Source organism: Pseudoalteromonas atlantica (genome assembly GCF_043641955.1).
Classification (GTDB): Bacteria; Pseudomonadota; Gammaproteobacteria; order Enterobacterales; family Alteromonadaceae; genus Pseudoalteromonas; species Pseudoalteromonas atlantica_A.
This window is the reverse complement of record NZ_JBHZRV010000002.1, coordinates 1-57,671: the sequence shown is the minus strand read 5'-3', so window position 1 is coordinate 57,671 and position 57,671 is coordinate 1. Positions and strand designations below refer to the sequence as shown.

The following is a 57,671-nucleotide window of genomic DNA, read 5'->3' as shown; positions in this document are numbered from 1 at the left end:
AATGTTGGTTGATAGTATTGATACGATTATCAGCACCTCAAATCAGTTTGAGCAAGGCGATACCCTTGATTTACTAAGCCAAGAACCTTATAGCGAAAACGCAGTAAACGAAGCCAAAGATCACCTCATTCAACTGGCCTCTGATAAAGCTGGCTTAACCCTGACCGACTTATTTGATATACGTTTTGAAGTGGTTAACCGCGCAGGTGAGACTGAACACTTTGATAAAATTGATTCAGCCGGTTCAAACGGTACCCGTATAACCATTAAACTGTTATGCGGCATGTTGTTTATTCGCTATTTATTAAGTGACCAAGAACAAAACCTATACCGTATTCCAATTTACATTGATGAAGCGGCCGATATCGATCCGCAAAACCAAAAGGCAATAATTGAAACTGCCTTAAGCTTTGGTTTTGTGCCAATTTTTGCCTCGGTAAAACCACAAGTTAGTTGTGATTACATTGTGCCAATTCGTTCAGTTAAAGATGGTGCACAAAACTGGGTAGATGAAAAAGACTGGATAGAAGTAGAACATGAGTAAAGACTAAATTACAGTCAGTTAATTGGTTATTCAGCTAGTAATAACTAATCTTGCTCTATAGTTGTATATATTTTAACTAAATTGACTAAAAAGATAACATTCCGTTGAATTATTTTTATGTTATGTTATCAAACCAGTAGAGCTATAAAATTTGCCAAGGAGCAAACCCATGAGAAACCTATTTATTGCAGCTGCTGTATTAATGTTGGCAGCATGCGCTAAAACCCCTGATATTGATTATGATAAGTCAGTTGATTTTAGTAACTATAAAACATTTGCTTGGATGCCTCAGGCTACCTTAGCTAATGCAGACAATTATCAAATGAGTCCTTTAATGGAACAGCGCGTTCGCGAAGCTGTGAATACACAATTACAAGCGCAAGGTATGTCACTGGTTGATGAAAACAGTGCTGACGTATTACTCAACTATCATGCTTCAGTGGATACTAAAATTGATTCTGATACATTTAATGTAGGCTATGGCGCTCGTTGGAATTACTGGGGCTTAGGCTACAACACGCAAACCACAACACATGAATACGAAGTGGGTACACTTATTCTAGATGTGATTGACCGTGAATCAAACCAATTAGTTTGGCGTGGTGCCCGAGAAGGTCGGTTACAGAAAAAACAGTCTCCTGAACAGCGCACTAAAGCAGTAAACAAAGCCGTAGCAACAATTCTATCTGGCTTCCCACCAGGAAAATTGAACCAGTAAAATTTAATTTAAAGTATTAAAAAGCTCACGATTTAGTGAGCTTTTTTGTGTCTGAATAAAACTTATTTTGTTTTATACTTATGTAACAACGACAACGGAATATGACAGTAATCATCAGGAAAATGTGTGAGCCTGTCTTGGTGTTCATCATCACTTTTTACATAATTTGTTAGCGGCTTTACTTCAACGACAATTTTGTTTGCATCGTCACGCTGGTTGATGTAATTGGTAGCAGCGGTTAAATGCTCAGGCTGTTGGCTATAAATAGCCGTTCGGTATTTCTCGCCTTCATCTTCCCCCTGCTTGTTAATGCTGTAAGGGTCAATAATTTCAAAAAAGTAGTTGAACAACTGTTCTAGCGCAACGGCTTCAGGGTTAAAAATAACTTTTACGCACTCCGCGTATCCATCATAGTCACCGCCGGTATTATTACTGGTTCCATTGGCACGACCAGCTTGAGTGCTAACAACCCCTGGTAAGTGCTTCATAAACTCCTGTACACCCCACAAGCAGCCGCCTGCGAAGTAGATGGTATGCTGCTGTTTTGCCATAATTTTACCTACTTGGTATCTGTTGCTCACAAAAAACCTAGAGCGTATTAATTGGATTCTCGATTATAAAATGCAGTTTTTAATTATTGCTGTACAATACGGCGCAAAATCACTTTGCAAAACGCTTATATTATCACGCACATAATGTGATACGCATTTAATTTTTAGCGCTTAAACTTAAAGAAGATTAGTAAAAAATGAAACGTGCCCCGCACCTTATACTACCGATTATAATGATCCCCCTATCAAGCTACGCTTATTCAAATGAAGCAAATGAATTAGCTCAAATAGAAAAAATTACCATTAGTGCATCCCCTACTGCAAATCAATTACCTGTAGGCACCTTTGATGCACCTGTGTCTAACTTAGAGTATGACCCGCGTGTTGATTTGCAATCACGTAATATGGCAGAGGCGCAAGCAGATGTAACAATACGTGGCGGTATTTTCGAAAACACGGGTTTTCGCGTTGGTAGTGCGACTTTATTCGACCCGCAATCTGGGCATTATTTTGCTGAAATCCCTATCGCTCCACAAATGCTGAGTAGCCCAGCCATATTTACAGGTGTTGATAATGCTCTTTATGGTATGAATAGCTCAGTGGGAACAATTGATTTTGGTTGGACACCAATCAACACCGGTGGCAGTGTTTCCTTGGGTGTTGGTTCAAATGACTTTAATCTACAAAGCGTGAATGCGGGAATTACCATGCCTCTTGAAGGGTTGAAAGAATGGCAGTTAGGCTTTCAAGGTGAATATTCACACTCACAAAGTGACGGCACCATAGAGTATGGCGATCATGACTTTAGTCGTGCATCAGGGCGAGTACAATTGAGTGGGCCGCAATCACAAACTGATATTTTTTATGGCTCACAGCAGAAGTTTTTTGGTTGGCCAAATATGTATACTCCTTTTGGTGTAAATGAAACCGAAGACTTAGACACTGAACTGTTTTTAGTTAATCATCAGCAAAACTATGCAGCTGATAGCTCATTTGAAGTATCGGCTTATTATCGCAAAAATAACGATCATTATATTTATTCTCGTGAAAACCCAAGTGCCTTTGAAGCTTTTCATGAGACCGAAGTTAAATCGTTAGGTTTTTCAGGCCGACATGCCCAAAGTCAATCATTTGCTTTAAATTACTCAGCTCAGTTTATTGAAGATTCAATTGAATCAACCACGCTTGAGAATAACTTTACCTCGCGTAATTATTATAAATTAAGTGTGTTGCCTGAGTATCAAGCAGCTATTGCCAATAATCAATTACTGACAGTTCGTTTAGGTGCAGCCTATGATGATACCAATAGAGATGATTCAGAGTTTTCATTACTAGGCGATATAAACTGGAACACAGTGAATACTGATGGCACTGAACGTACGGTTTATTTATCATTTGCGCAAGCAAGCCAAGTTGCTGGTTACACAGCCATTGGCGGTAGTGATTCTGGTGGATTATTTAGAAGTAATTACAACCTAGAGCGCGAAACTACACAAAATATAGAGCTTGGTTTGTTACTTGAACAACAAACTTGGCAACTAAACTCAGCACTGTTTTATCGTCAAGATGAAAACTTAACTGATTGGACTTACAGCTTTGACTCTGTCTTTGCCCGCGCCGCAAACCCAGTAGATATAGACACTTCAGGCGTGGAGCTTTTAGCAACTAAACAGTTTGATACTGTTGAACTTGTTAGTAGTTATGCCTATCTGCACAAGTCAGAAACCTACGGCGCAAAGGATATTGATGCCAGTTTTTATGCATTAAACTTTCCTGATCACCGTATTACCCTCGGCGCAGTGTGGACCCCTACAGATATGTTAGAGTTTCGCATTGATAATGAGTGGCGTAAGCAGCATGAAAATGCATTACGCAGTGGCGATGACGAAGCTTTATTTACTCACTTAACCTTAAAGGTAACGCCAACGGTCGTTGACAACTTATTTATTACCCTTGCGGCAGATAACTTATGGGGTGAATCGTTTGAAGAAATACCCGGTACACAGGGTCGCGGCGAACAATACACCCTCAGCGCAACATACAGTTGGTAAAGGGCTAAAAAAAGATATGTCAAAAAACCGCATTTTTTTACGCGGTTTTTTTATTTTTTCAGCTCAAAAATCACGTCATTTGCTCTAATTCAGTAATTAAAGTTAACGCTTGTTCATTCGTTTGCCCACATACATCAACAGTAGCAGTAAAATCGCTACACACTTTCGGCCTGCTTTCATCACCAAATAATTTACATAAGTTATTGTTATCTAACTGAATGCATCGCTCTCCAGCTTTTTTACCATTTGGCATACCAGGAATTGGAGAGCTAATGCTCGGTGCAATACAACATGCTCCGCACCCCAATCGACAGCTCATAGCTTGTGTTTTCATATTTACCCCTTTTTACCCAATACCACCACTTTGTTAATTATGTAATGACTTGTTACATCTTCACACGACATATAAATACTTTATTCATTATCATTAGGCTGTCACCTAATTATGAGGAAAGCCCCGTGGCTACTAAAAAACAAATAATTCTACCTATTGCCGTACTCGTCGGCGGCATAGCACTGGCAGCTGGTTTCTCATCAATGAAACAGCCACCAGAAGAAAAACCAGAACAAGATACTCGTCCACTCGTGTCTACTGATGCAGTAAACCTTGATGCCATTTCCTTAGATGTAAAGTCGTATGGTGTCGTTAAAGCTAAAGATCATACACAATTAGTCGCTCAGGTAAGTGGTCAAGTTGTCTATGTATCAGAACAATTTGTACAAGGTGGATTTGTTAGCCAAGGCGACATTTTAGCACGAATTGACCCAAATGATTATGAAGCTGCACTTATTGAAGCACAAGCAGGTTTAGCGCAAGCGAGCGCTGATTTAGAAATTGAACGTGCCCAAGCGCATGTTGCAAAAGCTGAATGGGATCGTATAAAAGATGACTCTAACCAAGTAATCCCTTCTAATCTTTATTTACGTAAACCTCAATTAGCTGAAAAGCTTGCACGCTATCGTGCTGCTCAAGCTGCCGAAAAGCGTGCTGTTAGAAACTTAGAACGCACCTATATTAAAGCACCTTACGATGCCATTATTGCTGCGCGTGATATCAGCCTTGGGAGTGTTGTTAATCCTGGTAGTCAATTTGGTGCATTAAGCTCTACATCAATTGCTGAAATCCGTTTACCCGTTGCCGATAAAGAACTCCAGTACTTAGAAAATGGAGGCATTGGTGCAACTGCAACGCTAACGGCTGAATATGCTGGCAAACCAACAACATGGCAAGCCAAAATAGTACGCAGTGAAGGTGTTATCGATCAAAAAAGCCGTATGAGCTATTTGGTCGCTCAAGTAAATACACCTTATCAAAGTAAACAGCCACTGCGTTTTGGCTCATACATTAACGCCACCATCACAGGACAAACACTGAGTAATGCGATTGTTGTTCCTCATCACCTTGTGAAAGACAACAAAATTGCCGTTTTAAATGATGATTTAACGTTGTCATTCAAAACACTTAACATTGTCCGTGAACAAAATGGCATGGTGATCGCCAGTGAAGGGCTCAATCAAGGTCAGCAATTAATCACCTCAGCACTGGAGTTTCCTACCGAAGGGATGCAAGTAAAACTGAATGATTTAGCATCTCCTAAAAGCGCAACACAGCTTGCGTTAAAAGAGGAATAAGCCATGACCATTCACAGTGAAAAAGGCTTAATAGCCTGGTTTGCGCGCAACCCTGTTGCCGCCAACCTGCTCATGATTTTTATCTTAGTGGGCGGTATTTTAACGGCCTTTTCAATACGCAAACAGATGTTTCCACAGTTTGAAAATAACTGGATCAGCGTACAAGCAGTGTACCCTGGTGCAGCGCCTCAAGAGGTCGAAGAAGGCATAACAATCAAAATTGAGGAGGGCCTTGAAGGGTTAGAAGGCTTAAAACGTAAAATCACTTATTCAAATCGTGGCTTTTCGCAAGCATGGGTTGAAGTTGATGAAAAGTACGATACTAAGGAAGTGCTCGACGAAATAAAAATGCAAGTTGATGCTATCAATACCTTTCCTGCTGGCATGGAGCGCCCTATTGTTCGTCACAATAAGTTCCAGCAAGAAGTAATGATACTCGCACTATACGGTGACATGAGTAACTACCAATTAAAAGAACTTGGTAATAACATAAAAGATGAGCTACAAGCACTGCCGCAAATTAATCTTGTTAATTTTAACGGTGGTTTAGACTACGAAATAGGAATTGAAGTAAGCCCGGATAAACTGCGTGAATATGGTTTAACCTTTAGAGATATATCAAGCGCTGTACGTGCGTTTTCAGCAAATATGTCAGCGGGGCAAATACGCTCTGAAAATGGCTATATTTCAATGCGTGTTGAAAAACAAGCCTACCGTGGTAATGAGTTTGAAAAACTCCCTTTAATATTATTGCCTGACGGCGCACAAGTATTCTTGGGGGATGTGGCTACTATAAACGACGGTTTTGAAGAAGGCCTTCAATACTCTAAATATAACGGTAAAAACTCTCTTTCTTTCGAAGTAAATGCATCAAAAGATCAAGACATCACTAAAGTCGCTAAAGTTTTAAAGCAATATTTAGCGAATAAAGCCGACACTCTGCCAGCGGGCGTAAAATTAACACCGATTGTTGACTTAACGTACTACCTTGAAGGCCGTTTGGATATGATGGTCGACAACATGGTATGGGGCGGCATATTAGTTATGGTCGTACTGGCACTCTTTTTACCATTGCGTTTGGCGTTTTGGGTAATGATGGGTTTACCCGTGTCGTTCTTAGGTGCCTTTTTAATGATGCCGATGGGCTTTTTAGATGTCACAATCAACTTAGCCTCTTTGTTTGCATTTATACTGGTACTGGGAATAGTCGTTGATGACGCTATTGTTGTTGGTGAGTCCGCCAGTGCTGAGATTGAAAAACACGGCCACTCTCTTGATAACGTTGTGCGCGGTGTTAAACGTGTCGCAATGCCTGCCACTTTTGGGGTGTTAACCACCATTGCTGCATTTTTACCACAAACGTTAGCCACAGGCCCAGGGGCTGCGTTTTCTAAAGCCATTGGTGGGGTGATTATTTTATGCTTAATTTTCTCATTAATTGAGTCAAAATTAATACTTCCTGCACATTTGGCTGCAATGAAAGTACGTAAACCTAATCCTAAAAACCCGCTACATCGCTTACGCACAGTCATGGATGGCGGATTGAAACGTTTTGTACAAAACTACTACACGCCATTTATTGCACGTTGTATTCATTACCGTTACGCCGTCATCATGGGCTTTGTTTGTATACTTATAGTCAGTGGCGGTATGTTCGCTGGTGGTTTAGTTAAGTTTGTTGCAAACCCAAAAATCCCTCATGATTTTCCACGTATTTCGGTTGAAATGAACTTAGCGTCGTCAGAACAAGCTACGCTGGCAACGATACAGCAAATTGAACAAGTTATTTTAGACGTTGATGAACAACTTAAAGAACAATACGGCACTGCGATGGTGCGTGATTTATCAGTAAGCCTGCGTGGTCGTACAAATGCTCGCATTATGGCTATATTGATTGAACCAGACTTACGCCCTATCGATACGTTTGCGCTCAGCGCCTTATGGCGTGAACAAATGCCACCTCTGCCTGGTGTTAAAACACTAACAATTGAAGACAGTATAATGAATGGTGGACGAGATGATGGCGATATTAGCTTTCGTTTAGAAGGTAAGGATAATAAGCAGCTTAAAGAGGTTGCAGCCAAACTGAAAGAAAAACTAAACAGTATGGAAGGTGTGGGTGATGTAAATGACTCAATGCAAAGTGCCACAGATGAAGTACAACTAGACCTTAAACCTCTTGCTTACAGCATGGGGCTGACACTGTCAGATGTTGCATCACAAGTAAGCTTTAGCTATTACGGCCTTGAAGCACAGCGTATTTTACGTAATGGTGAAGAAATTAAGGTGATGATTCGTTACCCTGAAGAGGCACGTAACTCAATTAGCGATATTGAAAGTGTACGTATCATTACACCAAGCGGTGCTGAAGTACCACTTGCAGAAATTGCGCAAGTAAACTTGGTCGATGGTGTTAACCGTATTCGCCGTGAAAACTCAAAACGTACGATTAATGTATGGGCTGCTGTTAATACTGACCAAGTAGAACCATTTGCAATAGCACAAGAGATACGTGATGAATACTTACCTGCCCTACTTAAAAATTACCCGGGCGTGCAAAGTAGTGTTGCCGGACGTATTCAAGAAGAAATGGACAGTGTAGCTGAGCAAGTGCGGGATTTTGCATTATCAATGATGATTATATTCGCATTATTAGCGATACCACTTCGCTCTTATTCACAGCCACTAATCATTATGTCAGTGATCCCATTCGGTGTAATTGGCGCTATGTTTGGTCATATGATTTTAGGTATGACCATGAGCGGCTTATCAATCTTTGGCATTATCGCGGTAGCGGGTGTTGTTGTGAACGATTCATTAGTTATGGTTGATTTTGTTAACAAAGCCCGTGCTGATGGCGTTGCAATCAAGGATGCGGTTATGCAAGCTGGGGCACGTCGTTTTAGAGCCATTTTGTTGACTTCAATCACTACATTTATTGGCGTACTTCCAATCATTATGGAAACCAGCTTACAAGCAAAAATAGTTATTCCAATGGCTGTATCGCTGGCGTTTGGTGTGCTATTTGCCACCGTAATTACTCTGATTTTGATTCCATGCCAATATGTAGCACTGGAGGATCTTAAACGTGTGATTCGTAAAGTTCGCGGTAAAGACCCTGTTATTGATGTTTATACAAAGAATGGTGTTATTGATAACAAAGCTAACCCTACTCAGTTATAAAATTTGATATCCCAACCAACAAGCCCGCATTGTTTACAGCGCGGGCTTTTTTATATTCTAAAAAGCAACAATCGGTGATTTAATCACAATAAATCAACACGATATAGATTTACTTTGTCTGCTATCCGCGATATGAATAGTTCATTAAATAATCGAACTTATTACAGGATAACGATGAAAACCACCGTTTGTAGACTCTATTTTGCCTTGCTGACAATTGTATTACTAAGCACTACACAGGTAGTAAAGGCTAACTCAGTTGCCAAAAAAATGGATAATTTTGTCAGTTCATTTCATCAGCTAAAACAATTCAACGGCAATGTGTTAGTGGCAAAGCAAGGCGATATACTCTTTGAGAAAAGTTATGGCCATGCTAATTTCGAATGGGATATTAAAAATACCGCACAGACAAAGTTTCGAATAGGCTCAATAACTAAACAGTTTACCGCATTGCTTATTTTACAATTAGTACAACAAGGTAAAATACAACTCGATGCGCCTTTAAGCACATACCTGCCCAACTACCGTAAAGATATTGGTAATAAAATTACGATAAGGCAGATACTAAATCACACATCAGGGCTCGATAATTACACACGAGCAAAAGACTTTAGAACACGAATTAGCCGTAATCCATACACTGTTGATGAATTTATTGAATTATTGTGTAGTGAAGACCTACTATTTGAACCTGGCACGCAATTTCGTTATAGCAATTCAGGCTACTTTATTTTAGGTGCGGTTATTGAAGTGATAACTCAAAAGCGCTATCAAGATGTACTTCAGCAGCGTATTTTAACGCCGCTAAATATGCATGATACAGGTTATGACTCACACACAAAAATAATCCCACAGCGTGCATCAGGGTATAGCAATAATTTAGATGGTTATAAAAATGCTGATTATTTAGATATGTCAATCCCCTACGCTGCGGGCTCTATGTACTCAACTGCACGCGATCTTGTTAAATGGGATCAGGCTCTTTACACAAACACGTTATTAAATGAAAAACTGAAAAGCCAAATGTATACGGTCTCCGAACAACGTAATTATGCTCTAGGCTGGGAAGTAAATCAGTTAGAGTCTAATAAATATGGTAAACCTCTGACACAAATTCAGCACGGCGGAGGAATTGATGGATTCAATGCATTTATCAGCCGAATAATTGAAGATCAATTATTGGTCGTTATTCTTAATAATACTGGCGGTGCACCACTTACACCTATGAGCAGAGGTTTGACCGATATTTTTTATAACAAGCCATATAAAGCTGCAACTGAAAATGTCGATAGCCAACTTTATAATGCTTTGCAAACTGGCGGCATTACAAAACTAAAGAGCAAATATAACCAGTTGGATGTGCAAAAAATCGCCCTTAGAGAAAGAAGCATTAATTATTTCGGTTATGAATTGATGGCTATGAAAGAGCTGGAGGCTGCAATTACTATATTTGAGCTAAATGCTGCTAAATACCCAGATTCAGCTAATACCCATGATAGTTTAGGTGAAGCATATATGGCAGCAAAAAAATATTCACTTGCTCTACAAAGTTACCAACAAGCACTTGACTTAGAGCCTAACAGTGAAAGCGCTCAACAGGCTATTAATCAGCTGCGGACAATTAAAAAACATAGTCAATAACAACGAATTTAAATATAAAAATGCGCTTGTGTTTATTCAAGCGCGTTTAAATTTAGTCCTTCAAAACACTCTTATCGAGAATACCTTTATCTATTAATGCCGTAAGTTTTGCCTTTGCTTTTTCGCGGCATACATCGCGCAGCAACCTTACCGCAGGTGTGATTGATTGTCTGGTTGGGCAAATAAGCCACAGCTCACCACATGTGTGTTGATAATCAGGCATTAATGTTATTACCCTATCATTGATGAGGTCATCTGCAATATCTAATGCAGATTTAACAGCAAGCCCTTTGCTAGCAACACACCAACGCCTCACTAAATCGCCATCGTTAGATGCACGCTTACCTTGCATTTTCACTTTGTATTTATTTTGGCCGTCAGTGAATTCCCACACATTATTGATTATGTCTTGTAATTGATAAAAAAGACCTTCGTGACTCTGTAAATCGTCCGGGTGTTGCGGATTTCCGTGCTCAAGGACATAACCTTTGGTTGCACATAATAAACGCGGAACATTGCAAATTTTAAAGCCATACACGTTTGCATCACTAGGCGAACCATAGCGCAGTGCGATGTCTACAGAATCACGATAAAAGTCTATATTACTATCGCTTATGTGTGTACGTAAGCTGACCTTAGGGTATTTGTCCATAATTTCATCAATCCAAGGGATCACTATATTTCGCCCTAAGTCAGATGAAAGCGCAACGCGTAACTCCCCTTCTATTTCATCGTGTTCACCTTTGAGGTTTTGCTTTGCAATTTCAAGCATCGCAACCGCCTGCTCACATTGAGGGATATATCGCTCCCCCGCTGCAGATAACCTTAGGTGACGAGTGGTACGTACAAAAAGCTCAATACCCAACGATGCCTCAACTCGTTTTATTGCAGCACTGGCTGTCGCTGCGCGCATATCAAGTTTTGCTGCAGCGAGGGTAATACTTTTAAGCTCAGCAACTTTTAATATCAGTTTTAAATCGTCAACCTGCATATTATCTAATTTTATTTGATAATGATTCAATTATTATGCTGTTTATCAACCCTAATGCAAGCGTTAATATTCATCCAACGGCAAGCACTTGTAAAAAATTTAACAGGAATCAATCATGACACACCCAATAATTACTGATTTGAAAACACGCTATACAGCTAAAAAGTATGATAAAACTAAACGTGTACCAGCTGAAGATTTAGCTGTTCTTATTGAAGCTATACGTCTTTCTCCTTCATCGATAAACTCTCAACCATGGAAGTTTATTGTTATTGAATCTGATCAGGCAAAAGAACGGATGCACCGTACTTTTGAAAATAAATTTCAATTTAATCAGCCTCATATAAAAGCAGCTTCGCACACTATTTTATTTGCTTACAACCCAACCTATACTCGCGATGATTATGCACAAGTCATCGATACAGATATCAAAAATGGTCGCACACCAAAAGAAAATCGAGAACAAGCATTCGGCGCATTTGCTTTTGTTGATTTAAACACAGATGACAATGGCAATAATGCGGCGTGGACTAAAGCGCAAACATATATAGCATTGGGCAATGCCATGCATGCTGCTGCGCGATTGGGTATAGATTCAACTCCGATGGAAGGAGTAGATTCACAACTAATTGGTGAGGAGTTTAAACACGAACTAAATGGCTACATTTGTGATGTTGCAATGGTGATTGGCTATCATGATAGCAGTGAAGATTATAACGCCACATTACCTAAGTCTCGTTTGGAAAAAGAGCAAATAGTCGACGTACTTTAAAATAATTGTAGGCTCATGCCAGTGCATGAGCCTAAAGCTACTTTAAAGAAGTGATCAAGCTCACATTATTAGCGACACCCTTATTAATACTGGCTTTAAATGTACAAAAAGCACCATTGATTAAACTCATATTTGGCGCTATATGGCCAATATCGGCATCAATAATAACAGGGAAAATACATTTCCCAAGCGCCAGCTCTATAGCCTCATAATAATCAACCTCTTTATGAGGCGAGTAAATTAAAGCACTGCGACCTAGAATAATGCCATTAATATCCGTAAATAAACCATTGAGCTTTAACGCCATTAAACTACGCGCCACAGCCGTTGGTGGCAGCTCTGCGTTTTCGAGATACAGCACCAGGCCCTCTTGGGCATAACGTTGTTTAAACGAATGTAAATCAAGATAGGGCGTCGCTAGTAAAACATTGAGACTGTCTAAACAGCCACCAAACAACCGCCCTGTTAGCTCAATGTCTCTGGCATCTTTGTAATTTAAACAACGCCATTGGCTAGGCTGTGTAAAGTTAAATAATGAATTAGGCTCTGTTGCATAATCGATTGTTTTTTCTTGATAATACTCAGCGGGTATTTGCTTGAACTGCTCACCCTTGTTAAGCGCCAACACATCAAATACTTGCAAACAATACTGATCTGTTTCATCAGGATGCTGTTGCATCAAATTTGCTGTGTGTAATGTAGCCCACCCACAGCGTGCTGTTAGCATACACATAAAAGTGCTGATATCAGAAAAGCCAACAATCCATTTTGGCCGATAAGACTTAATTGCATCAAAATTAATAAATTGCAGTATTTCCATAGCCAACTCTCCTCCCCAAGGTGGCATAACGGCAGCAATTGAATCATCCTGTAAAAAGCGAGTTAGTTCATCAGCTCTATCTTTAGCTGACTTAAAGTCTCGAAGGCTCTCCCCTTCAACAACCTGATAACCACGTAACTTTAATCCCTGAATAACTGCATCTAAGCGGGCATGAAAAGGCTTTTCAACACAACTGGAAAAAGCACATATGGCAATTTTATCACCTCTCTGTAGAGGCGCAGGGAAGACAATCGATTCCATAAAACTCCTTACAAAATTGTTAAATGCAGAGATGTCCCATTTACTATGGGTACGGTGATGTTAACTCAACGTACCTAACTTTTTTACTGATGTCGAGCTTTTAACTGTGATCACTTAAATCGACTTGTTCAGATTGCAGGCATAAAAAAACCGCTGATAATCAGCGGTTTTTAAAAACGCAAAGTCAGGAAAGTATTTAAACGTACTCAACTTCGATAACTTCGTATTCAACGTCACCATTTGGCGTTTTGATAATAACGGCATCATCTGCCTGCTTACCAATTAAACCTCGGGCAATCGGTGAATTGACCGAAATACGATTGTTTTTAATATCTGCTTCGTCATCACCTACAATTTGGTAGGTTACTTCTGCATCTGTTTCAACATTTACAATTGTCACAGTGGTACCGAAAATAACTTTACCTGTGTTTGGTAATTTTGTTACATCTATAATTTGTACGTTTGAAAGCTTCGCTTCAATTTCTTGAATACGGCCTTCACAAAAACCCTGTTGCTCACGCGCAGCATGATACTCAGCGTTTTCTTTTAAGTCACCGTGTTCACGCGCATCAGCAATATCAGCAACGATTTTAGGACGGGTAACTGTTTTTAATTCGTTAAGCTCTTTACGCAGTAACTCTGCGCCACGAACTGTCATCGGAATTGTTTGCATACTTTTCTCACTTAATCCCAAGGCCGCGAATAACGGCCTTGGCACATTTCCTTAGTTCAATCGCTGGTGTAGTTCTTGAACTGACGTCACTTTGCTGCGGTCGTCTGCTTGGTTTGCAGTACAGTTAGCAAATGCCGCATTCAAGGTCGTGGTATAGTTAGTTTTGTGTTGCAATGCACCACGACGTAACACCTTCGAATCTTCGATCGCTTGGCGACCTTCGGTGGTATTCACGATATAGCTATACTCGCCATTTTTGATTCTATCAAGAATATGCGGGCGACCTTCAAATACTTTGTTTACTCGACGAACGGTAATACCAGCGTCTTCAAGGGCTGCAGCTGTACCACCTGTAGCATCTATTTCAAAACCAAGGTCAGTCATGGTTTTTGCAAGTTCTACAATACGTGGCTTATCGCTATTACGAACAGATAGTAACGCGCGGCCGCCGCGTGGTAAAGTGTTGCTTGCACCTAATTGTGCTTTAGCGAACGCTTCGGCGAAAGTATCACCAACACCCATAACCTCACCCGTAGAGCGCATTTCTGGGCCACGGATTGGATCAACACCTTGGAACTTAGCAAACGGTAGTACAACTTCTTTTACGCTGTAATACGGTGGAATAACTTCTTTGGTGATCCCTTGACTTGCAAGTGATTGACCAGCCATACAACGTGCCGCTACTTTTGCAAGTGCTACACCTGTCGCTTTAGATACAAATGGTACTGTACGCGCTGCCCGTGGGTTTACTTCGATTAAATACACTTTGCCATCTTTAACAGCAAATTGAGTATTCATCAAACCAACTACGCCAAGTTCAAGTGCCATATCGGTTACTTGCTTACGCATAACGTCTTGTACTTCTTGCGTTAATGAGTGCGCAGGTAATGAACATGCAGAGTCACCTGAGTGAACACCGGCTTGTTCAATATGTTCCATGATACCGCCGATAATTACTTGCTCGCCGTCGCAAATCGCGTCAACGTCAACTTCAATCGCGTTATCTAAGAAGCGGTCAAGTAGGACTGGTGCTTCGTTTGATGCAGATACAGCTTCTGTCATGTAACGACGTAAGTCTTGCTCGTCATACACAATTTCCATCGCACGACCACCTAGTACATACGAAGGACGTACAACTAGAGGGAAACCAATTTCAGCTGATTTAGCAATCGCTTCTTCTGTTGAAGTCACGGTTGCGTTTTCTGGCTGTAATAAGTCTAAGCGCTCAACTAACTGCTGGAAACGTTCACGGTCTTCAGCGCGGTCGATTGCATCTGGCGAAGTACCAATTACTGGCACACCGTTAGCTTCAAGCTCACGGGCAAGTTTAAGGGGTGTTTGACCACCATATTGCACGATAACGCCTTTTGGCTTTTCAACACGGACGATTTCTAGTACGTCTTCAAGCGTAATTGGCTCAAAGAATAAGCGATCTGATGTGTCATAGTCAGTAGAAACAGTTTCAGGGTTACAGTTAACCATGATTGTCTCATAACCGTCATCACGTAATGCAAGCGCTGCGTGTACACAACAGTAATCAAATTCAATACCTTGACCGATACGGTTAGGACCACCACCGATAACCATGATTTTATCACGGTCAGATGGATTCGCTTCACACTCTTCATCGTATGATGAATACATGTAAGCAGTATCAGAGCTAAATTCTGCAGCACAGGTATCTACGCGCTTATAAACTGGCACGATGTTTAATTGATGACGCTTTTTACGAATTTCAGCTTCAGATACACCGGCAATTTCAGCGATACGTGGGTCTGCAAAACCTTTACGCTTTAATTTACGCAGGAAGTCAGCATTTAAACCTGCCATGCCTACTTCTGAAATTTTTGCTTCGTCTTTTAAAATATCTTCAATCTGTACTAAGTACCAAGGGTCAATCTTAGTCAGTTCGAACACATCATCAACACTCATACCGTGACGCATTGCATCAGCAATGTACCAAATGCGCTCTGCACCAGGCTCGCGTAATTCACGGATGATTTTTTCTTTCGCTTTAGGGTCATCTAAGGCAACTATCGGGTTAAAGCCCGTTGCACCAACTTCAAGACCACGTAATGCTTTATGTAATGATTCTTGTTGGTTACGACCAATCGCCATTACTTCGCCCACTGACTTCATTTGCGTGGTTAAACGGTCGTTTGCACCGGCAAATTTTTCAAAGTTAAAGCGAGGAATTTTTGTTACAACGTAATCGATTGACGGCTCAAACGATGCTGGTGTTTTACCGCCAGTAATATCATTTTGTAACTCATCAAGGGTATAACCTACAGCAAGCTTTGCCGCAATTTTAGCAATTGGGAAACCCGTTGCTTTAGAAGCAAGTGCCGATGAGCGAGATACACGCGGGTTCATCTCAATGATAACCATACGGCCATCAACTGGATTTACACCAAACTGTACGTTAGAACCACCGGTTTCTACACCAATCTCACGCAGTACTGCCATAGAGGCATTACGCATGATTTGGTACTCTTTGTCCGTCAATGTTTGTGCTGGTGCTACAGTGATTGAGTCACCTGTATGAACACCCATTGGGTCAAAGTTTTCAATAGAACAAACGATAATACAGTTGTCTTTTTTGTCGCGAACAACTTCCATTTCGTATTCTTTCCAACCGATTAATGATTCATCAATCAATAATTCACTGGTTGGCGAAAGGTCTAAGCCACGCTCACAGATTTCTTCAAACTCTTCCATGTTATAAGCCACACCGCCACCGGTGCCGCCCATAGTGAAAGAAGGACGAATAATACATGGCAAGCCAATGCGCGTCATAGTGTCGCGAGCTTCATCCATTGAGTGAGCGATTTCAGCGCGCGGACATTCTAAGCCGATGTTTTTCATTGCAACATCGAAACGTTCGCGGTTTTCTGCTTTATCGATAGCATCTGCCGTTGCGCCAATTAGCTCAACGCCGTGCTTAGCCAATACACCGTGCTTGTCTAAGTCTAGCGCACAGTTTAATGCAGTTTGACCACCCATAGTAGGAAGGACCGCATCAGGCTTTTCTTTTTCAATGATTTTTTCAACAACTTCCCAATGAATTGGTTCGATGTACGTCGCATCAGCCATTTCAGGGTCAGTCATAATTGTTGCAGGGTTCGAGTTAACTAAGATAACTCGATAACCTTCTTCTCTAAGTGCTTTACACGCTTGAGCACCAGAGTAGTCAAATTCACAGGCCTGGCCGATTACAATCGGGCCAGCGCCTAGGATAAGAATGCTTTTTAAATCGGTACGTTTTGGCATTATTACTCCAGTCTAATTAGTTGTTACGCGCTTGCATCAGGTCGATGAAGTGGTCAAATAATGGGGCTGCATCATGCGGGCCTGGGCTTGCTTCTGGGTGACCCTGGAAGCTAAACGCTGGCTTATCTGTGCGATGAATACCTTGCAATGTACCGTCAAATAATGATTTATGCGTTGCACGAAGGTTAGCAGGTAGGCTTGCTTCGTCAGCAGCAAAACCGTGGTTTTGCGCAGTAATCATTACAACGTCGCGGTCTAAGTCTTTCACTGGGTGGTTACCACCGTGATGACCGAACTTCATTTTTGCGGTTTTTGCGCCCGATGCTAATGCTAATAATTGGTGCCCTAAACAAATACCAAAGATAGGTGTTTCTGTTTCTAAAAAGGCTTTAATTGCATCAATTGCGTATGTACATGGTTCTGGATCACCTGGGCCATTTGATAAAAAGATACCATCTGGGTTTAGTGCTAACACGTCTGCTGCTGAGGTTTGCGCAGGTACAACGGTTAGTTTACATCCACGGTCTACAAGCATACGTAAGATATTACGCTTCACACCGAAATCGTAGGCAACAACGTGAAACTTTTCATCAGCCGCATCTAAGGTTTTAAACCCTTCGCCTAATGTCCAGCTTGATTCACGCCACTCAAAATTTTCCTTGGTTGAGACTACTTTTGCTAAATCCATGCCTTTTAAGCCTGGGAAGGCTTGCGCAGCTGCGAGCGCTTTGCTTTCATCGATATCATCACCTGCAATAATACAGCCGTTTTGAGCACCTTTATCGCGCAAAATACGAGTCAGTTTACGAGTGTCGATATCTGCAATACCTAAGATATTGCGTTGTTTTAAGTAATCATCTAACGATTGCTCGTTACGGAAATTACTTGCTAGCAGTGGCAAATCACGGATCACTAGGCCTTTCGCCCAAATGTGACCCGCTTCTTCGTCTTCGCTGTTAGTACCCGTATTACCGATATGTGGGTACGTCAAAGTTACGATTTGTTCCGCGTATGAAGGGTCAGTCAGGATTTCCTGATAACCAGTCATAGACGTATTGAATACTACTTCGCCGACTGACATGCCGTCAGCGCCGATTGCAGTACCGCGAAACACTGTGCCGTCTTCTAGAACTAACAGAGCGGATTTAGTCAAGTTAACCTCCTAACAGTAAAAAACGGGAGTAAAGTCATTTGCTTTACTACCCGTTTATAGCGATTGGAAACACGCAATTATGAATTTTTGGCAAATTGGCGCTATTTTATAGTAATTTACGCTTTAGGTCTAACGATAATTCATTAAATAGCAAAAATAAGCACTATTAGCTAAAAAACACGTCAAAGCGCCAAAAATGCACCTTAACTACTTCAAGTCAAGCACATCTTGCATGTCATAAAGTCCAGCAGGCTTATTTTTCAACCAGCCTGCAGCTCTTACAGCACCTAATGCAAAGGTCATTCTTGAACTTGCTTTGTGAGTTAATTCAAGCCTTTCGCCAGAAGTTGCGAAATATGCTGTGTGTTCACCAACTATGTCGCCACCTCTGAGCACTGAATAACCGATTTCTTTTTGTGATTTGGTTTGTTCAACTTGGCTACGATCATAAACAGCAACTTCATCATGATCCCATCCTTTCGCCTGTGCAATTGATTCACCAATGGCTAATGCAGTTCCTGATGGAGCATCAATTTTATGGCGGTGATGCGCTTCAAATATTTCAATATCCAAATCGTCGCCAAATTTAGTGGCGGCGGTTTGTACTAAGTTAAGCAGTAAATTAACCCCAACGCTATAATTGCGAGCAAAAACTATTGGGATATGTTTAGCAGCTTCTTTTAGTGCTTGCATATCATCATCATTTAGGCCCGTGGTACCTATTACCATCGCAATATTATTTGCCACTGCAGTTTTTAAATGCGTGCGCATTCCTGCAGGTAAAGTAAAGTCTATTAATACGTCAATGTCGCGTGCTACTTCACGCTCATCGCTAAACGTAACAGCCAGTGGCGCTGCACTATTTAATTGATTTACTGCAATATTTAACAAAGGAGAACGACTACGAACATAGGCTGCAGCTAACTCGGCATTGCTATCTTTGTGTGCGGCTTCTAATAATGCTAATCCCATTCTTCCGTTTGCGCCAAATACGCCGATTCGATTCATATCAATAACCTTTGCAAAATTAAGTGAACTAGATTTTATCTAAAACTCGTGTAATAGTCAGGTAACCCTTTTAAAAAATAATAATAACAGATACCCATAGACTTTAGCCATCTATACATTTAAACTTCCTTTTTGCGCCGATTTGGTCTTTGGCTTGCGGGCGCTGTTGAGCTTCTTATCACGTTGATAAGACAACCAACTAAATTCAGCTAAAAAAGGGAAGTTTTGGCTGTAGTATATGATATCTAACGAGGAATATGATGCAGCCATCATTTAATAAAACTAAAGCAAAACTCTCTTTGCTGCCCCTGCTTACTTTTGTGGCCCTATTTTTAGGTGCTGGTCTGTATCTGCAATCACAAGGGGTCGATTACGCTTTCTATCAATTACCCGCCCCTGTGGCTATTTTACCAGCGATAATGCTGGCGTTTATCCTAAATAAAAACACCATTAACCACAGTGTAGAGACCTTTATAAAAGGCGCTGGGCATAACAACATTATTACTATGTGTTTGATCTACCTACTTGCAGGAGCATTTTCTGCTGTTGCAGGGGCAACCGGCGGTGTTGATGCTGTTGTGAACGCGGGTTTATCGCTTATCCCTCCTGCTTTATTATTGCCTGGTCTATTTTTAATTGCCGCAGTTGTATCAACGGCTATGGGTACTTCGATGGGAACTATCGGAGCGATTGGTCCGATTGCTTATGCAGTATCAATGAAAACGGGAATAGATCCGGCACTAATGGCAGGTACTATCGTATCTGGCGCAATGTTTGGCGACAACTTATCAATCATTTCAGATACTACAATCGCAGCAACACGAACTCAGGGCTGTGAAATGAAGGATAAGTTTCGTGAAAACTTAAAAATCGCCCTGCCCGCAGCAATACTTACTATCGCGTTACTGGTCTTTTTAACACCAGCATCGCAAGCCGTTGAAGCGAAAGAGTATGATCTGTTATTAGTATTACCGTATGCCTTTATACTCGTGCTTGCCGTAATGGGCTTCAATGTTTTTGTTGTGCTATTTAGCGGAATCATTTTTGCTGCGCTTATGGGCTTTACGGGCAGCTACGAAGGGGCAAGCTTCGTAAAAGATATCTATAAAGGCTTTACTGATATGCAAGAAATCTTCTTGTTATCGATGTTTATCGGTGGCTTGTCTGAGTTTATTCGCATAAATGGCGGCCTTGATTACCTAGCAGGCAAAATTCAAGCAATTACAAAAATCATTGCGAAATGGCACAGAAAAGTAGCTGATCAACTTGGTATTGCAGCACTCGTTATGACTAGTAATTTATGCATTGCAAACAATACAGTCTCAATCATTGTTGCAGGCCCTGTGGCTAAAAAGCTAGCGACTGATGGTAAAATTAGCGGCAAACGCTCAGCAAGCTTGCTGGATATATTTGCCTGTGTTACTCAAGGCTCATTGCCTTATGGCGCTCAAGCGTTATTACTCGGCGCTACCTTTAAAATTAGCCCTTGGGAAGTTTCTACATCTTCATACTATTGTTTTATTCTAGCGTTTACAGCAATTACTGTAATTTGCCTGCGTCGCAATAAAGCTTAATATCTTTAGCAGATACGCTCAACTTTGCGTGTATCTGCTATAATCTTGTCTTGAACTAGAGCATGTTGCACCTTTAAGATTAAAACTTAGTTAGTCATAAAGTGAAACATGTTCATATAACAACCTTAGATTTGAGACAAGACATTGAAAAAAACCGTTGCCTTAGCTGCCATTTGTTTGGTCAGCGCTTCTAGCCAAGCGGCTAATTGGAGCACCACTGCACTACACCTCAACAATGGTGATTTTAAAAACCCATTCACAGGTCAAGAGTCAAACACCACCATCGCATCACTACAGCACGCTTCTGCTTATGATTATGGCGATAACTTTTTCTTTATTGATTACATTAATGATGCCACAGATGATGGCTATCAAGATAAAGACTTTTATGGTGAATGGTATTCAACGTTTAGTCTGTCGAAGATTTCAGGCAATGATATGTCATACGGTGCAATTGCTGATATTGGTTTAACGGCAGGATTTAACGCCGCTGGCGACTCTAAAGTATTAAAGTATTTACCTGGCGTAAAGGTGAATTGGCAAGCACCGGGGTTTAGCTTTTTGTCAACGCTGGTCACAGCATACATTGATGATAATGATGGCGTTTCCCGCGGTGGGGCACCAAGTGAAAGCAACAGCTGGATGCTCGATATTGCATGGGGATACCCATTTTCAATTGGTGCGCAAAAGTTTAATGTAACAGGCCACATTGAGTATATCGCCGCGCGTGAAAATGAGTTTGGTGAAGATGTTAAAGCTTGGATCTTAGCGCAACCTATCATTACGTGGGATTTAGGTAATGCGATGAGCATGAAAGAAAACACTTTGCTTTTAGGGATTGAGTGGCAATATTGGCACAACAAACTTGGTACAGATACCACTGAGTCGGTTCCACAACTACATATCGAGTGGACGTTCTAGGAAGCGCCTAAGATCATACTTTCGCTTAGGAAAAAATAAAGGCGCAACATGTACATTGCGCCTTTAAAACTTTTTATAAACTACTTTAGTGGTTAACTAGAGCTTACAGGCTGGAGTTTTACCTGACTGGTTTGCATTATTCTTTGCCACTATCGCACCTGACATATTTGCTTGTAATTCTTTAATACGATTACCGGGTGCTGGATGAGTCGACATAAACTCAGGTGTTGCACCACCTCCAGCTTGACTCATATTTTGCCAAAGCGTCACTGATTCTTTTGGGTTAAACCCTGCTTTTGCCATTAAATCTAAACCGATAATATCTGCTTCTGATTCATGAGAACGACTAAATGGTAAAATAACACCATATTGAGCTCCCAAACCGAGACCTTGCATTATTTCATTGCGGTATTTTACATTACCCATATCAAGCGCTGCACTACCGACCTGCATGCCCGTTTGCAAAAGTGAACTTTGTGATACACGTTCATTTGAATGTTCCGCGATAACATGACCGACTTCATGGCCAATGACTGTTGCTAGTTGATGTTGATTTTTAGCTACATTAAGCAGCCCAGTATGAACACCAATATAGCCTCCTGGTAATGCGAAAGCATTGGCAGAATCATCTTCAAACACGACTACTTCCCAGTTTTGGCTTGCGTATTGCTTAGGTAAAACAGCAATCACATCCTTGGCAATGCATTTAACATAAGCATTCACAGCTGGATCTTTATTTACTTTTTGAGTGTCTTTCATTTGAGCAAAGCTTTGCTGGCCCATTTGACTCATTTGTTGATCGCTATACAAGGCAATCTGTGTCCGACCTGTCGGTGATGTTTTACACCCGGCTAACACGGCTGTTGCGAGTACTGCTAAAACTAATTTTTTCATTATATTCCCCAACTAACATTCCGTTTACTTATATTTTGTAAATATAGCAAATATCGCCTTAACATAATATTACTATTCAACCCCCTAAGCATGCTGCAAAAATTAATCATAAACTAATCCATACACTGGCTATCGCATTATAAATCTCGCAGATATACCCAAACCACCTCAAGATGCAAAACTCAGCGTTTCACAGGCGATTAAAAGCGATTTGTACTGCGTTATTGATTTTAACAAGGGGAATAACCATTATTTGCAATCAATGCCTTGCCTAAATCGCTTTTAATTCCAACGACGCTCGCATCTTGTGGTGGCTTGGGTATACAATGCGCACCAAATTCTGTTTTCGAGTGGCGCATGCAAATACAACCTTCTCTCCTTAACAAGCGCATCTTACTCCCTCTTTTAGCGAGTATCGTTGCCATTACCCCTCTGGCAATCGACATGTATTTACCTGCGATGTTAATCATTGCAAACGACCTCAATACAAGTATGCCTAATGTGCAAATATCTCTAAGCTTGTACCTTGCTGGTTACGCTTTAGGCATGCTTTTCTTCGGCCCGATTGCTGATCAAATAGGACGACGAGTACTCGCGAAGATCGGGTTAGCTTTATTTGGGTTAAGTTCCCTTGCTTTAGCATTTTGTAATGACATACACCTTTTTTGGTTTTTACGTGTAGTACAAGCTTTTACTGGTGCAGCTGCAACGGTGGTTGTGCCTGGTATTATTCGTCATATTTATCAAAAAGACACGGCTAAAGGCATGTCTTATGTGTCTATGATCATGATGGTGGCACCTCTCGTTGCGCCTACTGTCGGCTCAATGATAATGGGGCTTTCTCATTGGCAGACTATTTTCATTGTACTTGCTTGTTATAGTTTTACTATTTTAGCGCTAACTCAAAGATACTTAATTGATATCCCAATATTTAAAAGCCCTCTTTCAGGTTTTGCACTTTTTTTTGATAGTTATAAAACCGTGTTTAAAAATAAAAATGCACGCGCAGACATAGCCAGCTCAATGTTTGTATCTTTTGGCTTTTTTTGCTTTTTAACTGCTGTACCGTTTGTATACCTTGATTACTTTGCAGTATCTGAACAATTATTTGGTTTATTGTTTGCGTTTAATGTAATGGCGCTAATGTTTGGTAATTTTTTAAACACACGTTTAGTGCCACGTATTGGCTCACGTAAGATGCTTTATTATGGGTTGTTTGTAGGGTTTATGGCGGGCAGCGCTTTGTTATCTTTTAGTGTGTTGCATTTATCACTGTATTTTATAGTTGCAGCTATTGCACCTCTTATGATGAGCCTAGGTATTATTGCCAGTAATGCAGATGCCCTTATCTTAATGCAGTTTGAAGAAAAATCAGGGACAGCAACAGCCGTCATCGGTACTTTACGCTTTGGTAGCGGTGCACTCGTTGGGCCAATACTAGCCTTAATGCATGCGCAAAGTGCCGTGCCCTTTTCAAGTTTAATGTTCAGTGCTCTCGTACTGACTTTACTTGCTCAAATTTGGCACCGATTACAAGGCAAAAAAAATGCCCGTGATTAACGGGCATTTTTAAAATACTGTATATTACTCAGCAGCTTTTGACACCATCACCATTGCTGGGCGAAGTAAACGACCATTTAAAGTGTAACCTTTTTGCATTACAGCTAGTACTGTATTAGGTGACACATCGTTACTTGGTTGGATAGACATAGCTTGGTGGAATTCTGGGTTAAACTGCTCACCTTGTGGGTTTACAATTTCAACACCAAACTTAGCAACAGCATCATTAAAGCTCTTCACTGTCATATCAATGCCTTCAAGCAACGGCTTAAGCGTTTCGTTCTCTTTGTCTGAGAATTCAATTGCACGTTCTAGGTTATCAATCACTGGAAGTAGTTCGTTAGCAAACTTTTCTAAAGCAAATTTATGCGCTTTTTCAACATCCTGCGCTGCACGACGACGAATATTTTCAACATCAGCTGCAGCACGAACAACGCCATCTTTTTGATCATTGATTGTTTGCTTTGCCGCTTCTAGTTCAGCATAAAGCATAGCAATTTCAGCTTCAGGGCTAACTTCTTCAGTTTCATGCGCATCAGCAGCCTCTACAGCCGCTTCAACGTCTGCTTGCATTTGCTCTAACTCTTCGTTTAACTCTACTTCTTGCTCTGGTGATTTTGTCTGCTCAGACATAATAAACGTACTCCAATTCTTTTCAATTGCGGTAATTATGGGGATTGAATAAAAAGATTCAAGAGTCAGATGACTCGATTAGTTTAAATTCTTGGATGATTGCTTCAATTTGCGCCGATTTTGGGCAAATAATACAAAAACGACTTTGATATTCTTGATTTTGAAAATACGGCACACTAATTACCATTAACTCAGAGCAGTCTGCAAATGGCAGTTGTTCTGAATTAAGCACAGAAACACCATTTTTAAAAGCCAGTTTATCTTCAACATAGTTTAAAAATGACACACCAATATTTAAACTTTGCTGACAATCCATTTGCTTATATAGGTAATTTTCACCCACCACAATACTGTTGTCTGAGCCAAGCTTCTGGCTTAATTCGCGGGTCCATTGAGTTAAAGAGTCATGACAATTACGGGGTGCTGTATTTGCCATTGCTTGCATACGATACAAGCCTTCCATGAGTGTTTGTTGACTAAATACCGTGTTTAGCCAAGTGGCAAATTGATATCGAACAGCGTCTGATGAATCATCAGGTTTGTGAATACAAATATTATGGCTTTGACCTGCCCTATCTATCAATAATATGAGCCAATCATTACTATCGAAATCAAGCACTTCTACTCTGAAAACATGCTGGGAACGGACCTGAGGTAAACCAACACAACAACAAACTTTAAAGCGTTGGCTTAAATCGTGGGCTAACTCTACAAGCTTTGACTGCGCTGGGTGCCAATATTGAGCAATCTCATTTAATGCAAAAAACTCCGTTAGCCAATACTCAAAACCAGCATTAGTCGGAACGCGCCCAGCAGATGTGTGGGGTGAGTATAGTAAACCTACTTTTTCAAGCCGAGACATGGCATTACGCACGGTGGCCGAGCAAACCGCCATTCCTTTTTGTTTTGCTATTTTACTGGACGCCACGGGTTGGCCTTCGCCATCACAATACAAACTCATAACGGCGGAAAATATTTGCTGATCTCGAGGATTTATATTCATATTATCTACATCTTGCTGCATAAAACATATATCGGGGCAAAGAGAAGTTATTTCAAGGCTCTGAGGTTTTCAATTCACTCATTTTTAAGTACTCTAGCGTTATTATAATTATTTGCGTGAATACCATGGAATCACCTTTTAAAACCATAGGCTTAATTGGAAAAGTAAATCACGATGGCGCAACCGCAACATTAATACGCCTGTATACTTTTTTAAATGCATTAGGCTTTTCTGTTATTGTTGAGCAAAGAACTGGACAGCAAATAGACGATATTCCTAAAGATAAACTCGTTAAATTAATTGAGCTAGGTGAAAAAGCTGACTTGGCAATTGTTGTTGGAGGCGATGGGAATATGCTAGGTGCAGCGCGTGTACTTGCTCGCTTTAACGTTGCGGTGATTGGTGTGAACCGAGGGAATTTAGGGTTTTTAACAGACTTAAACCCAGATGGCTTTGAAGCAAGCTTAGAGCAAGTGTTAAGTGGGCAATATATCGAAGAAAACCGCTTCTTGCTTGAAGTTGAAGTCTATCGCCATGCTGAACTAAAAAGTGCTAATTCTGCCGTAAACGAAGCAGTACTTCACGCTGACAAAGTTGCTCATATGATTGAGTTTGAAGCATTTATAAACAATGAGTTTGTCTTTTCTCAGCGCTCCGATGGTTTAATTGTTTCAACCCCCACAGGTTCAACAGCTTACTCACTATCTGGTGGCGGACCCATTTTAACCCCTGAGTTGAATGCTATCTCGCTGGTGCCTATGTTTCCTCATACCCTATCAAGTCGACCGTTAGTTGTTGATGCTGATAATGAAGTTCGCTTGAAGTTAAGTTTAGAGAACACCGATAGCTTACAAGTGAGCTGTGATAGCCATGTTGTACTGGCTGTATTACCAGGCGATGAAGTGGTAATAAAAAAAGCTGACAAAAGACTCAGGCTTATTCACCCTAAAGAATACTCTTACTACCATGTTTTGCGTACAAAGCTAAATTGGGGTAGTCGTTTGTATTAATTTTATTGCGCTAAGTCATACATTAGCGCAAAATATCATGAAATTTATAATCATATAAAACAGGAATGTTTATTAGCGATGACCTACGTTGTATTTTTTGCTATTTTGTTATTAATAACTTTATTAGGTACATACCTTGTAATTGAAAATAACCGCCGTAATGCACGAGAGGCGGAAAAAAAGCTGTTTAACAACCGTGTGGCAGAAGTAACCAATAATTTAAAAGGGAAATTAAATTACTTTTGCGAGGCTCACATCCTTAGACCTAAATATATTCCACGATTACAAGTTATTGCCAGCAACTTTTTTGTTGTACAGCCTCATAGTGACGAGAACTTATTGTATTTAGAACGAATCGTAGAATCTTTTATATCAACAGTAAATAGCGAACTGACTAAATCGTTTGTTACCGGTGAACGTGACAAATTAGCAGAGCAACTTTCTCTTTTTGTTGCTGAGTTACCTTATGCGGGAATTGAATATAACCGTGATTTTTATTATGAAACACTCCCTTCATTAATTAAAACATTAGAATCACCTGATATCTCAAGTGATCAAGGTGTACCTGAAGTAGATGAAGAGCAAGACTCTGACGATTCAAATACTCAGTCTTTTACACAACAGTTGAGTAACTAATAGTTAAATACTACAGGGTGCTAAAGCACCCTACCTTTTACATTTCAAATCATTTCCCCGACTTCAAATACACTTCTCTAGCAACAGCCACTACTTTGGAATTTGAACAAAAGTAGAAATTTTATTTGCAAAAAAACAAAACACTGTATAAATTAACAGTTAGTTGACTGGATGGATGAACAGTATGTTAATCGGACTCGAAATTAAAAACTTTGCCATTGTAAATAACCTCAGCACCGAGTGGCATGGCGGTATGACCGCTATTACAGGTGAGACTGGCGCGGGTAAATCAATTGCCATAGATGCATTATCATTATGCTTGGGTGAGCGTGCCGATGCCGCAGCTGTACGCCCTGGTACAGAGCGTGCAGAAATAAGTGCCCACTTTGATATTACTAACCTGCCCAATGCCAATGAGTATTTACAACAACAGTTATTAACAAATGATGAAAACGAATGTTTATTAAGACGTGTTATTTGTAAAAACGGCCGCAGTAAAAGTTATATCAATGGTAGTCCAGTTACAGCCACACAGTTAAAAGAACTTGGCCAGCACCTAATTTCAATTCATGGGCAGCATGCGCATCAATATCTTTTGAAAGCAGACCACCAACTCAATTTATTAGATGCCTACGCAGGACACTCTGGCTTGGTCGCGAATGTGCGTAAACGCTATCGTGAACACCAAAACCTGCAAAAAGAATACTCTATTCTGGAGCAGTCTCAACTGAAAGAGGCGGCGCAAAAACAACTTTTAGAATACCAAGTCGCAGAACTTGACGAATTTGCTTTGCAAGAAAATGAATTCCAACAGATTGAAGCAGAGCATCATAAGTTAAGTCATAGCCAAACGATACTTGAATCTTGCCAACGTGAGCTACAGCATTTATACGAGAGTGATGAGCAAAATGCTTGCTCAATATTACAGCATAGCGCTCAACGCTTTGCTGAGTTGGCACATTACGACAACAGCTTAAATAGCGTAGCGACTTTGTTAGAAGAGGCCGCTGTACAAGTAGAAGAAGCCAGTCGTGAAATTAGAAATTATGCTGATCAAACTGAACTAGATCCTAGTCGCCTTGTTGAAGTAGAAGAGCGTTTGAGTGGTGCTTTAGATTTAGCGCGCAAACACCATATAAAGCCTGAAGAGCTCGTAGATTTTCATCAATCAATCAGTAGTGAGCTGGAATCAATTAGCAATAATTCATCACGGTTAGAACAATTAGAATCTGAAATAATCTTGTCGTTGGATCTTTATAACGAAGCCGCTTGTTTATTAAGTGAGAGCCGGACAAAAGCAGCCTGTGATTTAAATAAACTGATAAGCCAAAGTATGGCGAATTTATCGATGGAGAATGGGCAGTTCGAGATTCAACTGAGCAAAGAGCCAACACGCGCGCCTACAGCATTAGGCTTTGACTCCATTGCATTTTTAGTCTCAACAAATCCAGGACAACCTTTACAGCCATTATCAAAAGTAGCATCTGGTGGCGAACTTTCACGAATTAGCTTAGCCATACAAGTCATTATTGCGCAAAAAGTAACAACGCCAACACTTATTTTTGATGAGGTCGACGTGGGTATTTCTGGCCCTACGGCATCAGCTGTAGGAAAGTTATTACGCCAATTAGGTAAATCAACACAAGTTATTTGTGTAACGCACTTACCCCAAGTGGCAAGCTCTGGCCATCAACAATTTTTTGTAGCCAAAGAAATTGCAAACGGCGAAACATTCACCCATATGAAATCCTTGAATAAGGATGGCAGAATCGAAGAAATTGCAAGGCTACTTGCTGGTGACAACATCAGTAAAATGGCCAAAGCGAATGCCAAAGAGCTTATCTCTGCACATGGCTAAACATTATATCTTTGATTTAAAACACATTATAAGCCACTAGAAAATTAGACAGAATATATGAAGAATTACATATTAAGGACTTCAATCCTAATTTTAGCTTTACTTATGCTACCAGGATGTGAAAAAGAAATAGCTCAGTCAATAAATGCCAATGAATTTCAATGGGGTCCAATTTTATCACTTATCTACGCCTGTATATTACTAACCCCCATAGTGAGCGCTGTGTTACTGGTATTTAGCCAATATAAACCACTTACCTTCAAGGTTAAGTTGCAACAATTTATTCATTTTTCGTTGCTTGGCATGCTTGTACTCGCGTGGTTCATAGAGTTAAACAATACACATATCATGAGTAGTCGATTGGATTTAATCATCATGTTAGCAGCACTATTTTTACAAATGCTGGTCGCAATTTTAGTTTTTGTATCTGTGAGTAAACACCAACATAAACATAACAGAGACAAATATTTTTTGTAACGGCAGTTTTACAACAAGAAGGCAAAGTTTTATTTACAAGTTTGACACATTCCAGTTGGCAACATAATATTTGATACAAACAATCATGGAGCGAATTATGGGTATGTTACTTTCTGACGTGACGCAGCTAAAAAGCAGCTACGCAACACTGCAACTTGGTTCAGCAAAAGCGGATGGGCGATTAACATTAACTGAGCACTTACTTCATTTTGAATCACTCAATAAACAGTTAAATTTAGGTTCATACACAATTAAATTAAACACAATTAGTCGTGTTGAACCCTGTACAGGAAAAGCGGCGGGTATTATTCCGATAACACAAAGCGGTATTAAGATTACAACGAAACAGAATCATAATATTGAGTTTATTTTACCTGATCCTGAACAATGGCTAAACAGCTTAAGAGCAGACCACTAAGGCTAGTTGGCCTCTGCTGATTAAAATGCGTCAAACTAGAGCGGTTTAATCGCGGCACGAGTATGTAACCTAGTGGGCTTGATAACTACTACAACGTTATCCTATTGGCTAAAATCTATGTGAAATAAATAAAAAACGAGCGAAGCTTAAGCGTCCTACCCACGTATCCATGAAGGCACAGAACCCAGGGGCATTGATGCTGCGTTATCACCTCTTTATGGGTAATACCCCACCACATAGATGCTTCTACCTTGCCTAAATACCAAACTAACTGCTTAAAAAGCAACCTTGCAATACCAACAAAGCCTAGAGCAAATCATTTTTTAACAGTACATTAGTGTTATTTCATTGGCATAAGTTTATGGGCTATTTTAATAAGTCTGCTTAGCTTTTTTATAGAGTATTATCATTAGTGTAATTGCTATAACATAAACTAATCTTTTAGTACTGTAAAATATCACTAAATCCAATTAATACCGCTATTAAACTTTACATCTTTATTAATTCGTCTCACACTTGAATCATCTGGAATCTGTAAAACAATTTAAAATGAAATATTTATTAACTATTTTTACACTCATTTCTATTCTTTCACTGCAAGGCTGTGGCAGTGAAGAGTCAACTTCTGGTGACTCAAGTACACCAGGAGAAGGTGCTACTATGTATTTTGATGCCTTGTATAACGCTAAAGATCTAAATAAAGCGATGACAATGGCTACGCCTAAATTAGGCAGAATAATGAAGTCCTATGGTACTTCTAAACAATTCGCTCGCAATTTAGTTAATATGCAATATGACGAAGTTATTATTGAAGTCGATATGACAAACATGAGCCTACGAGAACAGTATGGCGATAAGGCTAATATAAACCTTATTTTTACCGGTTACTTTAATGGTAACAAGGTTGATGATATGCGCAGTGTGAAAATGGTGCGTAAGAAAGGCAAATGGTACGTTGATAAAATAAACCCAGACCCATTTGCCAGATAAGTTTTTAATACTTAAAGTATTTATTTTTAAAGCCTTTATTTATAAAGGCTTTTTTAGTTTTACAGTGTCCCTTTAGCAAAGTTATCTACCGCTATGGCTTGTTTCCTAAGCTCATTTGCATCATGTAGCCTTTTACCCTCTTGCTCTGTGATCAGCTGTTTTTCAATTGCTTCATCAATTACTGATTCTATCGATGTATTACGATTTAAAACGCCTTCACGTTGCCATTTCTTCATGCGTTTGAATGCATCGGCAGTATCATGCATTGCTGTAAATGCTTGCTCCATGACGCCTGTACCAGCATTATTATCAACATAGCACAAGTGAGTTAATCGATTTCTGAAAACGCCAGGCTTAGTCATATGCTCGCATATTGTTTGAGCTATATTATCACTAGGGCGATGGTAATGATTACCCAGTGGGAAAACTACCCGTTTGAGTAAAAAATTAACGAATGGATTTGAAAAGTTTTTAAAGAAACCGTCAAATGCTTGCCCAATTTCAAATAACGACCGTTCAACTGAATACTGAACAAATGCTAAGTCTGCTTGTTGACGGCCTTCATCTTCAAAGCGTTTGAGCACAGTTGATGCAATATATAAGTGGCTCAACACATCACCTAAGCGTGCTGAAATCATTTCTTTTCGCTTAAGCTCTCCGCCTAAAATCAGCATAGCTACATCAGTACAAAATGCCAATCCGCGGCTCATTCTGCCTAACTGCTTATAATAATTCGCTGTTGCGCCACTCACAGGAGATTTAGCAAAATAGCTACGAGTCAGTCCATGTACTAACGACATACCTGCATTGGTACCGGCAAATATAATATGCTGTAGCAATAACGAATCAAATTGTTTTAAAGCAAGCTCATCATCTTCCATCGCTGCCGCTTCCATTTCTTTAAGTACAAATGGGTGACAACGTGTTGCGCCTTGTCCAAAAATCATTAAGTTACGTGTTAATATGTTGGCCCCTTCTACAGTGATAGAAACCGGGATCCCCATATACCCATGTGCTAAGTAATTATTTGGCCCTACTTGAATGCCTTTACCAGAGTGAATATCCATCGCATCATTCATCACTGTGCGTCCCATCTCTGTCATATGGTATTTTGCAATAGCCGTGACAACCGATGGGCTGAGTTTTAAATCAATTGCACCTGCCGTCATTAATCGACAAGACTCCAAGCTATAAGTTAAGCCACCAATACGCGCTAACGCTTCTTGAACCCCCTCAAACTGCCCTATTGATAATCCAAACTGCTGTCTTACCATCGCATAAGCTGATGTCATGCGCGAGCACAAATGCCCTGTAGCACTACTCAGCGCAGGAAGAGAAATACCGCGGCCTGCACTGAGGCATTCAACCAGCATACGCCAACCTCTACCAGCACCCTGCTGACCACCAATAATCCACTCTAGTGGTATAAATACATCTTTACCGTAAGTCGTTCCATTCATAAACGCCATATTAAGCGGATAATGACGCTCGCCGATTTCTACTCCGTCATGATCTGTGGGTATTAACGCACAAGTTATACCCAGCTCTTTCTCTTTACCAAGCAAGCATTCGGGATCGTACATTTTAAACGCAAGTCCAAGCACTGTAGCCACAGGTGCCAGTGTTATGTATCGTTTAGACCAGTTTAAACGAAGTCCTATTACTTGTTCACCGTTGAATTCACCTTTACACACCACACCAGAGTCAGGAATGCTGCCCGCATCCGATCCTGCCTCAGGCCCTGTTAGTGCGAAACAAGGTACATCTTCACCCGTTGCTAATGATGGCAACCAACGTTCTTGCTGCTCTTTTGTACCATAATGAAGCAATAATTCGCCTGGGCCTAAACTGTTCGGCACCATAACAGTAACCGCAGCGGTTAAGCTTTTAGTCGCAATTTTTGCCACTATGGTAGAGTTTGCAATCGCTGAGAACTGACGACCACCAAACTTTTCGGGAATAATCATTGCAAAAAAACCATTCACCTTGAGGTAATCCCAAACTTCTTTAGGCAAGTCTTTATCTTTTTGAACAATTTGATAGTCATCAAGCATTGCCAGTAATGTTTCTACTTCATTATCTAAAAATGCACGTTCTTTTTTACTCAATTCTGGCTTAGGGTAGCTGTGAAGCACTTTCCAGTCAGGGTTTCCACTAAATAGTTCCCCATCCCACCAAACATCCCCTGCCTCCATAGCCTCCCGTTCCGTTTGTGACAATGGCGGCAGTACTTTTTTAAAAAACTTAAATGCAGGGCGACTAATTAAGCTGATGCGGATATCTTTTACAGCAAATATAACTATCACCACAACCAGTAACAATATGAACACAGACATGGAAACTATCCTTTTAAATAGATGAAAATGTATTGTTTTAAGTATGACCGATCCTTTTATAAATACAATGTAACACGGCTATCTCTATTCACTATTGCAAGTTATAGCGTTATCTATTTGCCTTGCTTTAAGACACTGCTATCATCCATAGCGATAAATAACAAATATAAGGGTAAATATGACAACTCCACATTTTAAGCTTAGTTTAAGCGTATTAATGGTCACAAGTGCATTAGCACTATCAGGCTGTAACCAAGACACATCTGAAAAAGATAACACGGCTGTTAGCACTTCAGTTAGTGCAACTGATGCACAAGACTTTATAAATAAAACGGAACAAGAACTCAACGCACTCTATTTGGAATCAAGCCGCGCAGAATGGATTTACGCGAATTTCATTACTCATGATACCGCTGCACTTTCTGCAGAAGTAAACCGCAAGATGACGGAAGCGGTCGTGCGCCTTGCAAATGAAGCAGCTCAGTTTGATTCATTAGCGCTTGATTACGATGCCCGACGTAAATTAGATAAGCTAAAATTGGCTCTCACATTACCAGCGCCTCAAGATGCAGAAAAAACAGCTAAACTATCACAGTTAGTGGCTGAACTGGGTGGTATATACGGCAAAGGTAAGTACTGCAAAGAAAGTGGCAATTGTCTAAGCTTAGGCGATATGACAGCAAAGATGGCCACAAGTCGTGACTACAATGAATTACTTGATTTATGGCAAGGCTGGCGTCAAGTATCTAAACCAATGCGACCTCTTTATGAGCAACAAGTAACCTTAACAAATGAAGGTGCTAAAGAGCTTGGTTACGCTGATACCGGAGCTATGTGGCGCAGCAAGTATGATATGCCTGCAGATGATTTTGCCAATGAGCTTGATCGCATTTGGGGACAAGTTAAACCACTTTATGATTCATTACATTGTCATGTTCGTGCAAAACTAGGCGAAAAATACGGTGAAGATAAAGTACCGCAAGATCAACCAATCCCTGCACATTTATTAGGTAATATGTGGGCGCAAACATGGGGGAATATTTATGATGTTGTTGCCCCTGAAAATGCAGATCCAGGTTATGATGTAACAGCATTACTCGCTGAACATAATTATGATGAACTAAAAATGGTTAAAGGCGCGGAGAAGTTTTTTACTTCAATGGGGTTTGACCCCCTTCCTGAGACGTTTTATCAACGTTCACTATTTACCAAACCACAAGATCGTGATGTGCAATGCCATGCATCAGCGTGGAATATTGATAGCAAAGACGACCTTCGTATAAAAATGTGTATCCAACGTACAGGCGAAGAATTCTCAGTTATTCACCATGAATTAGGCCATAACTTTTATCAGCGCGCGTACAATACACAGCCACTTTACTATCAAGAAAGTGCTAACGATGGGTTTCATGAAGCCATTGGCGATACTATTGCGCTCTCAGTTACTCCAGGTTATTTAAAAGAAATTGGTTTATTAGAGCAAGTACCAGACGAATCAAAAGACATTGGTTTATTAATGAAAATGGCGCTGGATAAAGTCGCTTTCATTCCATTTGGTTTACTTGTAGATCAGTGGCGCTGGAAAGTGTTCTCAGGTGAAGTAACTCCAGCAAACTACAACCAAGCTTGGTGGGACTTACGTCAGAAGTATCAAGGTATTCAAGCACCAATTGCTAGAACAGAAGCTGATTTTGATCCAGGTGCAAAATACCACGTACCGGGCAACACACCTTACACTCGCTACTTCTTAGCACATATTCTTCAGTTTGACTTCCATCGTAGCCTGTGTGAGATTGCTGGTAACGAAGAAGCGATTCACCGTTGTTCAGTTTACAACTCTAAAGCGGCGGGTGAAAACCTAAATGCAATGCTTGAAATGGGCTCAAGCCGTCCATGGCAAGAAGCACTTGCCACAGTAACTGGCAAAACAGAAATGGATGCCACTGCGTTACTTGATTACTTTGCGCCATTGCAAAAATATTTAGATGAGCAAAACCAAGGCCGTCAATGCGGTTGGTAATTCTTCTTTAATTATTGATCAAAAAGCCCGCTTGAAAGCGGGCTTTTAAATTAATCTTCAATAAAATTAAAACTGTAAGCTCACATTAGCATAGTAAGCATCGTAGTCTGAGTCATCCCAGTTATTCGCATACCCTAACTCTAAACCAACATTTCGATTAAAGAAGTGCTCTGCGCCAAAGCTATAATCATCATTTTTATCAAATGTGACAAACACAGAAGTGGCTTTAGTAAAGTAATAATTAGAGCCTAATACCCAAGAGCTGCCAAAATCATCAGTATCAGCAACAGTACCCTCTACTGTTAAATAATTCCCTTGTTGAAGGTCGATAAAATATTTTGCATTTACTGCACGGTAGTCAAAATCGTCATCTGCCGATACGGTAAAGCCGATGTAATCAGTGCTATTTAGTTTATGGTTATAAGCTAAATCAAATCTAAAGTTATCTTCACCATCTTCAACATCCATATAAGTAGCTTTCATGAGTAAGTCAGGGTTAAAGAAGTAGCCTGCAGAAAGGTTGAAAGCATCTCGACTGTTACCATAATCAACATTTTGGTAACCAGCACCAAATACAAATTGATTTAAAAAATATTCACCACCAACCTTTGTAACGTCACCAAAATCGTCATCAATGTATGACCCATAAACATTACTTTGCTTGTTGATGTATTCAAATTGATTGTAAGGACCTAACGTTGCTTTAGGAGAAAAGTAATAAGTTGAATCAAGGCTTACTACATCGTTACCGTCATAATCCGTGTATTTAACATGGCTAATTGACTCATAAGTGTCTGCAGCAGTCGCAGCACTTGAAAGAAGAATACTTGAGATAATAACTGCTATTTTTTTCATAATTAGATTTCCCTATTTACATGGTTACATTGCTGTTTTGCCTAACCTGTTAGTTAAGACGTGGGCATGCTAACGCGGGAAAACTGAATTGAAACTTAACCAAGCCTTTGTTTATATTGAACTAATTGTAAATAACTGTAGGGAAATGTAAATAAAAAAATGCCAGCTTACTCTATAAGCTGGCATCAAAAAAGGTAAATAGTTATTTGTTTCAGTTAATTACAATGCATATGTAGCGATTATTTTGTAAACTTCATTGATGTTATCGCCCGCTTTAAAATCTTTACTAATTGGGGTGGGATCTGAACCGACCCAAATTTTAAGCTCTGCATCTAAGTCAAAATGCCCTGCACTTTCTTTACTAAACTTGGTTATTTTAGAATAGCCAATACTCAGCATTTCAATTTTTGAGCCTGTCACACCTTGTTTATCAATAAGAATAAGACGCTTATTTGTGAAGATAAACATGTCGCGAACGACTTTGTAGGCTTTTTCAACTTGTTCTCCATCAACCAATGTATTACTGAGAACTTCTTCTAAATCGTCATCTTCGACTTCACTAGCATTACCCATTAATCCACTTAATAAACCCATTACGCTTTCTCCTGTGTAAAAATTTGATTTTCCAAGGTATGGCCATTTACTAACTGGCGGTAGCGCCAACCTTGCTGATAACAAAAATTAAGTAACTCAATATCAATTTGCTTTTCAGGTTTTTGATATTCAATCACATATTCTTTAGCTTGGCTCATATAGACTCGGGTAACACCCTGTAAGCTAAGTAACCCTTGTTCGACGTCAGTATAATTATCTGCAAAGAGTATAGTCATAAAACGCTCAGCCTGAAGCTCTGACGATTTCGCTTGATGTTCTATCAGCTTACCTTTGTCTAGGTGTAACACATGGTTACATAAGCGCTCTAGTTCTGTTAAATCATGAGAGCTGAGGATAAAGGTCGCTTCATCACTTAAGTTAGCAACAAGCTCTCTGACTTCTCGAGCATGAATTGGATCAAGCCCAGCGGTTGCCTCATCAAGCATGACTATCTGTGGCTTACCAATGAGTGATTGGCCTATGGTTACGCGCTTTCGCATGCCATGAGATAAGTCATCCGATCGCTGGTGAGCAACCTCTGACAAGCCAACCAAATCAAGCACTCGCAATGCTTCTGATTTACTTGCACCTGCAGACAAGCCTTGAAGCTGTCCGTAAAAACTTAGTTGATGCACGATACTAAAACGAGGGTCTAGCTGAGCATCTTGAGGTAAGGCACTTAACTTACCAAATAATGCGCTACTGCCAGGTTTACTGCCTAGAATACTTAATTGGCCTTGCGAAGGTAAAATATAACCACATAACAAACTAAATAATGTTGTTTTCCCCGCTCCATTAGGACCAACTAGGGCAACGGGTGCCCCTTGTTGTATTTCGAAACTAACGTCATCGAGCGCTAATTTGCTACCATAGCGCTTTGTTATCGCTTGCGCGTGTATCAATGTACTCATAACGAACTCCTAACAAAAATACGTTGAGCGATAAACAACAACACAACACTTTGTATAACGGGAATACCTAAGCTACTGAGTAGAGTCGAATTCTGCCCCGCGACTTGGCTTATTTGAACCCCCGGGAATATATAATCAAGCAAAGCAAACATAGGTACTTGCCATGTTAGAATACCCACCACAATGTTCCCAACAGCAAAAAATAGCACAGCTAATACAATCGCTAATCGTGCTGAGCTTGCAAACGTATTTATTAAAGTCATTAAGGCTACAAATGGCATAACTGTAATTAGTAAATAAAATAATATGATAGCTCCACGGTTTATCCCGCCACTAAGCAAAGCAACATCACGAAATGCCATTACAGCCAATGTTGCAAACAATGTGACTGTTAAAAGCGCTGCTAAAATAAGTACTTGCCCAATAAAACGGCCCAATAAAATTTCTGAGCGAGTTGCTCTTAGCGTTAAGAATCGTAATGTTCCACGATGTTTATCTCCAACAATTTGGTCACTACATAAAAATAAACAAAATAACGGAAAACTATACAAGGCAATTAACCAATACATAGCCAGTTCCGCTTCAGGCCATTGAAGTAATTTACTTAACCCAATTGCCCCAAATACTTGCTTAGCAAGTTCAGCCATTTCAGGCGAACTTACAATACTTACCGCTTGCCCTATGGGATAACGTAAAATTAATAGCCAACAAATAGTAAACGCAGCCACGGCTAACAAGCCACGCTTTGTCAAAAATAATCGAACAAGTTCAAACTGTGCAATTTTCATTAATCGCTGTGGATGTAATTGTGTCACAGGTTTTCCTTTTAAAGTCTCAATATACCCACATTAAGTGCAAACGTGTTGAATTACTAGCAAAAAAAAGCTCACTTTAAGTGAGCTTTGTAACAATAAATTAAAATGTAACATACTTACATTTAAAGATGCTGCTTGTAGACATCAAGTGCTTGAGCTAAGTCAGCTATTAAATCTTCAACATCTTCAAGGCCAATGTGTAAGCGAATAACAGGGCCTTTTTCCCACCCGGATGCAGAACGAAGTTTTTTCATTGTCAAATTGGCCGTTACCAAGCTTTCAAATCCGCCCCATGAGAATCCCATTTTGAAATGATGTAGGCTATCTAAAAAGGCATTGATTGCGTGCTGATTACCTTCTTTCATTACAAAAGAAAATAAACCATTGCTACCATCAAAATCACGTTTGAAGAATGCATGCCCAGGGCACGTCTCAAACGCTGGGTGACGGATATGATCCACCAAATGATGCTGCTCTAACCATTTAGCGACCTCAATAGCTGCTTTTTCATGTTGATTCAAACGAACAGCCATTGTTCTGAGGCCTCGCAGTGCTAAATAAGCGTCATCGGCAGAGGTGCATTGGCCCAATAAATAAGATTGCTCTCGCAACGTAGGCCAATACTTTTTGTTCGCAACCGCAACGCCCATCATGACATCTGAGTGACCCACAATGTATTTAGTTGCAGCTTGGATACTAATATCAACACCATGTTCTAATGGGCGGTAATGTAAGCCGTTGCCATAAGTGTTATCAAGCATCGTCATTACACCGTGCTCATTTGCAATAGCAACCATTGCAGGCACATCCTGAATTTCCATGGTAATAGAGCCTGGCGACTCTAAAAAGAGTACTTTTGTATTTTCTTTAATCAACGATTTAATACCCGCACCGATAGTCGCAGGGTAATAAGTTGTCTCAACACCAAAACCAGTTAATATTTTATCGCAAAAATCGCGCGTTGGTTCATAGGCGGTGTCGACCATTAAAATGTGATCGCCCGCTTTTAAAAAAGCAAGTAAGGCACTACTAATAGCAGCCGCACCGCATGGGTAAAGCGCACATCCTTCGCCTCCTTCAAGTTCAGTGATTGCCTCTTGAAGTGCAAAATGGGTCGTAGTGCCTCGGCGTCCATAAAAAAGTGTTTTATCGCCGCGTTTTTTTGCCGCATTTTGTAATTCTTCAACTGAATCAAACACAACTGTAGACGCGCGTTGCACTACAGGGTTTACAACACCATGAGTGTAAGATTTTTTCCTACCACTGCTGACTAATTGTGTGTTTATGTTGTTTTTTATAGTCATTATTAATCCTTAAATTTAATCTTTTTTATCAAGCCAATGGTTTATTAGGTAGCGAGAGATTGAATCTGTTCGAGGTAACTTTAGGTGCTCGCCCTCTTCATGCCAATTACCAAATTGCCTTACCTCTTCTCGGCTGAACCACTTTGCATCCTCTAGCTCATCTTTATCAACTTGAATATGTTCTGTTATTGCCTCTGCTATGAACCCCAGCATAATTGATGAAGGAAATGGCCAAGGTTGAGAGGCTATATAATGTACATTGTTAACAGTAATTCCCGCTTCTTCCATCACCTCACGCGCAACGGCTTGCTCTAACGTTTCACCCGGATCTACAAAACCAGCTAATGATGAAAACATACCTGGAGCCCAAGTTGCTTGTCGGCCTAACAAACAACGTTCAACACCATCTGAAAATGTGCGTGTAACGACCATGATCACGGCCGGATCTGTGCGCGGGAATGTTTGATGTTTACACTCTGGGTTTTTGCATAGCCGAGAGTGACCCGCTTCAATTAACTCATTACCAGAACCACATCTCCCACAAAATTTATGGGTTGCATGCCAATAACATAGCCCTCGTGCTAGAGCAGCCATTGAGCCATGCTGTAAGTCAACTTGGGCACCATGACGGCGAATATCGACAAATTCAACGTCTTTGGTGATATTTAATAAATGTGCTTCATCTAGCTCGCTGACATCTAATGCAAAATGACTAATATTTTGTTTATCAAGTCCTAAGAATATACCCTTACTTAAATCAAGGTGACTTACGCTCTGTGCTGATAAAAAAGTAACGGTTACGCTGTTCAGGTCAAACAAGGTACGATTATTATGCACCAGTAACCATCGCGCTTGATCATTATTTTGCGCTGATAACCATACTGGGTCCTTTCGCAAATTTGATGCTCGGTCTAATGCCATGTGGCTGTAATTTAGCATGCTCGCCCTTTTTGATGTTTAGATGGCTAAAATTAACATATCACTACATTAAACCCAATTGATAAATCTACAAAAAACAGGCAAAAAAAAAGCCCATAGGGCTTTTTTGAACACACAATAAATTTTGTCCTAATTACAGGCTAGCTAGTTTGGCCTGTAACTTTTGATTTTCAGCTTCAATATGCTGATAAAATTCTAAATCTTCTAACTTACTTGCCGCTGCTTTATCGATAACTATCACTGCATCTCGATGAAGCTGCAGTGCAGATGCTGGGCACTTGGCCATTAAAGGACCCTCTACCATAGCAAGTACAGCGTCCGCTTTATTTTCACCTGTAGCCAGTAGTACAACTTTTTTTGCCTCTAAAATTGTACCAATGCCCATGGTAATAGATAAATGAGGTTGATATTCATCTGCTTTAAAAAAGCGTGCATTGTCTTCAATCGTTGCCTTAGTCAGTGTTTTGACACGAGTACGAGATGTTAAACCCGACGATGGCTCATTAAAACCAATATGGCCGTTACGCCCAATGCCTAGCAGCTGTACGTCAACACCACCAGCATCGCAAATCTTTGTTTCATACTCATGACATGCCTCAATTGGGTTTTCAGCATCACCGGGTGGCACAAAGGTATTATCTTTATTAATATCAACATGATTAAACAGTTGTTCATTCATGAAATAACGATAGCTTTGAGGATGCTCGCCTGTTAACCCTAAGTATTCATCAAGGTTAAACGTAGTGGCATGAGAAAATGAAATTTCTCCAGCTTTATTCTTACTGATTAATTCTTGGTATAAAGCAACAGGTGTTGAACCTGTCGCTAAACCGAGCACTGACGTAGGCTTTTTTTCTAATTGTTTTGCGAAGATATTTGCGCCATACGCCGCTACGGCTGCCGCATCATTTAAAATGACTATTTGCATATTTAGTTTGCTCAGTTTAATTAGTTGATGAAAAAATGGGATCTAAAACCCAATTCCACGTGCAATCGAATTGGGCCTTAGATCAAACCTAACTGGGATACATCAGTCTAGGTCAATACCATTATGACAACGCTGTCATTATTACCATTTAGATACGTTTTGTAAAGTAAAAGTGAATAAAAAAATTACATTTTTTGTACCCAGCTATAAAACGTCAAACACTGACAAAGATTTTTCGCTTGTACATCCAATGTAATACAAGCATTTGAACCAATAATAACGCCACTACTGCAAGTAATGGCTGCCAGTTAGAGCTCACTGCCGCAATGAAGCCCCCAAATACACTCAAACTAATGTACTCCCAATTCACTAAGCTAGAAGCTAGATATATGATGATCGAGTTTGCTCCAATTATTACAAATGGGTAAGCTAATTTTTGCCCATTTAAAATATCAACCAACGCATAAAAAATAGCGAGCAAAATAGCACTCCAACCCACAGTGACTAAAACAAATGAACTCGTCCAAAGCTCTTTATTAACCGGAAACTGTAAATCCCAAAGCCATCCAAGACACACACTCAAAACACCACTGGCAAATAAAATACCCGCCACTTTCCACTCACCTAGATTGTTCGCTTTAGCAATAAGCTGTCCAGCAAACACCCCTATCATTGCATTAACAATAGCTGGAATACTTGAAAGCACGCCTTCAGGATCTACCGCTCTATTTTGATAGCTAATTCCAGGTAATAAGTACTTATCAAACCATGCATTCCAGCTACCTGAAGCACTTAAATCACCCGCACTGCCACCTGGAACTGGGATAAAGCTCATTAGAACCCAGTAACCTAGCAATAGACCTGCAGCAGTAAATGCCTGCGTACGTAAGCTGGTATGCCAGACCAACATTGCACAAAAGAACCAAGCGATTGCAATTCGCCCTAGTACACTTGCATAGCGAATTTCATCTAGTGCTAAAGGAATACCGGTACCCCACCCGTGGTTGTACATAACACCTAATGCACAAAGTAAAAATAACCGTTTAATCGCTTTTCTGTAAAAGACCTTTCGTTCGCTCCAAGGCAAATGATCAATCCGCTTTGGGGCAAGACCCATAGCGACACCTGACAAAAAGATAAATAACGGAAAAATCAAATCGTAAAATGTAAAACCATGCCATTCACTGTGTAATGTATGGGCCTCAAATACTTTCCAGCCAGTCCAGCCTGTAAGCACGAATAAAGCGGCGAAAATAGATTGCCCGCCTAAAATCCAAAACATGTCCATACCACGAAGTGCATCCAATGATGCTAAACGCTTTTTGGCTGGTTTTGTTGGTGTTTGTGTTGTCATAATTTACCTACTTTTAAAACAAAAAATCCCCGCGATACTACGGCGGGGTTTTTTCCAGGGAAACGTTAAATTGCTTTACCGGCAATATAAGTGGCTTTGACATATTGGTGCTCATCAAGCACTACAAAGTCTGCATCAAAACCATCAAGTAAGCGTCCTTTTTTCTTCAGGTTTAAATATTGTGCGGGATAAAGAGAAGCCATCCTTAAACTTTCCGCTAGGCTAACATCTAAAGAATTAACAGTGTTTCTTACAGCACTTGCCATATCAAGTACACTACCCGCAAGTTCACCTGTACTCGAATTCAATCTATCGCCTGTTCTGATCACTTTTCGGCCATCAAAAAAATCAAACTCCATATCGTCAGTTCCTACAGGAGGCATAGCATCGGTAACTAACATTATTTTTCCGCGCTGCTTTGTTCTTATTGCAAGTTGAGCGGATAATGGATGAACGTGGTGACCGTCAACAATTAATCCACACCAGCTGTTATCATGCCAAAGCGCGGCACCAACAACGCCAGGTTCGCGAGACGTAAATGCAGACATTGCGTTATACAAGTGAGTAAAGCCATCAGCCCCTGCATTTAATGCTGCCATGGTAGTCGCATAATCAGCATTGGTATGACCTATAGATACTTTTACGCCGCACTCAACCAAACGTTCGATATCATTGATGCTGACATTCTCAGGTGCTAGCGTCACCATTTTAATACCCAAGTCTTGTCGAGCATAAATCGCAAACTCTTGTTCGCTAATTGGGCGAATAAATTGCTCACTATGCGTGCCTTTTTTAGGAAAGGACAAGTGTGGGCCTTCAAAATGAACCCCCAATACACCAGGCACACCTTCGTCAATCGCTTTAGCTGTTGCATCGGCTGCCGCTTGCATGATTTCAACTTTATCGGTAATAAGGGTAGGCATTAAAGCGGTGCTGCCAAATTGGCCATGAGCTTTAGCTATTTTATCTAGGCATTCTGGCGTTTGGTCAGCATTAAAAAAAGCCCCCCCGCCTCCATTAACTTGAACGTCAATAAAACCTGGGGCAACTAAACCCTCTAGTTCAATAATCTCGGTGGTAACTGTATCTTCTAATCGAAATACACCTTGCTCAACACTAAACAACGCATCATCGATAAAATTTTCACCCGTAAATAAACACTCAGCACGATAAAATGTTTTCATTACACACCTACCTTTTGGTTTTGCTCTAATACAGCCTGCTGAGCAAAATAGATTGCTCCCATTTCAGGGGGTTGGATAGGTGCCTCAACAAGCTTAGCAACTGCTGGGTCTAACCACTCATTAAGAGGTTCAGCAAGTCCACCAATCATTGATAATCTCGGCGGATTATTCTCAAGTAAACGTTTAGCCAATGAACTAATATATTCAGCACCTTCTTTGACAATATTAAGTGCTATTTCATCATTTTTTCTTGCAGCATCAAAAACGTATCGTGCAAGCTTTGCGTAACTACTTGAAGGCTGCCCAGCCATTTGCTCGGCAATTCCCATAGCACAATCAGTATTAAAGTGATCTTTGACAACATTAGTTAGCGCGGTTTTCGAACCTAAACCGTCTAGGTCAACCAATACAGCTTTGACTGCTTCTAGTCCCATCCACGCACCGCTGCCTTTATCGCCTAAAGCAAACCCATGACCGCCATAATTAACAGACTCCCCTTTAACATGGGAAAAACCACAAGAACCTGTACCAGTAATTATTACAGCACCGTCATCTCCATCATGTGCGCCAATGCATGCCGTGTGCAAATCAGTAGTTAAAAACATTTGTTTGAAAGGATGTTCCCACTCGTTAATTTTGTCATATAGGGTTGGGAGATTAACACCGGCTAATCCTAAGCCAGCATAAATTTGGTGAATACTTTCTAGTGGAAGACCGGCATCACGCATTGCAAGTTGAGTTGACACCATAATTGACTCTAACGTGCGCTCTAAACCATGTAGTGGATTCGCGGGGCCACCAAGACCAGTCCCTAATACACCGTTTTTAGCAGAGTATATAGTTGCACGGCACTTTGTTCCGCCACCATCGATACCAATAAACAATTGGTCCTCATTCGCACTTTTAGCCATCATCTAACGACCTCTAACCTTCGTTTTGTATTTGTATTAACCGCACTTTTTTATTATACGAATGCGGTTCGCCCTCAACCCATGTTGAATTAATGTTACACAACAAATGACAGCGTTGTCATTATATTTTTTATAAAAATTCACATATCTTTTATATTTAATCGTAATTAGCTGAAATAAATAAATATTTAATGACAAAGAAAAATATTTTTTCGAGTTTGGTACTGCCAACTTACGCCAAGCAGTACCTTATATATATACGGAAAATCCAATTCATGACACATTAGAGTAAACAGTCTACGTATTTATCAATAATGAATTTCTAAATAAAATAGTAAACCTTTATGCCTCGTATTGAAATATATTTTCTAGCGGTTGACCAAATACCGCTGCAATCTTAAATGCCACTTCTAATGAAGGAGAATATCTAGCTGCTTCTATTGCCGCAATAGTTTGGCGCGTTACCCCTACTTGATCAGCTAACTGCTGCTGAGTCATTTCATTATGGTGAAATCGTTGTGCTCTAATTGTATTTCTAATTGCTAACTTTGCCATTTTAACCTCTGTGCAGTAACCAAGCTTCAACAGCTGCGCCAATCACTTCACTTAACAAGGCAGCTATCACTAACTGATGCACAGGGCTCATTGGTATTGGGTAAACTTGGTCAACCAACTGGGCAAAAACAGCATTAACAACACCGAGTTGCAAAACAAATAAGCTCACACTTTTACCCTTCAATGCGATTGCTTGTTCACGCTCATCTTTAGCTTGATTAGCGTATTTTGAGTTAAACGCAGCTAATATACTATGCATAATTACCAGCATTACAACCGTCTGAATCGCTAACTTAATTAGTAAGCTACTGGCAAGTGTTGGATCCATCTGAGCTTCTGGGGTCATCGACAGCACGGCTTGTAAATAATTAAACAGCAAGACTAACGTTATTACCGCTTCTAATAATCTTGTTTTTTGTGTGTAACTCATTATTTGCTCCTAGTGTAAAAAATTACATTCTCTATGTTAAGAATACTTAACACGAACAACTATAGGAGCACACAAGTCTTATGTCAAATATTATTAACATGTAGGAAAACTTATTTTACATGAGCATTGGATGATCTTTGTTATAGTAACAATGAGTGATCGATACAATAAAAATGCTCAGCACTTTGTTTTAAAGCCTCAGCAGTTAATTTATCTGCGCCATAAACATCAGCAGGTACATTGTAATTATGCTCTAAGTGGCCAAGTAAAAGAGCAAAATCACCATCACCTGAGAGCAAAATAACACGATCAAGGTTTTTACCTTGCTCGAGCATATCGATAGTTATGCCTACGTCCCAATCTCCTTTAGCGCTGCCATCTTTACGCTGAATGAATGGTTTTAGCTTTACCTCAAAACCAATCGCTCGCAAGATATTTTGAAATTGTGATTGCTTATCATCACCTCGATAAATAGCGTAAGCAAAGGCGCACTCAATGTCGTAACGTTCACTCACGTGTGCCCAAAAAGCATTGTAATCAAAATTTTTGCCATAACTTTGCCTACAGGTGTAATAAATATTTTGTACGTCGACAAATATTCCCACTCTGGGCTTTGAAGCTATCTGCGATTTAACTAACGACTCTGATGATTGCGACATAATAGGCTCTTCAATTAAGTTTTGAACAATGTAGCATAGTTAACTTGAAAAAAAGCTAAAAGTAACCTAAATTGGTTACTTATTAATAAGTAACTGAATTTGGTTACATAACCAAAAGTAACTGAAATAGGTTACATTTGCTAGGTGAAGATAATGATTGCAGTCATTACTGGCGATTTGATCAAATCACAAAAAATTCCGCAACAAGATTACGATGATATGCTCTATCAGCTAGATCAAAGTTTGCGCTTTATTACAAACAAATTTAATGGCCAATTTAGTATTTATCGCGGTGATGCCCTACAAATACAATTACCTGATCCAACTGATGTATGCAGTGCAGCCGTATTGCTTTACTTACAGCTAAAATCAGCCAATTATTCACTACGCCAAAGCCTTGCTGTTGGGGGGCTTGATAACCCTCGCGCTGATATAAAAACAGCCACGGGCTCTGCGTATACGCTCTCTGGCCAAGGCTTAGATATAATGAATCAACTGCTAATATTGCAAATTGAGCATTGTCCGCTTGATACAAGCTTTGCGCTTAATATAGATTTAATTGATGTTCTGCTCGATAAAATGAGCCAAAAGCAAGCCAATGCGTTGTTTTACTATTTAACCACAAACAATAACAGCCATAGCGTACTTGCTAAAGAGCTTAAAACCAGTCGTGAAAATGTAACTAAGTTACTTAATTTAGCACATTACCAACTCATAGAACGCTTTTTGAATTACAGCAAACATGCTATTAAACAACAGCTCAAAGGAGTGACAATGTGAGCTTTTATCTATTATTAACAGCACTTATTATTGCTCATTTACTTGCTGATTTTTACTGGCAACCCATGAGCTGGGTACACGATAGAAACACACGACATTTTAAAGCGAGTAAGCTCTACTTACATGTTTTAATGCACAGCCTAGTTAGCGCCCTCGTTATTGCTATATGGGAATACTATTATGGTTGGGGAGACTGGTTAAATATAGCACTTGCAACTGTGGTGATTGCAATTACGCATTATTTTATTGATATTGCCAAGTCGTACTCAAGTAAAGGGGTGATCCCTTTTGTACTTGATCAATGTGCTCATTTAATTGTTATTGTCATGGTCGCGGTGTGGCTTGCTGATAACCACGGCTTTTACAACCAGCTATTTCATCAGCTTATTGCACTTGATAGCTTAATTGTACTGACAGGCTATTTATTAGTGCTTAACCCAAGCTCTGTGTTTATTCGCATGGCACTTGAGCGTATCACCAATGGCTTTGCAACATCTGGCAGCATTCCCGCTGCAGGGCACAGCATTGGTATATTAGAGCGTGTTTTAATGCTGACATTTATTTTATTAGGTGAGTATGCAGGTGTTGGTTTTTTACTGGCGGCTAAATCTATTTTTCGCTTTGGTGATTTACGTGTCAGTGAAGAAAAGCAACTCACCGAATATGTAATGCTAGGTACCTTGTTAAGTGTAACAGTGACTTTATTTATCGGTTTAAGCATTAACTTTTTAACTGCGTAATAAAAACGCGCCGTTGAGGCGCGTTATGTATAATTAAGTTAAAGGTCAAGCGTTACCTTGCGATCCGCCATTACTTGGGCGACGACGGCGCTGTGAGTTACCACCAACGGACTGACGCTTTGCCCATGGGTTTTGTTGCTCCCCCTCGCCTTTAGCTGCTGGCTTTTTAGAGCCACCACGGCGTGGGCCAGTGCCATTGCCGGCATTATTAGACTTTTTGCTATTTGGCTTACTGCTGTCTGATTTAGGTTTATTAAATGGCTGCTTTTTCTTTGGCTTTTTAGCAGGTAATGGTCGTGCATCAAGTGCGCGCTCAGGCACTGGATTACTTGGTTCAAACCCTTCCTCTTGCGCACGTGGGATTAGCTCGCCAATAAATCGCTCAATTCCATATAAATCTACCGCATCTTCTGTTGTTACAAACGAAATAGCATGACCTGATGCACCTGCACGACCTGTACGGCCAATACGGTGAACGTAATCTTCATATACATTAGGTAAGTCGTAGTTAACGACATGTGGAAGCTCAACAATATCTAAACCACGAGCTACAATATCAGTTGCAACTAATACGCGAACTTCACCACTTTTAAAACCTTCAAGTGCTTTCACTCGTGCGCCTTGAGATTTGTTACCATGGATTGCAGCGCCAATAATATCATCGCGCTCAAGTTGCTTAACTAAACGGTTAGCACCATGCTTAGTACGACTAAATACCAATACTTGCTGCCAATCGTTACTACGAATTAAATGACTTAGCAAAGCTGTTTTACGAGCTTTATCTACGGCGTATACTGATTGAGTTACGCTTTTAGCCGTGGTATTTTTTGCCGCTACTGAAATCTCAACCGGATCATTGATCAAGCCTTTTGCCAACGCGCGAATATCATCAGAAAAGGTTGCTGAAAACATTAAATTTTGGCGCTTTGCCGGCATTTTTGCTATTAAGCGTTTAATATCATGAATAAAGCCCATATCTAGCATGCGGTCAGCTTCATCTAACACCAGCACTTCAACATTATCGAACTTAACTGCATTTTGGTTATGTAAGTCAATTAAACGCCCTGGTGTTGCAACTAAAATGTCTACTCCTTTACGAAGACGCTGCATCTGTGGGTTAATTTTAACACCACCATAAACCACAAACGAGCTAACACCTGAATGCTTAGCATATTCTTCAACGTTTTCGCTTACTTGTAATGCAAGTTCACGAGTTGGTGTCAAAATAAGTGCCCGTACATGATTAGATTTAGCTTTTTGCCCTTTTGACAAAGACTCAATAAGCGGTAAAGTAAAACCTGCTGTTTTACCCGTACCCGTTTGCGCAGCAGCCATTACATCGCGACCTTCAATAATCGCAGGAATGGCCTGAGCCTGAATTGGTGTTGGCGTTTCATAGCCCTTTTCTAAAACTGCATTAACTAAAGACTGTGATAAACCTAACCCATCAAAACTCATATAAACTCTCTTTTAAATAAGGCCAAAGTGGCCAGTTGCGCGCATTATACCGATCGTGACCAATAATGCATTGAATATTCACAGTACCATCTCTATGCTAAATAGATATTGGTAGTCTGGGGCAAAAAAATGGCGTTAAAAACACAAGTAAATCAAATCACTTTAGAAGAATGTTTAGCACATATACCCAAACCACCTCAAGATGCAGAATTCAGCGTTTCACAGGGGCTTAATATCAAGGCGTTACTTTGCAATAATGGCCATCCCTTTTAAGAAGTAACAACGATGAGAGTAAGTGCCTGTGAAGCGCCCAGCGGATTGGTTTAAAAGCGATTTATACTGCGTTATTGATTTTAACAATAGAACCACTATTACTTGCAATCAATGCCTTGCCTAAATCGCTTTTTATTCCAACTATGCTCGCACCTTGAGGAGGCTTGGGTATACGATGCCCGGGTTTGAAAGTGATGAAATAGCATCGCTGCTAAATAAACTAGGTAAGCACAAAACTGGGAAGAGTTGTTTGTATATTAGCAATTTAAACAACATCGATTTTAACGTGCTAGAACAAATCATCGCACTGTCGGTAAAACAAATGAAAGTTAAATATTAAAAAAAAGGCAGCTTACGCTGCCTGTTTTTATTTTGCTTTGCTTGTGCCTACTTCGACACGAGTCTTTAATTTCTGACCCGGCCTAAAAGTGACCACTCGACGCGCCGAAATAGGAATATCTTCCCCTGTTTTCGGATTACGCCCTGGCCTTTCTTTTTTGTCACGAAGATCAAAGTTACCAAATCCAGAGAGCTTAACCTGCTCGCCTTTTTCAAGCGCTGAGCGGATTTCTTCAAAAAACGCTTCAACTAAATCTTTGGCATCTTTTTTATTGATCCCGAGTTTTTCAAATAGGTGTTCAGCTATGTCGGCTTTAGTAAGCGCCATATCTAGTCCCTCAACGATGCATTAAACTGTTCGGCCAGTGCGGCCACCACATTATCAACTACCTGATTGATATCTTTCTCTTCGAGTGTTCTATCAACCGCCTGCAGTGTTAGAGCAATCGCCAAACTCTTATAATTTGGCTCAATACCTTTGCCCTTATACACATCGAATAAGTTTAGGTCAACCAATTGATTTCCGCCAACTTTTTCTATCACTGATAAAATGTCGCCAGATTTCACCTGATCTTCCACTAAAATAGCGATGTCACGGCGGTTTGAAGGGAACTTAGATACCCCTACAGCTTCAGGTAAATTTCTTTTTTCAATTGCCGACATTTCAATTTCAAACACATAAGTTGCGTTATTAATGTCTAATGACTTTTGCACTTGAGGGTGAACAGCACCAAAGAAACCTACTTTTTTGCCATCAACGTAGATAGCTGCAGATTGACCTGGGTGTAGACCATCAGACTGCTCTGCTTTGATCTCAAAACGATTTATATCATTAGTTAATGAAAGTAATGCTTCAACATCACCTTTTGAATCATAAAAATCAACATTACGTTTTTCTTCAACCCAATGTTCGCCGTGTGCAAGGCCCGTTATAACACCACCGATAACAGCCACTTGGTTTACACCATTTTCTGCATTTTCATCGCGTAAAAACTTAAGGCCATGTTCGAATAAACGAATACGTCCCTGCTGACGGTTTTGGTTATATACCAATGATGCTAACAATCCTGGCATTAAGCTTACACGCATTGCTGACATATCACTTGAGATCGGATGCGGTAAGATAAGTGCATCGCTGTCTGGGTGTAAAATTGTTTGCGCTTTTGGATCAACGAAGCTGTAAGTTATGGCTTCTTGATAACCGCGAGTAACAAGTGCATTGCGAAACTTACTTACGGCAATGGTTGCTTCATTATGCGTTGTCATTTTCAATTTTGCTGTCGGTGCTACATTTGGAATACTGTTGTAACCAAATACACGTGCCACTTCTTCAATTAAATCTTCTTCAATGCGAATATCAAAGCGGTAGCTTGGTACATCAGCACTCCACACACCATCAACAATTTTCACATCAAGACCTAAGCGCGTAAGAATGTCCGTTACTTTTTCATCGGCAATGTGATGACCGATTACACGGTCTAGACGTTCACGGCGTAGGCGTACTTCTGTTACTTTTGGTAATTTATCTTTAGCAACGGCTTCAACAACTGGGCCTGCTTCACCGCCTACAATATCAAGTAATAATGCTGTCGCACGTTCCATGGCATCATGTTGCAGTGCAAAATCAACACCACGCTCATAGCGGTGCGATGCATCCGTATGTAAGCCATAGCTACGTGCTTGACCTGCAATTGCAACTGGGTTGAAAAACGCGCTTTCTAATAAAATATCAGCCGTTTTTTCTGTTACACCTGATTGCTCGCCACCAAAAATACCGGCAATTGCCAACGCTTTATTGTGATCGGCAATGACCAAGGTTGATTCATTAAGCTTTGCAGTGTTGCCATCAAGTAGAACAAGTTCTTCATCAGCGTTTGCACTACGAACTTTAATACCGCCTTCAATGGCATTTAAGTCAAATGCATGCATTGGATGGCCTAGCTCAAGTAGTACAAAGTTAGTTACATCAACCACTGGGTCGATTGAACGAATTCCACTACGGCGTAGCTTTTCTACCATCCAAAGTGGCGTTTCTGCATCCAGGTTAATACCTTTAATTACACGGCCTAAATAACGAGGACAAGCATCTTCGTTAACTAGCTCAATTGATACTTTATCGTCAATTGTGGCTTGCACTGCTGGAATTTCTAACGCTTTAACATCAATACTATTAAGCACGCCGACTTCACGGGCAATCCCTTTAATACCTAGGCAGTCACCACGGTTAGGCGTTAAATCAACATCAATGATATTGTCATCAAGACCTAAGTATTCACGTAAGTCAGTGCCAACAGGCGCATCTAATGGCAATTCTATAATGCCATCGCCTTCTTCGCTAATACCTAGCTCTACAAACGCACACAGCATGCCGTGAGAAGGTTGACCACGAAGCTTGGCTTTCTTAATTTTAAAGTCACCTGGTAACACAGCACCGACAGTTGCCACTGCAACCTTAATACCTTGGCGGCAATTTGGTGCGCCACACACAATATCAAGTAGCTCATCGCCACCGACATTGATTTTTGTTACTCGTAGCTTATCTGCATCAGGGTGTTGACCACACTCAACTACTTCACCAACTAGAACACCGTTAAACTTCGCAGCCGCTGGCTCTACAGCATCTACTTCAAGTCCGGCCATCGATAGTTGTTCCGAAAGAGCCTGCGTGTCAATTGCAGGATTAACCCACTCTCTTAACCACTTTTCACTAAATTTCATTTTATATCTTCACTCTTAACGGAACTGGTTCAGGAATTTTAAATCGTTTTCGAAAAATGCACGTAAATCATTTACGCCATAGCGCAACATGGTTAAACGCTCTACACCCATACCAAAGGCAAAGCCAGTGTATTTCTCAGGGTCAATACCCACTGATTTAAGTACATTAGGGTGAACCATGCCACAACCTAACACTTCTAACCATTTACCATTTTTACCCATTACATCCACTTCAGCCGACGGCTCTGTGAATGGGAAGTAAGATGGGCGGAAACGAATTTCCATATCTTCTTCAAAAAAGTTACGTAAGAAGTCGTGCAAAATACCTTTAAGCTCTGTGAAGCTTACATCTGTATCAACCATTAGGCCTTCAACCTGATGGAACATAGGTGTGTGTGTTTGGTCATAATCATTACGGTAAACACGACCAGGAGAAATAATTCTCAGTGGCGGCTGTTCAGTTTCCATGGTACGTATTTGTACACCACTTGTTTGGGTGCGCAGTACAAGCTTTGGATTGAAATAAAAAGTATCGTGATCAGCACGCGCAGGGTGATGCTCAGGAATATTTAGCGCATCAAAGTTATGAAAGTCATCCTCAACTTCAGGGCCTGACTTAACTTCAAAGCCAAGTTCACCAAAAAAGCTTTCAATACGCTCAATTGTACGTGTAACTGGGTGAAGGCCACCAGTAGGCATAACGCGCCCTGGTAGTGTTACATCAATTGTTTCTGCGGCTAGTTTTTCTTCAAGAGCTTTACTGGCAAGTAACTCACGCTTATCGTTAATAGCGGCTTGTACATCTTGCTTTGCTTGGTTGATTACCTGACCGGCTTCTTTACGCTCTTCAGGCGCAATTTTACCAAGCGTTTTTAATAAACTGGTGATTTCGCCCTTTTTACCAAGATAATTTACCCTGATATCTTCAAGCTGCGCGATTTCATTGGCACTGGCAACTGCCTCAAGTGCTTGCGCTAATATATTTTCTAAGTTCATTCGATACCTGATCTTTCACAGAAGGTGATTACAATTTTGTTGACTAATGATAACTGAAAGCAAGGACTAGATTCTAGGCTTTATACTAATCTTATTGAATTCTTTCTGATTAACTTACCTTGAATAGCAAGGAAATGCCCATTTAAAGCTTTAATGCAGATTTTATGAAGGGAATTGTTAGTTTTCGCTGCGCGGCCATGGAAGCATGGTCAAGCTTATCCAGCACATCTAATAGCGCTCTCATATCACGGCTTAAGCGTGTTAATAAAAAGCGAGCACACTCATCGGTGAGTTCAAGCCCTCGCATATTTGCACGCTTAACTAAGGCCTCAGCCTTATCATCATCACTCATCGAACGAATTTGAAACGTAGTCCCCCACTTTAATCTCGACACTAAATCAGGGAGTGTAATATTAAGCATGTCAGGCAATAAATCTGCTGTGACAACTAAGCATTTTTTCGGTTCACTAAAACGATTGAAGAAATTAAATAAAGCTTTTTCCCAAGCATCATTGCCAGCAACTAAATGAACATCGTCTATACACAATACATCGAGCGATTCGAGACCCTCAAGTACAATCGGACCAAAATCAATTACTTCACGCATAGATAGAAGCATAGTTGACAGACCTCGCTCCTGAGCATGAATACAAGTAGCATAAAGTAAGTGTGATTTCCCAGAATCACCTAGACCACATAGATATGTGTATTGGAAAGAAGTTGCTAATGTATTGAACGCACTTTTAAGATGACTAACCTCAAGCGAATTTTCACCACCAAAATATGAGGCAAATGTTTCATCATCTGGTAGCGTAACTGGCAGCGCCATTTGCACTGGCTCAACTGCCTTCATTATTTACCGACCCAAATATATTCAAGGTCGCTTTGTGAACTTATATGATAAAAAGCACGCGGATCGACAAATGCTTCAAATGCACGATCAAGCTCTAGGGCTTTTTTAAAATCTTTAACCGACCCTGTGTGGCTTACTTCAAAATAGATAGTTTCTTTATCTCTTGAGCGTATAACTAAGTCAGTCACAACACTTAAGCTTTCTAAACGTCGTTTTGCTAGTTCAATGTCAACAAAACTCTGCGTACCCTTAAGTTTAAAGAGCGCTTTCGTTAAGCTATTTGCTGAACTAGGATCAACTGCATATTCAGCAGCTAATCCTGCAGCTAAGGTATCAATCATTAATGCGATGGTTTGCTGCTTGTCCCCTGTTAAACGATTAGCTTCAAATAAGTCATCATTTGTAAAACGCCAATCTAACACCCAGTTATCATTACTCTCAGGCTTGTAAAGCCTAGCGGTAATACTTCTTTCTGCAGTATATCGGCTTGATGCCTGCTCTACAGGCTCAGAGAAATTACCCCACACTTCAGGAATACCAACAATGGCTCTATCTTGAAGGTCAAGTAAGGGCACAACAACTGGTAAGCCTCTTCGCGCAGCAGTATCGTAAATAAGTTGCTCTAACTGTGGATAGCTCTCTTGTGTAACGAGCTCTCTACGCCAGTTATCTTCAATTGCTAGCCAAATAGCGACTAGCGGGCGACGAGTGCCCCAAAGCGGTAAATTTAATTCTTTGATTAATGCATTTATCTTGTTAGCTTCAAACTTAACAACTAGTTTAAGCGTTCCATCCGCTTTCTCGTCATATTCAAACTTAAGCATGTAGTCAGATATATCTTTACTACGTTGTTTTGCCAACGCGTTTTGATCAGCATTAGGATCACCACTAACCTTCACCAAAACATTCAATAGTGCAGCACGGCTTGCTGTTAAGCGCGCATCTCGGGATTTATCTTCAACTTTGAGTATATCTTGATACAGATCAGTCACTTCTACAGCTTTAATTGAAAAGCTGAAGAATATAGCAGTAAGTAAAATTAATAATCTAGACACAGGCCATTAGTTCTTGGTTTTAAACTAAATTGATCCTAATTCAAAGCACCGCACAAAGCAAAAATATATTCAAAATACCAAGTCATATAAAGTTAGTTATAGCCATAGTACATAAAATTTATGTTTATCCCTATAAACATAGCTGATTTCTTGGTCTAGAGGGCAAGTTCTTGATATTGTCTAGGCCTGAAAATTTGCAATGAGTAACCTGATGTTTGATTTAGCAATACTGGCGGTATTTATACCGACATTCTTTTTTGTATCAATCACACCTGGTATGTGTATGACACTAGCAATGACACTCGGCATGAGTATTGGCGTCAGACGAACCATGTGGATGATGATAGGTGAGTTACTTGGTGTAGCCTTAGTAGCTATAGCCGCCGTATTAGGCGTAGCAAGTATAATGCTAAATTACCCACAGGCTTTTTCAATTTTAAAATGGGCCGGTGGTGCATATTTAGTCTTTATAGGTATTAGCATGTGGCGCGATAAAACTAAACTCAATTTAGCTGATCAACAAAAGAATAAAGTTAGCCGTAAAGCACTATTTAGCCAAGGCTTGGTTACTGCCATAGCTAACCCAAAGGGCTGGGCTTTTATGATTTCGTTACTGCCCCCCTTTATTAACATTGACTATGCTATTGCACCTCAACTGAGTATTTTAGTTGCCGTAATACTAGTTAGTGAGTTTGTATGCATGATGGTATATGCAACTGGTGGCAAAAGTTTACGCTTATTTTTAAGTCGAGGCGATAATATCAAATGGATGAACGCTATTGCTGGCAGTTTAATGATTCTAGTAGGGTTATGGCTGGCTGTTGGGTAAAAAAGGTCAAAGGTCAAAGGTCAAAGGTCAAAGGTCAAAGGTCAAAGGTCAAAAATAATAGCGCGTGCCTTAAGTCATGCAACTTTTTAATGAATAGTTGAGGCTTTCATAAGAAAACATTGGGCTCTGATGGGACGTGGCGCTCTGTTATCCATGGGTTTCGTGATACTCAACCCACGCTACGGTGTATTGATTGACACTGCGCTACTTGGTAGCTTTCCTGAAAACGTAAAAAAGCCCGGCTCAATGAGTCGGGCTTTCTTGTATTTGGAGCCATGGTGCGCTACGCAGTAGGATGACCTACTTTCGTACACAATGTACGTTTAATATTATTTAAAAAGGACTCACTGGGATCTGAGCTGGTCGTTGCGTTCTTTTATCCGTGGGTTTCGTGAGACTCAACCCACGCTACGGTGTTTAGGTTGACACTGTGCGGCTGATAGCTGACGGCTGAGAGCTCTAATTTATTTCAGACAACAAAAAACCCGTTACATTGCTGTAACGGGTTTCTCTTAATTGGAGCCTGGCGATGACCTACTTTCACATAACAAATGCTACACTATCATCGGCGCTGTTTCGTTTCACTACTGAGT

Annotated in this window: 52 protein-coding genes (1 of these 52 running past the window's edge); 21 read left to right on the top strand and 31 right to left on the bottom strand. The window is 40.3% G+C overall.

The genetic code is table 11. The features are described 5' to 3' along the window. Together ACHUE3_RS03810 and ACHUE3_RS03805 are read left to right on the top strand one after the other, a co-directional pair. On the top strand, positions 1-544 hold the final stretch of the coding sequence (locus ACHUE3_RS03810) for an AAA family ATPase (protein ID WP_394190374.1). The gene continues 2,234 nt to the left of window position 1, outside the view; the window shows 544 of its 2,778 coding nt (coding positions 2,235-2,778); the start codon falls outside the window, past its left edge; it ends in the stop codon at positions 542-544. 169 nt (positions 545-713) lie between these two features. Further along, positions 714-1,262, top strand: a complete 549-nt coding sequence (locus ACHUE3_RS03805) for a DUF4136 domain-containing protein (protein WP_394190372.1) — start codon at positions 714-716, stop codon at positions 1,260-1,262. A gap of 62 nt (positions 1,263-1,324) precedes the next feature. Here the strand turns inward: ACHUE3_RS03805 and ACHUE3_RS03800 are convergent, their stop codons facing one another. Beyond that, positions 1,325-1,813 (bottom strand): peptide-methionine (S)-S-oxide reductase, encoded by a 489-nt coding sequence (locus ACHUE3_RS03800; RefSeq protein WP_394191631.1) that lies wholly within the window; start codon positions 1,811-1,813, stop codon positions 1,325-1,327. A 197-nt stretch (positions 1,814-2,010) separates the two neighbouring features. Here ACHUE3_RS03800 and ACHUE3_RS03795 point away from each other — a divergent pair, with 197 nt between their 5' ends. Continuing rightward, positions 2,011-3,864: a TonB-dependent receptor plug domain-containing protein gene (locus ACHUE3_RS03795; RefSeq protein ID WP_394190370.1), complete on the top strand. Its 1,854-nt coding sequence runs from the start codon at positions 2,011-2,013 to the stop codon at positions 3,862-3,864. Positions 3,865-3,934: 70 nt separating this feature from the next. Here the strand turns inward: ACHUE3_RS03795 and ACHUE3_RS03790 are convergent, their stop codons facing one another. After that, entirely contained in the window at positions 3,935-4,198 is a 264-nt protein-coding gene (locus tag ACHUE3_RS03790) for a YkgJ family cysteine cluster protein (RefSeq protein ID WP_394190368.1), read from the bottom strand. Positions 4,199-4,323: 125 nt separating this feature from the next. On the opposite strand from ACHUE3_RS03790, the gene ACHUE3_RS03785 reads away from it, so the two are divergent. The 3 genes from ACHUE3_RS03785 (at position 4,324) to ACHUE3_RS03775 (ending at position 10,320) form a co-directional block, all read left to right on the top strand. Further along, complete coding sequence (locus ACHUE3_RS03785; protein ID WP_394190366.1) at positions 4,324-5,496, top strand: efflux RND transporter periplasmic adaptor subunit; 1,173 nt, start codon at positions 4,324-4,326, stop codon at positions 5,494-5,496. A gap of 3 nt (positions 5,497-5,499) precedes the next feature. After that, the gene (locus ACHUE3_RS03780; RefSeq protein WP_394190364.1) at positions 5,500-8,679 is read left to right on the top strand and encodes an efflux RND transporter permease subunit; all 3,180 of its coding nucleotides are present in this window, start codon (positions 5,500-5,502) and stop codon (positions 8,677-8,679) included. A gap of 174 nt (positions 8,680-8,853) precedes the next feature. Beyond that, positions 8,854-10,320 (top strand): serine hydrolase, encoded by a 1,467-nt coding sequence (locus tag ACHUE3_RS03775; protein WP_394190362.1) that lies wholly within the window; start codon positions 8,854-8,856, stop codon positions 10,318-10,320. Between the two features lie 52 nt (positions 10,321-10,372). Here ACHUE3_RS03775 and ACHUE3_RS03770 read toward each other — a convergent pair whose 3' ends face one another. Next, positions 10,373-11,311 carry a LysR family transcriptional regulator gene (locus tag ACHUE3_RS03770; RefSeq protein WP_394191629.1) on the bottom strand — a complete coding sequence of 313 codons (939 nt, stop codon included), beginning with the start codon at positions 11,309-11,311 and terminating at the stop codon, positions 10,373-10,375. A 115-nt stretch (positions 11,312-11,426) separates the two neighbouring features. Between ACHUE3_RS03770 and ACHUE3_RS03765 the strand changes: the two genes are divergently transcribed. Next, positions 11,427-12,083 (top strand): nitroreductase family protein, encoded by a 657-nt coding sequence (locus tag ACHUE3_RS03765; RefSeq protein ID WP_394190360.1) that lies wholly within the window; start codon positions 11,427-11,429, stop codon positions 12,081-12,083. Between the two features lie 37 nt (positions 12,084-12,120). On the opposite strand, the gene ACHUE3_RS03760 is transcribed toward ACHUE3_RS03765, so the two are convergent. From ACHUE3_RS03760 to dapB, 5 genes are all read right to left on the bottom strand, one after another. Continuing rightward, on the bottom strand, positions 12,121-13,164 hold the full coding sequence (locus tag ACHUE3_RS03760; RefSeq protein ID WP_394190358.1) for a S66 family peptidase: 1,044 nt from the start codon (positions 13,162-13,164) through the stop codon (positions 12,121-12,123). Between the two features lie 196 nt (positions 13,165-13,360). Next, positions 13,361-13,837 carry a transcription elongation factor GreA gene (greA, locus tag ACHUE3_RS03755; RefSeq protein ID WP_087531652.1) on the bottom strand — a complete coding sequence of 159 codons (477 nt, stop codon included), beginning with the start codon at positions 13,835-13,837 and terminating at the stop codon, positions 13,361-13,363. 51 nt (positions 13,838-13,888) lie between these two features. Then, positions 13,889-17,107: a carbamoyl-phosphate synthase large subunit gene (carB, locus tag ACHUE3_RS03750; protein ID WP_099295737.1), complete on the bottom strand. Its 3,219-nt coding sequence runs from the start codon at positions 17,105-17,107 to the stop codon at positions 13,889-13,891. A 16-nt stretch (positions 17,108-17,123) separates the two neighbouring features. Continuing rightward, positions 17,124-18,260, bottom strand: a complete 1,137-nt coding sequence (carA, locus tag ACHUE3_RS03745) for a glutamine-hydrolyzing carbamoyl-phosphate synthase small subunit (protein WP_099295738.1) — start codon at positions 18,258-18,260, stop codon at positions 17,124-17,126. A gap of 207 nt (positions 18,261-18,467) precedes the next feature. Continuing rightward, positions 18,468-19,268, bottom strand: a complete 801-nt coding sequence (dapB, locus tag ACHUE3_RS03740; RefSeq protein ID WP_394190354.1) for a 4-hydroxy-tetrahydrodipicolinate reductase — start codon at positions 19,266-19,268, stop codon at positions 18,468-18,470. 260 nt (positions 19,269-19,528) lie between these two features. Here dapB and ACHUE3_RS03735 point away from each other — a divergent pair, with 260 nt between their 5' ends. Further along, positions 19,529-20,842, top strand: a complete 1,314-nt coding sequence (locus tag ACHUE3_RS03735; RefSeq protein ID WP_394191627.1) for a Na+/H+ antiporter NhaC family protein — start codon at positions 19,529-19,531, stop codon at positions 20,840-20,842. A 144-nt stretch (positions 20,843-20,986) separates the two neighbouring features. Then, positions 20,987-21,763, top strand: coding sequence for an outer membrane protein OmpK (locus ACHUE3_RS03730; RefSeq protein WP_394190352.1), 777 nt, complete (start codon positions 20,987-20,989; stop codon positions 21,761-21,763). Positions 21,764-21,859: 96 nt separating this feature from the next. Here the strand turns inward: ACHUE3_RS03730 and ACHUE3_RS03725 are convergent, their stop codons facing one another. Further along, complete coding sequence (locus tag ACHUE3_RS03725; RefSeq protein WP_394190350.1) at positions 21,860-22,657, bottom strand: M48 family metallopeptidase; 798 nt, start codon at positions 22,655-22,657, stop codon at positions 21,860-21,862. Between the two features lie 357 nt (positions 22,658-23,014). Here ACHUE3_RS03725 and ACHUE3_RS03720 point away from each other — a divergent pair, with 357 nt between their 5' ends. Continuing rightward, on the top strand, positions 23,015-24,217 hold the full coding sequence (locus tag ACHUE3_RS03720; RefSeq protein ID WP_394190348.1) for a Bcr/CflA family efflux MFS transporter: 1,203 nt from the start codon (positions 23,015-23,017) through the stop codon (positions 24,215-24,217). Positions 24,218-24,241: 24 nt separating this feature from the next. Here ACHUE3_RS03720 and grpE read toward each other — a convergent pair whose 3' ends face one another. Together grpE and ACHUE3_RS03710 are read right to left on the bottom strand one after the other, a co-directional pair. Continuing rightward, positions 24,242-24,850: a nucleotide exchange factor GrpE gene (gene grpE, locus ACHUE3_RS03715; RefSeq protein ID WP_394190346.1), complete on the bottom strand. Its 609-nt coding sequence runs from the start codon at positions 24,848-24,850 to the stop codon at positions 24,242-24,244. Positions 24,851-24,908: 58 nt separating this feature from the next. Next, positions 24,909-25,874 (bottom strand): HrcA family transcriptional regulator, encoded by a 966-nt coding sequence (locus tag ACHUE3_RS03710; RefSeq protein ID WP_394190344.1) that lies wholly within the window; start codon positions 25,872-25,874, stop codon positions 24,909-24,911. A gap of 104 nt (positions 25,875-25,978) precedes the next feature. On the opposite strand from ACHUE3_RS03710, the gene nadK reads away from it, so the two are divergent. The 6 genes from nadK (at position 25,979) to ACHUE3_RS03680 (ending at position 31,242) form a co-directional block, all read left to right on the top strand. Then, positions 25,979-26,863 carry an NAD(+) kinase gene (gene nadK, locus ACHUE3_RS03705; protein ID WP_394190342.1) on the top strand — a complete coding sequence of 295 codons (885 nt, stop codon included), beginning with the start codon at positions 25,979-25,981 and terminating at the stop codon, positions 26,861-26,863. Positions 26,864-26,941: 78 nt separating this feature from the next. Further along, on the top strand, positions 26,942-27,499 hold the full coding sequence (locus ACHUE3_RS03700) for a hypothetical protein (protein ID WP_394190340.1): 558 nt from the start codon (positions 26,942-26,944) through the stop codon (positions 27,497-27,499). 184 nt (positions 27,500-27,683) lie between these two features. Continuing rightward, positions 27,684-29,357, top strand: a complete 1,674-nt coding sequence (gene recN / locus ACHUE3_RS03695) for a DNA repair protein RecN (RefSeq protein ID WP_394190338.1) — start codon at positions 27,684-27,686, stop codon at positions 29,355-29,357. Between the two features lie 105 nt (positions 29,358-29,462). Beyond that, positions 29,463-29,834, top strand: coding sequence for a hypothetical protein (locus ACHUE3_RS03690; RefSeq protein ID WP_394190336.1), 372 nt, complete (start codon positions 29,463-29,465; stop codon positions 29,832-29,834). 97 nt (positions 29,835-29,931) lie between these two features. Continuing rightward, positions 29,932-30,252, top strand: coding sequence for a GRAM domain-containing protein (locus tag ACHUE3_RS03685; RefSeq protein ID WP_394190334.1), 321 nt, complete (start codon positions 29,932-29,934; stop codon positions 30,250-30,252). A 549-nt stretch (positions 30,253-30,801) separates the two neighbouring features. Next, positions 30,802-31,242 (top strand): hypothetical protein, encoded by a 441-nt coding sequence (locus tag ACHUE3_RS03680; RefSeq protein WP_394190332.1) that lies wholly within the window; start codon positions 30,802-30,804, stop codon positions 31,240-31,242. A gap of 59 nt (positions 31,243-31,301) precedes the next feature. Here ACHUE3_RS03680 and ACHUE3_RS03675 read toward each other — a convergent pair whose 3' ends face one another. Beyond that, positions 31,302-33,578, bottom strand: coding sequence for an acyl-CoA dehydrogenase (locus ACHUE3_RS03675; RefSeq protein WP_394190330.1), 2,277 nt, complete (start codon positions 33,576-33,578; stop codon positions 31,302-31,304). 178 nt (positions 33,579-33,756) lie between these two features. Between ACHUE3_RS03675 and ACHUE3_RS03670 the strand changes: the two genes are divergently transcribed. Then, on the top strand, positions 33,757-35,598 hold the full coding sequence (locus ACHUE3_RS03670; protein ID WP_394190328.1) for a M2 family metallopeptidase: 1,842 nt from the start codon (positions 33,757-33,759) through the stop codon (positions 35,596-35,598). Between the two features lie 66 nt (positions 35,599-35,664). Here ACHUE3_RS03670 and ACHUE3_RS03665 read toward each other — a convergent pair whose 3' ends face one another. The 13 genes from ACHUE3_RS03665 to ACHUE3_RS03605 all read right to left on the bottom strand — a co-directional run bounded on the left by ACHUE3_RS03665 (position 35,665) and on the right by ACHUE3_RS03605 (position 47,037). Further along, entirely contained in the window at positions 35,665-36,453 is a 789-nt protein-coding gene (locus tag ACHUE3_RS03665) for a putative porin (protein WP_394190326.1), read from the bottom strand. Positions 36,454-36,672: 219 nt separating this feature from the next. Continuing rightward, the gene (locus ACHUE3_RS03660; protein ID WP_394190324.1) at positions 36,673-37,047 is read right to left on the bottom strand and encodes a PH domain-containing protein; all 375 of its coding nucleotides are present in this window, start codon (positions 37,045-37,047) and stop codon (positions 36,673-36,675) included. Next, on the bottom strand, positions 37,047-37,958 hold the full coding sequence (locus tag ACHUE3_RS03655) for an ABC transporter ATP-binding protein (protein WP_394190322.1): 912 nt from the start codon (positions 37,956-37,958) through the stop codon (positions 37,047-37,049). The genes ACHUE3_RS03660 and ACHUE3_RS03655 overlap by 1 nt, the downstream gene beginning before the upstream one ends. Beyond that, positions 37,955-38,746 (bottom strand): ABC transporter permease subunit, encoded by a 792-nt coding sequence (locus tag ACHUE3_RS03650; RefSeq protein WP_394191625.1) that lies wholly within the window; start codon positions 38,744-38,746, stop codon positions 37,955-37,957. The genes ACHUE3_RS03655 and ACHUE3_RS03650 overlap by 4 nt, the downstream gene beginning before the upstream one ends. A 149-nt stretch (positions 38,747-38,895) precedes the next feature. Beyond that, positions 38,896-40,077, bottom strand: a complete 1,182-nt coding sequence (locus ACHUE3_RS03645) for a cystathionine beta-lyase (protein ID WP_394190320.1) — start codon at positions 40,075-40,077, stop codon at positions 38,896-38,898. 15 nt (positions 40,078-40,092) lie between these two features. Beyond that, the gene (nudC, locus tag ACHUE3_RS03640; protein ID WP_394190318.1) at positions 40,093-41,016 is read right to left on the bottom strand and encodes an NAD(+) diphosphatase; all 924 of its coding nucleotides are present in this window, start codon (positions 41,014-41,016) and stop codon (positions 40,093-40,095) included. 133 nt (positions 41,017-41,149) lie between these two features. Further along, positions 41,150-41,944: a glucosamine-6-phosphate deaminase gene (nagB, locus tag ACHUE3_RS03635; protein WP_394190316.1), complete on the bottom strand. Its 795-nt coding sequence runs from the start codon at positions 41,942-41,944 to the stop codon at positions 41,150-41,152. Positions 41,945-42,158: 214 nt separating this feature from the next. Beyond that, positions 42,159-43,298: a transmembrane glucosamine N-acetyltransferase NagX gene (gene nagX, locus ACHUE3_RS03630; RefSeq protein ID WP_394190314.1), complete on the bottom strand. Its 1,140-nt coding sequence runs from the start codon at positions 43,296-43,298 to the stop codon at positions 42,159-42,161. 65 nt (positions 43,299-43,363) lie between these two features. Beyond that, on the bottom strand, positions 43,364-44,482 hold the full coding sequence (gene nagA / locus ACHUE3_RS03625; protein ID WP_394190312.1) for an N-acetylglucosamine-6-phosphate deacetylase: 1,119 nt from the start codon (positions 44,480-44,482) through the stop codon (positions 43,364-43,366). Continuing rightward, a complete protein-coding gene (gene nagK, locus ACHUE3_RS03620; protein ID WP_394190310.1) occupies positions 44,482-45,396 on the bottom strand; it encodes an N-acetylglucosamine kinase in 915 nt (304 codons plus the stop codon). The genes nagA and nagK overlap by 1 nt, the downstream gene beginning before the upstream one ends. A gap of 339 nt (positions 45,397-45,735) precedes the next feature. Further along, positions 45,736-45,948, bottom strand: coding sequence for a helix-turn-helix transcriptional regulator (locus ACHUE3_RS03615; RefSeq protein ID WP_394190308.1), 213 nt, complete (start codon positions 45,946-45,948; stop codon positions 45,736-45,738). Between the two features lies 1 nt (position 45,949). Further along, a complete protein-coding gene (locus tag ACHUE3_RS03610; RefSeq protein WP_394190306.1) occupies positions 45,950-46,378 on the bottom strand; it encodes a hypothetical protein in 429 nt (142 codons plus the stop codon). 140 nt (positions 46,379-46,518) lie between these two features. Next, entirely contained in the window at positions 46,519-47,037 is a 519-nt protein-coding gene (locus ACHUE3_RS03605) for a LabA-like NYN domain-containing protein (RefSeq protein ID WP_394190304.1), read from the bottom strand. 153 nt (positions 47,038-47,190) lie between these two features. On the opposite strand from ACHUE3_RS03605, the gene ACHUE3_RS03600 reads away from it, so the two are divergent. Beyond that, positions 47,191-47,817 carry a hypothetical protein gene (locus tag ACHUE3_RS03600; protein WP_394190302.1) on the top strand — a complete coding sequence of 209 codons (627 nt, stop codon included), beginning with the start codon at positions 47,191-47,193 and terminating at the stop codon, positions 47,815-47,817. Next, positions 47,814-48,557, top strand: coding sequence for a DUF3307 domain-containing protein (locus tag ACHUE3_RS03595; RefSeq protein WP_394190300.1), 744 nt, complete (start codon positions 47,814-47,816; stop codon positions 48,555-48,557). Before ACHUE3_RS03600 ends, ACHUE3_RS03595 begins: the two co-directional genes overlap by 4 nt. A 45-nt stretch (positions 48,558-48,602) precedes the next feature. On the opposite strand, the gene ACHUE3_RS03590 is transcribed toward ACHUE3_RS03595, so the two are convergent. Further along, entirely contained in the window at positions 48,603-50,015 is a 1,413-nt protein-coding gene (locus ACHUE3_RS03590) for a DEAD/DEAH box helicase (protein ID WP_394190298.1), read from the bottom strand. Positions 50,016-50,144: 129 nt separating this feature from the next. On the opposite strand from ACHUE3_RS03590, the gene ACHUE3_RS03585 reads away from it, so the two are divergent. Next, complete coding sequence (locus tag ACHUE3_RS03585; protein ID WP_394190296.1) at positions 50,145-50,288, top strand: hypothetical protein; 144 nt, start codon at positions 50,145-50,147, stop codon at positions 50,286-50,288. Between the two features lie 367 nt (positions 50,289-50,655). On the opposite strand, the gene ihfA is transcribed toward ACHUE3_RS03585, so the two are convergent. From ihfA to ACHUE3_RS03560, 5 genes are all read right to left on the bottom strand, one after another. After that, positions 50,656-50,955 carry an integration host factor subunit alpha gene (gene ihfA, locus ACHUE3_RS03580; RefSeq protein ID WP_002960690.1) on the bottom strand — a complete coding sequence of 100 codons (300 nt, stop codon included), beginning with the start codon at positions 50,953-50,955 and terminating at the stop codon, positions 50,656-50,658. 2 nt (positions 50,956-50,957) lie between these two features. Continuing rightward, positions 50,958-53,345: a phenylalanine--tRNA ligase subunit beta gene (pheT, locus tag ACHUE3_RS03575; protein WP_394190293.1), complete on the bottom strand. Its 2,388-nt coding sequence runs from the start codon at positions 53,343-53,345 to the stop codon at positions 50,958-50,960. A gap of 15 nt (positions 53,346-53,360) precedes the next feature. After that, positions 53,361-54,341, bottom strand: coding sequence for a phenylalanine--tRNA ligase subunit alpha (gene pheS, locus ACHUE3_RS03570; protein WP_394190291.1), 981 nt, complete (start codon positions 54,339-54,341; stop codon positions 53,361-53,363). 142 nt (positions 54,342-54,483) lie between these two features. Then, entirely contained in the window at positions 54,484-55,194 is a 711-nt protein-coding gene (gene hda / locus ACHUE3_RS03565) for a DnaA inactivator Hda (protein ID WP_099295777.1), read from the bottom strand. Next, positions 55,194-56,249 carry a DUF2066 domain-containing protein gene (locus ACHUE3_RS03560; protein WP_394190288.1) on the bottom strand — a complete coding sequence of 352 codons (1,056 nt, stop codon included), beginning with the start codon at positions 56,247-56,249 and terminating at the stop codon, positions 55,194-55,196. The genes hda and ACHUE3_RS03560 overlap by 1 nt, the downstream gene beginning before the upstream one ends. 211 nt (positions 56,250-56,460) lie before the next feature. Here ACHUE3_RS03560 and ACHUE3_RS03555 point away from each other — a divergent pair, with 211 nt between their 5' ends. Next, positions 56,461-57,078, top strand: a complete 618-nt coding sequence (locus ACHUE3_RS03555) for a LysE family translocator (RefSeq protein WP_394190286.1) — start codon at positions 56,461-56,463, stop codon at positions 57,076-57,078. Positions 57,079-57,671: the final 593 nt, after the last annotated feature.

Coding starts and splice junctions, on each gene's coding strand:
- ACHUE3_RS03805 (WP_394190372.1), top strand. CDS start 714: ATGAGAAACCTATTTATTGCAGCTGCTGTATTAATGTTGGCAGCATGC.
- ACHUE3_RS03800 (WP_394191631.1), bottom strand. CDS start 1,813: ATGGCAAAACAGCAGCATACCATCTACTTCGCAGGCGGCTGCTTGTGG.
- ACHUE3_RS03795 (WP_394190370.1), top strand. CDS start 2,011: ATGAAACGTGCCCCGCACCTTATACTACCGATTATAATGATCCCCCTA.
- ACHUE3_RS03790 (WP_394190368.1), bottom strand. CDS start 4,198: ATGAAAACACAAGCTATGAGCTGTCGATTGGGGTGCGGAGCATGTTGT.
- ACHUE3_RS03780 (WP_394190364.1), top strand. CDS start 5,500: ATGACCATTCACAGTGAAAAAGGCTTAATAGCCTGGTTTGCGCGCAAC.
- ACHUE3_RS03775 (WP_394190362.1), top strand. CDS start 8,854: ATGAAAACCACCGTTTGTAGACTCTATTTTGCCTTGCTGACAATTGTA.
- ACHUE3_RS03770 (WP_394191629.1), bottom strand. CDS start 11,311: ATGCAGGTTGACGATTTAAAACTGATATTAAAAGTTGCTGAGCTTAAA.
- ACHUE3_RS03765 (WP_394190360.1), top strand. CDS start 11,427: ATGACACACCCAATAATTACTGATTTGAAAACACGCTATACAGCTAAA.
- ACHUE3_RS03760 (WP_394190358.1), bottom strand. CDS start 13,164: ATGGAATCGATTGTCTTCCCTGCGCCTCTACAGAGAGGTGATAAAATT.
- greA (WP_087531652.1), bottom strand. CDS start 13,837: ATGCAAACAATTCCGATGACAGTTCGTGGCGCAGAGTTACTGCGTAAA.
- carB (WP_099295737.1), bottom strand. CDS start 17,107: ATGCCAAAACGTACCGATTTAAAAAGCATTCTTATCCTAGGCGCTGGC.
- dapB (WP_394190354.1), bottom strand. CDS start 19,268: ATGAATCGAATCGGCGTATTTGGCGCAAACGGAAGAATGGGATTAGCA.
- ACHUE3_RS03735 (WP_394191627.1), top strand. CDS start 19,529: ATGCAGCCATCATTTAATAAAACTAAAGCAAAACTCTCTTTGCTGCCC.
- ACHUE3_RS03725 (WP_394190350.1), bottom strand. CDS start 22,657: ATGAAAAAATTAGTTTTAGCAGTACTCGCAACAGCCGTGTTAGCCGGG.
- ACHUE3_RS03720 (WP_394190348.1), top strand. CDS start 23,015: ATGCAAATACAACCTTCTCTCCTTAACAAGCGCATCTTACTCCCTCTT.
- grpE (WP_394190346.1), bottom strand. CDS start 24,850: ATGTCTGAGCAGACAAAATCACCAGAGCAAGAAGTAGAGTTAAACGAA.
- ACHUE3_RS03710 (WP_394190344.1), bottom strand. CDS start 25,874: ATGCAGCAAGATGTAGATAATATGAATATAAATCCTCGAGATCAGCAA.
- nadK (WP_394190342.1), top strand. CDS start 25,979: ATGGAATCACCTTTTAAAACCATAGGCTTAATTGGAAAAGTAAATCAC.
- ACHUE3_RS03700 (WP_394190340.1), top strand. CDS start 26,942: ATGACCTACGTTGTATTTTTTGCTATTTTGTTATTAATAACTTTATTA.
- recN (WP_394190338.1), top strand. CDS start 27,684: ATGTTAATCGGACTCGAAATTAAAAACTTTGCCATTGTAAATAACCTC.
- ACHUE3_RS03690 (WP_394190336.1), top strand. CDS start 29,463: ATGCTACCAGGATGTGAAAAAGAAATAGCTCAGTCAATAAATGCCAAT.
- ACHUE3_RS03685 (WP_394190334.1), top strand. CDS start 29,932: ATGGGTATGTTACTTTCTGACGTGACGCAGCTAAAAAGCAGCTACGCA.
- ACHUE3_RS03680 (WP_394190332.1), top strand. CDS start 30,802: ATGAAATATTTATTAACTATTTTTACACTCATTTCTATTCTTTCACTG.
- ACHUE3_RS03675 (WP_394190330.1), bottom strand. CDS start 33,578: ATGTCTGTGTTCATATTGTTACTGGTTGTGGTGATAGTTATATTTGCT.
- ACHUE3_RS03670 (WP_394190328.1), top strand. CDS start 33,757: ATGACAACTCCACATTTTAAGCTTAGTTTAAGCGTATTAATGGTCACA.
- ACHUE3_RS03665 (WP_394190326.1), bottom strand. CDS start 36,453: ATGAAAAAAATAGCAGTTATTATCTCAAGTATTCTTCTTTCAAGTGCT.
- ACHUE3_RS03660 (WP_394190324.1), bottom strand. CDS start 37,047: ATGGGTTTATTAAGTGGATTAATGGGTAATGCTAGTGAAGTCGAAGAT.
- ACHUE3_RS03655 (WP_394190322.1), bottom strand. CDS start 37,958: ATGAGTACATTGATACACGCGCAAGCGATAACAAAGCGCTATGGTAGC.
- ACHUE3_RS03650 (WP_394191625.1), bottom strand. CDS start 38,746: ATGAAAATTGCACAGTTTGAACTTGTTCGATTATTTTTGACAAAGCGT.
- ACHUE3_RS03645 (WP_394190320.1), bottom strand. CDS start 40,077: ATGACTATAAAAAACAACATAAACACACAATTAGTCAGCAGTGGTAGG.
- nudC (WP_394190318.1), bottom strand. CDS start 41,016: ATGCTAAATTACAGCCACATGGCATTAGACCGAGCATCAAATTTGCGA.
- nagB (WP_394190316.1), bottom strand. CDS start 41,944: ATGCAAATAGTCATTTTAAATGATGCGGCAGCCGTAGCGGCGTATGGC.
- nagX (WP_394190314.1), bottom strand. CDS start 43,298: ATGACAACACAAACACCAACAAAACCAGCCAAAAAGCGTTTAGCATCA.
- nagA (WP_394190312.1), bottom strand. CDS start 44,482: ATGAAAACATTTTATCGTGCTGAGTGTTTATTTACGGGTGAAAATTTT.
- nagK (WP_394190310.1), bottom strand. CDS start 45,396: ATGATGGCTAAAAGTGCGAATGAGGACCAATTGTTTATTGGTATCGAT.
- ACHUE3_RS03615 (WP_394190308.1), bottom strand. CDS start 45,948: ATGGCAAAGTTAGCAATTAGAAATACAATTAGAGCACAACGATTTCAC.
- ACHUE3_RS03610 (WP_394190306.1), bottom strand. CDS start 46,378: ATGAGTTACACACAAAAAACAAGATTATTAGAAGCGGTAATAACGTTA.
- ACHUE3_RS03605 (WP_394190304.1), bottom strand. CDS start 47,037: ATGTCGCAATCATCAGAGTCGTTAGTTAAATCGCAGATAGCTTCAAAG.
- ACHUE3_RS03600 (WP_394190302.1), top strand. CDS start 47,191: ATGATTGCAGTCATTACTGGCGATTTGATCAAATCACAAAAAATTCCG.
- ACHUE3_RS03590 (WP_394190298.1), bottom strand. CDS start 50,015: ATGAGTTTTGATGGGTTAGGTTTATCACAGTCTTTAGTTAATGCAGTT.
- ACHUE3_RS03585 (WP_394190296.1), top strand. CDS start 50,145: ATGGCGTTAAAAACACAAGTAAATCAAATCACTTTAGAAGAATGTTTA.
- ihfA (WP_002960690.1), bottom strand. CDS start 50,955: ATGGCGCTTACTAAAGCCGACATAGCTGAACACCTATTTGAAAAACTC.
- pheT (WP_394190293.1), bottom strand. CDS start 53,345: ATGAAATTTAGTGAAAAGTGGTTAAGAGAGTGGGTTAATCCTGCAATT.
- pheS (WP_394190291.1), bottom strand. CDS start 54,341: ATGAACTTAGAAAATATATTAGCGCAAGCACTTGAGGCAGTTGCCAGT.
- hda (WP_099295777.1), bottom strand. CDS start 55,194: ATGAAGGCAGTTGAGCCAGTGCAAATGGCGCTGCCAGTTACGCTACCA.
- ACHUE3_RS03555 (WP_394190286.1), top strand. CDS start 56,461: ATGTTTGATTTAGCAATACTGGCGGTATTTATACCGACATTCTTTTTT.